Origin of the sequence: Dactylosporangium sp. CA-139114 (genome assembly GCF_050955725.1) — a bacterium.
In the GTDB taxonomy this organism is placed as follows: Bacteria; Actinomycetota; Actinomycetes; order Mycobacteriales; family Micromonosporaceae; genus Dactylosporangium.
This window is the reverse complement of record NZ_CP192080.1, coordinates 6368396-6422701: the sequence shown is the minus strand read 5'-3', so window position 1 is coordinate 6422701 and position 54306 is coordinate 6368396. Positions and strand designations below refer to the sequence as shown.

Sequence of the window (54306 nt, the reverse complement as noted above, 5' to 3'; positions counted from 1 at the left end):
CCGCCTGGCGCGCGGCCGGGCAACCGGTCGCGGCCGGGGAGGAGAAGCCCGAGCCGGGCGACGTCGTCCTCGCCGCGGGCGCGCTGCCCACGGCCGGCCCGGACGACGCGGCCCGCCTCGTCGCCGGCGGCGGGCTGCTGCTCGACGCGCGCTCCGCCGAGCGCTACCGCGGCGAGCCCAACGCCGTCGACCCGCGCCCGGGCCACATCCCCGGCGCGGTGAGCGCGCCGACGACCGCCAACCTCGACGAGCACGGGGCCTTCCGGCCCGCCGGGGAGCTCGCGGAGCGCTTCGCCGCGCTGGGCGTCACCCCCGGACGGGCCGTCGGTGTCTACTGCGGATCCGGGGTGACCGCGGCACACGAGATCGCGGCGCTGAGCCTGGCGGGGGTGCAGGACGTGGTGCTGTACCCCGGATCGTGGTCGCAGTGGGCGAAGCTGCCCGACCGCGCCGTGGTCACCGGGGCCGAGCCCCAGGGCGCGCCGCTCGTGCTGCCCGGCGAGGCCCACCGCCGGGTCGAGGGCGGCGCGGTCCTCGTCGACGTGCGCAGCGCGCCGCGGCGGGACAGCGACGGCACGATTCCCGGCGCGCGAGTCCTCGACCGCACGCGGGTCGCCGCCGAGATCGGCATCGACGGGCCGGACACGCCGATCGTCGTCATCTGCGGCTCGGTCAACGGCTCCCAGCCGGTCGCCGAGGAGCTGATCGGGCTCGGCTACACCGACGTGGTGCACGTCGAGGGCGGGTTCGCGGCCTGGGCCGAGGCCGGCCTGCCGACCGTCCCGGGGCGAAACGCCTAGGCCGCGTGCAGGCGGGCGAACGCGCTGCGGTGGAACACGAGCGGCGGGGTGTCCCGGTCGGCGTCCAGGGCGTGCACGCGCAGCAGCGCGATGTCGTGGTCGCCGGCCGGGATCTCGCGCTCGACGCTGCACTCCAGCCACGCGCAGGCGCCGTCGAGCAGGATCTCCCCGCCGCGGGTCGCCCGCCAGGTCACGCCGGCGAACCGGTCGCCGCGGCCGCTGAGCTGCCGGCCCAGGTGGGCCTGGTGGGCGGAGAGCACGCTGACCCCGAGCCGGGCCGAGCGGCGCAGCCGCGGCCACGTGCTCGAGGTGCGGCCGATGCAGACCGAGACGAGCGGCGGGTCCAGCGACACCGAGGTGAAGGAGCTGGCGGCCAGCCCCACGGGCACGCCGTCGACCAGCGCGGCCACCGCGGTCACACCGCTGGGAAAGGCGCCGAAGACGCGGCGCAGCTCGGCGGAGTCCATGCCGCAATCCTATCTCGCCGGTGTGATTTGAGATCGCGTCGATCGATCGGGAATCCCGGTCGGTGCCGAGCGCCGATTCGCATTGGACGTGGAAGATATTTCCTATCAAGCTGATAGGTATGATAGGAGATCCCGAGCACGACGCCATTCCGTCGGCCGCCGCACCGCAGGCCGAGTTCATCAGCCTGTCGCACCTGAACCCGTCGACGGAGCTGAACCCGGTGCCGGGCCGCGGTATCGACCTGCCGTTCTTCCGGCGGTACGTCCGTGCGCTCGAGGACGCCGGGTACGACTACACGCTGCTGCCCTACGGGGCGGCCAGCGCCGACTCGTTCGTCGTCGCGAGCGCCGTCGGGCAGCTCACCGAGCGGCTCCGGCCGATCGTCGCGCTGCGGCCCAACACGACCTTCCCGACCGTCGGCGCGCAGAAGCTCGCCACGCTCGACCAGCTCACCGAGGGCCGCGCGGTGGTGCACCTGATCTCCGGCGGCAGCGACGCCGAGCAGGCCCGGCAGGGCGACTACCTGCCGAAGGAGCGGCGATACGCGCGCACGTCGGAGTACATCGACATCCTGCGCCGATCGTGGACCGAGACCGCCCCGTTCAGCCATGCGGGCGAGTTCTACCGCTTCGACGGCTTCGGCCCCGGCTTCGCGCCCTTCGACGGCCCGATCCCGATCTCCATCGGCGGCCAGTCCGACGAGGCCTTCGCCGTCGGGGGCGCCCAGGCCGACATCTTCAGCTTCTGGGGCGAGCCGCTCGCCGACCTGCGCACCGAGATCGACCGCGTGCACGACATCGCGCGCGCGACCGGGCGCACCACGCTGCCGCGCATCTGGGTCACCTTCCGCCCGATCATCGACCGGACCGACGAGCTGGCCTGGCGCAAGGCGCAGCGCTACGTCACCCTGATCGCGAAGAACTTCGCCCGGTCCACCGCCGAGCCCCAGAACGTCGGCTCGCAGCGCGCCCTGGCCTTCGCCGAGCGCTCCGAACTCTACGACCGGGCCCTGTGGACCCGCACCGCGGCCGTCACCAACGCGGCCGGCGCCTCGACCGCCCTCGTCGGCTCGCCCGAGACGGTCGCGGCCGCGATCCTCGACTACATCGACCACGGCGCCTCGCTGGTGTCCATCCGCGGCTACGACACCCTCGCCGACGCGGTCGACTACGGCAAGCACGTCCTGCCGCTCGTGCGCCAGGAGCTCGCGCACCGGCGCGCGACCGGGCGGCGCGGCACCCTGCAGGCCGAGCACCCCGGCAACTACGCGCCGGAGTACGCGCGGTACGCCACGGCGGGGCAGCCATGAGCCTCGACCTCTCCGAGGAGGCGCTGGCCAAGGTCACCGCCGAGATCGCCGCCACCGCCGCGCAGTTCGACCGCACCGCCGAGCTGCCCTGGCCCGGCCTGTGGGCCGCGCACAACGCCGGCCTGCTCACGGCCTCGGTCGGGCGGCAGTTCGGCGGCCCCGGCGCCGGCCCGCGCGAGATCGCCCGCATCCTCACCGCGATCGGCGAGGGCGACGCCTCGGTCGGCCTGCTCGCCGCGAACACGCTGCTGACCCACGCCGCCCAGGCCGCCGCTCCGACCTGGCCGGCGGAGACCTATGGCGACCTGCTGCGGCGCTCGAAGGACGGCCCGGCCCTGGTCAACGCGGTCCGCGCGGAGCCCGAGCTCGGCGCGCCGGCCCGCGGCGGGCTGCCGAAGACCACCGCGACCCGCACCGGCGGCGGCTGGGTGCTCAACGGCCGCAAGGCCTACGCCACCGGCGGCGCCGGGCTGGCCTACCACGTCGTGTGGGCGGTCGCCGACGAGCCGGACGGCGATCCCGAGCGTCCGCGCGTCGGCCACGTCGTGGTCGCCGGCGACCGGCCCGGCATCACCTGGGTCGACACCTGGGACCACCTCGGCCTGCGCGCCTCCAACACGCACGACGTCGTCTACACCGACGTGCACGTGCCCGCGGACGCGTTCGTGGAGATCCCCCGCGGCCCCGACGGCGTGTACCGCGACCCGGCCGCCGCGGCCGGCCCCGGCAGCTTCGGCCACCCGGCGCTCTACATCGGCGTGGCCCGGGCGGCCCGAGCCGCGTTCGCCGCCTTCGCCCGTGAGCGGGTGCCCGCGGCCCTCGGCCGGCCGATCGCGCAGACCGAGCGCATCCAGGCCGTCGCCGGCGAGATCGACCTGCAGATCGTGACGGCCGAGACCCTGCTGCACGGCGCGCTGCTGCGCCTCGAGGCCGGCGACCGCTCGATCCTGCCCGAGCTCTCCGCGGTCAAGGTGGCCATCGCGCGTGCCGTGATCGCCGCCACCCAGACCGCCGTGGCCGCGCTGGGCAACCCCGGCCTGTCCCGGCACCACGCCCTCGAACGGCACCTGCGCGACGCGCTGTGCATCCGCGTCCACCCGCCGCAGGAGGACACCGTCCTGCTGGCGAGCGGCCGGCGAATCCTGAATCCCGAGAAGGACTGATCTCATGCGCAAGCTGACACTGCTCGCCACCACGGCCGCCGCGGCGCTGGCCCTGGCCGCGTGCGGCGGCACGTCGCCGGCCGGCGGCGGGGACGGCGGCGGCACCCCGAAGGCCGGCGGGACGCTCAAGGTGTCGTTCTGGCCCGACAACGCGACGCTGCCCTGCATCGACCCGTTCCAGGTGTACTGGATCGAATCCCGCTCCATCATCCGCAACTTCGCCGACTCGCTCACCGACCAGGACCCGAAGACCGGCGAGATCGTGCCCTGGCTCGCCACGAGCTGGCAGATCAGCCCGGACGGGCTCACCTACACCTTCAAGCTCCGCGACGGCGTCACCTTCGCCAACGGCAAGAAGCTCGACGCCCAGGCGGTCGCCGACAACGCCGCCGGCTGGATCGCCACCGTGAAGGCGACGAACGGGGCCGCGTACGGCGCCTCCTACGTCCAGGGGCTCACCGGCGCCGAGGTCGTCGACCCCGGCACCGTCGCGTTCCACCTCGCCAAGCCCAACTCGTCGTTCCTGCAGGCCACGTCGACCACCAACCTCGCCATCACCGACCCGGCCGAGTATCAGCTGACCCCGGCCGAACGCTGCACCGGCAAGGGCGTCGTCGGCTCCGGGCAGTTCGTGCTGGACCACTACACGGCCAAGATCGAGACGGTGCTCACCAGGCGCACCGGCTACGCGTGGGGCTCGGCTCTGGCCAAGAACCAGGGGGAGGCGTACCTCGACAAGGTCGTCTTCACCTACGTCGCCGAGGACAGCGTCCGCACCGGCAACCTCGTCAGCGGCGCGATCGACATCGCCTGGCCGCGCAACCCGTTCACGCCGCAGGACGAGCAGCTCATCCAGCGCTCCGGCGACAAGGTCGAGCAGCGCGCCCTGCCCGGCGTGGCCTACACCCTCTTCGCCAACACCGCCGACGGCAAGGTGCTCAGCGACCCGGCCGTGCGCAGGGCCCTCAACCAGGCCATCGACCGCAAGACCTACGCGAGCACCGTCTTCGGCGCCAACTACCCGGTGGTGCAGGGGGCGTTCGACTCCACCACGCCCTTCTTCACCGACAAGTCCGCGAAGCTCGGCTACGACCCCGACGCGGCCCAGAAGACGCTGGAGGCGGCGGGGTGGACCGCCGGCCCGGGCGGCATCCGCACCAAGAACGGCGCCCAGCTCACCATCGACTACCCGATCACCGGCGCCACCCCCGGCGCCGAGCTGCTGCAGGCCCAGCTCAAGAAGGTCGGCATCAACCTGAGCCTGCGCACCCTCACCACCGCGCAGACGACCACGTACCTGCCCAACGGCGACTACGACCTGACCGGTACCTACTTCACCCGGGCCGACCCCGGCGCGCTGCAGTTCATCCTCAACCCCGACGTCGCCAACTCCAAGGCCCTCGCCCGGCGCTCGGCCTCGCCCGACGGCATCGCGAAGATCCAGGCCCTGTTCGCCCGGGCGATCCAGAGCACCGACGCCGCCCAGACGCGGCAGGCCTACGCCGACCTGCAGGACTTCCTGCTCGACGAGGGCGTCACGTTCCCGCTGTTCGAGCGGGTGCAGAAGGCCGGCTTCAGCGGCAAGGTCCACGGCTTCGCGTTCACCTCGGAAAGCTTCCTCAAGCTCAACGACGTCTGGAAGGACTGACCCGGTGATCCGGTACGTCCTGGGGCGAATCGGCCAGGCGGTCGCGGTGCTGTGGGCCGCGTTCACGCTGACCTTCGCGATTCTGTACCTGCTGCCCAGCGACCCGATGCAGCTGCAGCTGGCCGCGGCCGGCATCCAGCAGGACAGCCTGGACCCGCAGCAGCTGGCCGCGATGCGGCACCGGTTCGGGCTGGACGAGTCGATCTGGGCGCAGTACTGGCACCACCTGGCCGGCGCCCTGCACGGCGACTTCGGCCTCTCGCTCAGCCAGGGCGTGCCGGTCACCGAGCTCATCGGCCAGCGCTTCGGCCAGACCCTGCTGCTGAGCGTGAGCGCGGCCGCGGTGTCCCTGGCGGCCGGCTCCGCGCTGGCCTACCTGGCGACGTTCGCCCGCTGGAACCCGCTGCGGATCGCCCTCACCCGGCTGCCCGCCCTCGGCGCCTCGTTCCCGCAGTTCTTCGTCGCGCTGTTCCTCATCCAGTTCTTCTCCTTCCAGCTGGGCTGGCTGCCGGCGACCGGCACCCAGGGCGCGGCGTCGCTCGTGATGCCGGTCGCCACCATCTCGGTCCTGACCTCCTCGGTGCTGGCGCAGGTCCTCATCAAGACCTTCGACGAGACCCTGCGCCAGCCCTACATCGCCACCGCCCGGGCCAAGGGCCTGTCCCGCTCGGCGGTGCACCTGCGCCACGCCTTGCGCAACGCCGCGCTCCCGGCGATGACGATCCTCGGCGTGATCGTCGGCCTCACCGTGACGAGCTCGATCGTGGTGGAGACGGTGTTCACCCGGGAGGGGCTGGGCAACCTGGCTCAGCAGGCCGTCCTCTCCCAGGACGTCCCGGTCGTCCTGGCCGTGGTCACCATCGCCGCGACCGTCTTCGTGCTCGTCAACCTCGTCGTGGACCTGATCTACCCGCTGCTGGACCCCCGCATCTCCTACACCAGGAGGGCCGCGCTGTGACCGCGCAACTGCTGCGCAAACCGCTGTTCCTGATCGCGGCCCTCTACGTGCTGTTCGTGGTCGTCTCGGCGTTCCGGCCGCGCTGGTTCACCGGCGCGGACCCCTACGACACGCACCCCGAGTCGGCGATCCTCCCCCCGAGCGGCAGCCACCTGTTCGGCACCGACAGCTACGGCCGCGACCTGTGGACCCGCATGCTCTACGGCTCGCCGCTGACCATCGAGGCCACGCTGCTCGCCCTGGGCATCGCCCTCGTCGCCGGGCTCAGCCTCGGCATCGTCGCCGGCTTCTTCGGCGGCGCCACCGACGCGCTGCTCATGCGGATCATCGACGTGCTGCTGGCCATCCCCGGCCTGCTGCTCGCCCTGTCCATCGTCACCGCCCTGGGCTACGGCACCATGCCGGTCGCGGTGGCCGTCGGCGTCGGCATCGTGCCCGGCTTCGCCCGCACCACCCGGGCCGAGGTGCTACGGGTCAAGACGCTGCCCTACGTGGAGGCGGCCCGGGCCGCGGGCGCCTCGTGGTCGCGGGTGCTGCTGCGGCACATCCTGCCCAACTCCTGGGGCCCGGTGGCGGTCCTCGCGGTCCTCGACGGCGGCGTGGCCATCATCGCGATCGCGTCGCTGAGCTTCCTCGGCTTCGGCGCGGCCCCACCGGCCGCCGAGTGGGGCACGCTCATCGCCGACGGCCGCAACTACCTCGTGACGGCGTGGTGGCTGAGCCTGCTGCCCGGCCTGTTCGTCGCGCTGCTCGTGCTCAGCCTGAACCACATCTCCAAGACCATGCAGGAGTTGACGCGGTGACCACGGACGCGCTCGTCGAGGTGCGGGGCCTCGACATCGGCTACACCCGGCACCGGCGGATCACGCCGGCGGTCAGCGGGCTCGATCTCACCGTCGGCGCCGGCGAGATCGTGGCGATCGTCGGCGAGTCCGGCTCGGGCAAGACCACGACCGCCAACGCGCTCATCGGGCTGCTGCCCGCCAACGGGCGGATCACCGGCGGTTCCGCGCTGGTCGGCGGCGTGCAGATCGCCGGGGCGCGGGAACGCACGCTGCGGCGGCTGCGCGGCTCGGTGGTCGGGCTCATCCCGCAGGACCCGATGGTCGGCCTCAACCCGACCAAGCGGATCGGCGCGCAGGTGGCCGAGGCGTGTGGGCCGCAGCAGGTGCACCACTACCTCGACAAGGCCGGCGTCCCCGACCCGCAACTGCGGGCGCGGCAGTATCCGCACGAGCTCTCCGGCGGCCTGCGCCAGCGGGTGCTCATCGCCATCGCGCTGGCCGGGCGGCCGAAACTCATCATCGCCGACGAGCCCACCAGCGCCCTGGACGTCACCGTCCAGCGCCGCATCCTCGACCATCTCGGCGGCCTGGTCCGCGAGCAGGGCATCTCGCTGCTCATCATCACCCACGACCTGGCCGTGGCCGCCGACCGGGCCGACCGGGTCGTGGTCATGCGGGACGGCCGCAAGGTCGACGAGGGCGAACCGGGCACGATCCTGACCGACCCGCGGGTGCAGTACACCCGGGAGCTCATCGCCGCCGCCCCGCGGCTGGCCCACGGGGGCCGGGTGGAAGCCCGCTTCGACGTGCGCGGCGAGCCGGCGCCCGAGCCGATCCTGACCCTCACCGGGGTGCACAAGACATTTGCCGTGGACGATCTGCGCCGCGGCCGGCGCGGCTTCAACGCGATCGAGGACGTGAACGTCACCGTGCCCCGCGGCCGGACGCACGCCCTGGTCGGGGAGTCCGGGTGCGGCAAGACCACGACCCTGCGCATCGCGCTCGGGCTCGAGGCGCCGACGAGCGGCTCCATCGTGCTCGACGGGGCCGAGATCGCCGGGCGCGGCTGGAACCAGTTGCGGCCGCTGCGGCGCAAGGCCCAGCTCGTGCACCAGGACCCGTTCGCCGCACTCGACCCCAAGTTCACCGTCCGGCAGTCGATCACCGAGCCGCTGGTCGCGTTCAAGGTCGGCGACCGGCGCGAGCGCACCGCCCGGGCCCGCGAACTGCTCGACCAGGTCGGGCTCCCGGCCGCATATCTGGACCGGCTGCCGAGCGAGCTCTCCGGCGGCCAGCGCCAGCGGGTCGCGATCGCGCGTGCTCTGGCCCTGCGCCCGGAGCTGCTCATGCTCGACGAGCCCGTCTCCGCGCTCGACGTGCTGGTGCAGGACCAGATCCTGCGGCTGCTGGTCGAGCTGCAGCAGGCGCTGGGGCTGTCGTACCTGTTCGTCTCTCACGATCTCGCCGTCGTCGCCGACATCGCGCACACGGTGTCGGTGATGCGCGGCGGGCGGGTCGTCGAGGAGGGGCCGGCCGCGGAGGTCTTCGCGCATCCGCGCAGCCCGCACACCCGCGAGCTGCTCGACGCGGTGCCCGGCCGTGCGGCGGGCGTGCGTGTCTGAGCCGTGGCGGGCGCTGGCGGCCCAGCTCGCCGGGGCCCGCGCGCATCCGGGGCCGGCCGCCGTCGCCACCGTCACCGGGCTGGTCAACGGGGCCACGATGGTCGTCGGCGCGGCGGCCGTCGGCTGGGCCACCGACCACCTCGTGGTGCCGGCGCTGTCGGGGCGTCCGGTGCCGGCGTCGGCCTGGTGGGTCAGCGCCCTGCTGATCCTGGGCATCTCCCTGGTCCGCTGGGCGACCATCTTCGTGCGCGGCGTCGCCACGGGGCGCGCCCGCGACAGCCTGGTGCACACGCTCGTCCCGCTGCACGCCAACGCCTCCCTCGGCGAGCTCGCGATCTCGACGATGACGGTGACCGTGCTGTTCGGCGGGGTCTGGTCGCGTTTGTCCCCGGGCGAGGTGGTGGCGATGGTGTTCCTCGTCGGCTTCTTCGTGCGCCCGCTGCAGTTTCTGGTGCAGAGCCTCGGCGAGGCCCAGAACGCGCTCACCGGCTGGCGACGCGCGCTGGAGCTGGCGCGCACGCCGAGCGCCGCGGTCCGCGACGGCGTCGCCCTGCCGCCGGGCGCGGTCGGTGTGTGCGTCGAGCGGGTCAGCGCCCGCTACGGCGACGGCCCGCTGGTGCTGCGCGACGTGACGGTCAGCATCGAGCCCGGCGAGCACGTGGCCGTGGTCGGGCGCACCGGCTCGGGCAAGTCGACGTTCGCGAAGCTGCTCACCCGCCGGCTGGAGCCGGCCGCGGGGACGATCCGGCTCGGCGGGGTGCCGCTGGACCGCCTCGACGACGCGTCCCTGGCCGGCCGGGTCGTCATCGTGCCGCAGGACCCGTTCCTGTTCGACGGCACCGTGGGCGAGAACATCAGGCTCGGCTGCCCGGCCGCGACCGACGCCGACGCGGTGCGTGTCCTGCACGAGCTGGGCGTCGGCGACTGGTACGCGACCCTGCCCGACGGCCTCGCCACCGCGGTCGGCCTGCGCGGCGAGCGCCTCTCGGTCGCAGAGCGGCAGCTGGTCGCGCTTGCCCGCACCGCCCTGGCCGACCCGGACCTGGTGGTGCTGGACGAGGCGACCTCCGGCCTGGACCCGGCCACGGACGCGGCGGTCCAGCGCGCCCTGGCCGTGCTGACCCGCGGCCGGACCACGGTCTCGATCGCCCACCGCGGCCTGACCACGGCGACCGCGGACCGGGTGCTCGTCTTCGACGCCGGGCGCCTGCTCTAGCCCCGCCGCGGCGCCGGGCCCGGATCCCCCGGTTCGCTCGCCGCAGGGAAGTTCGTTTTCGTGGTTCGGTCGCGGGGCATCACGCCGTGCATGGATATGCGCAGCCGGTGGCGGCCGAGTCTCATTCCGCGGGCGTACGCCGCATTCGTCGTCGGCCTGCGATGGCTCATCGTGGGCGGGTGGGCCGCGGCCGCGGTGGCGTCGGTGGTCTATCTGCCGGCCGTCGGGCAGGGCGGCAGCGACCTCGAACAGCTCGTCTCCGCCGACAACCCGGCCGTGCGCAGCGAGCTGCGCTCGTTCGACAAGTTCGGGTTCCCGCTGCTCAGCCGGGTCGCCGTGGTCCAGCGCAACCCGAACGGGCTGTCGCAGGCGACGCAGTCCGAGGCGGTGGAGCGGGCCAAGGCGGTCAGTGAGGGGACGTACGGCGACGTCGGCCCGATCCGGGCGGCCGTTCCGGTCATGAACACGCTCGGGCTGTTCCCCGGCTCGGCCGAGGACGGCACCACGATCGTCACGCTGCTGTTCACCAACCCTGACGTGAACTTCGCGGGGCAGGTCCAGGCGGCGGAGCGGTTCGTCGCGGCGCACTACAGCGCCGACGACTCGGTCGTGGGCATCACGGGATCGGTACCGGCCCGCGTCGAGCAGGCGCGCATCGTGCAGTCGTCCGTGTCGCGGCTGGAGCTGATCACGGTCGCCGCCGTCTTCCTCATCGTCGCGGTCGCGTTCCGCTCGATCGTCGCCCCGCTGGTCGCGCTCGGGGTGGCCGGCGTCGCGAGCCTGCTGACGCTGCACGTGGGCGGGGCGCTGGCGCTGCGGCTCGGCGTACCGGTGCCGCAGGAGACCCAGCCGCTGCTCGTCGCGCTGCTGCTCGGCGTGGTCACCGACTACGTGGTGTTCTACCTCTCGGCGGTCCGGCGCGGGCTGGGGGCCGGCGAGACGAGGCTGGACGCGGCCCGGGCCGCGACCGCGCGGTTCACGCCGATCATCGCGGTCGCGGGGCTGACCGCGGCGGCCGGTACCGGTGCGCTGATCGTCGCCGGCTCGCCCGCCTTCCGCGCGTTCGGGCCGGGGATGGCGCTGGCCATCCTCATCGGTGCCCTCGTGTCCGTCACGCTCGTGCCGGCCCTGCTGGCGATCCTGGGCCGCGCGGCGTTCTGGTCGCCGCTGCGGCCCCGGGCCACCCCGCCTCCGCGCCCCGTCGGCGGGCGCCGGTGGGCGCGGCTGCTGACCCGCCGCTGGTTCGCGCTGCCGTTGCTGCTGCTGTGCACCGCCGGGCTGGTCGTGGCCGCGCTGCCGCTGCAGCACATCAAGCTCGGGGTGTCGTTCGTCGAGGCGCTGCCGAAGGACCGCCCGGCCCGGGCGGCCGCGACCGCCGCCGAGACCGGGTTCGCCGACGGGATTCTCTCGCCCACGGAGGTACTGCTGGAAGGCGACGCGATCGCCGGGCGCAAGTCCGAGCTCGCCCAGCTCCAGCAGGCCCTCGCCAAGGAGCCCGGCGTCGCCGCGGTGGTCGGCCCGACCACGCCCAACCTGCCCGAGGGCTACAACGTGTTCCGCTCGGCCGACGGCACCGCGGCCCGCTACCTGCTGATCCTCGCCGACGAGCCGCTCGGGGCCAAGGCCGTGGACACCGTCGGCCGGGTCCAGCGCGACCTGCCCGGGCTGCTCGCCGCCGCCGGTCTCGACGGCGCGCGGGCGAGCCTCGGCGGTGACACCGCGGTGGCCCGGGTCATCGTCGCGCAGACCACCGACGACCTGGGCCGCATCGCGATCGCCGCGCTGCTGGCCAACCTGCTGTTCCTGATGCTCTTCCTGCGCGCGCTGGTCGCGCCGATCGGGCTGCTCGCCTGCAGCGTCCTCGCGATCGGCGCCACGCTCGGCCTGACCACGTGGCTGTTCCAGGACATCCTGCACGCGGACGGGCTCACCTTCTACGTGCCGTTCGCGGCCGCCGTGCTGCTGGTCGCGCTCGGCTCCGACTACAACATCTTCGGCATCGGCCCGGCCTGGCGCGAGGCCAGGACCAGGCCGCTGCGCGAGGCCCTCGCGCTGACCCTGCCGCACTCGGCCCGGGCCATCCGCACCGCCGCGTTCACCCTGGCGGTGAGCTTCGGGCTGCTGCTCATCGTGCCGCTGCGCCCGTTCCGGGAGCTGGCGTTCGCCCTGTCGGTCGGCGTGCTGCTCGACGCGTTCGTGGTGCGCTCGCTGCTCGCCCCGGCGCTGCTGAGCGTGCTGGGCTCCACGGTCGCCCCGGAGCCGGACCCGGAGCCGGAGGTGGTCGAGCGGGCGGACGCGCCCGTCGGCTGAGGTCCCGTCCGCACGGCCCCGGCGCCGCCGGTGCCTCAGCCGCCGGCGGCGCCGGGGGCCGTGCGGGCGGCGCGAATCCGCTCCGGCCCTGCCCGCAGCGTGGCCCAGACCACCTTGCCGTGCGCGGTGAGATGGCTGCCCCAGGCGGTGGCGGCGGCGGAGACGATCCGCAGCCCGTTGCCGCGCAGGGCCGGCATCGGCCCGGCGTGCTTCGGCCAGAGGCGCAGCTTCGGCAGCCTCGGCAGGTCGTCCTCCACGGCGATGTGCAGCAGCCCGGCGCCGCGGCGCGTCAGGGTCACGGTGAACGGGGAGCCCGCGTGCTCGACCGCGTTGGCCGCCAGCTCCGACACGATCAGCCGCGCCGGCAACAGCACCTGGGGCAGGCCCCAGGTGCGGCACGCGTCGTCGACGACGCCGCGCGCCTTGGCCGCCGCCCGCAGGCTCGGCTGCAGCAGCAGGCGGGCCTGGCCGAACGGCGAGGTGTTGTCCACGAGGTGACGCAGCGCCGCGGCCCGGTCGGCGTGGACCGGAATGCGCCGCGCCACACCGCTGTAGTGCAGCCGCAGCGCCTGCGCCTGCCGCGCGAGGACCAGCAGCGGGACCGGGGGCTCGTGCACGGCGCTCTGCTGCTCGGCCAGCAGCACCGACGCGACCAGTTCGCGCTCGGCGTCCACCAGGCCGGCCAGGTCGAGAACGATGGCGCGCGGTTGCTGGGCGAGCGACTTGCGGACGGCCGCCATGAAATCGACCCGCAACTGCCAGGTCCAACGACCTTTGGCGGCGATATCGATCACTGCCAGGTCGACATTCTCGCGCACGGTGATTGCTGTTTCCAGCATCTCGGCTTCCTGGTCGGTTGGCCGCCGGATTCCGCGGAATCCGATTGAATCGCTGCGCAGTATTCGCCGATTCGGGGAGGAGCGTCGAATAGCTGATGCAAACACGTTCCGTGGTCGATGTCAATGTTGCGGCCCGACCGTCTTTCCGGGTGGGGCTCCGGGCCCTAGGGGGCGTGCGGTCCGGTCGCTGCCTGGCGTACGATTCGGATCGTATATTCACCGGGCCAAATGTCCGTTCGTTCAATTCACGAATCGTACGTCCGAACGACGGCCGACGGGTGACGCCGATGCATCCCGTCAGTTCCAGAAGCCCTCGTGGACGGCGGTGGCGCCGGGGAGCGGGACCGGGCCGTCGACGGTGATGGGGCGGCCACCGCGGGCGAAGACCTCGCGGCAGGGCAGGTCCAGGGGCGGTACACCCTCCTCCTGCGCGACCATCGTCGCCAGCTCGGCCTCGCCGAGCGCGAACACCACCCGGCCGATGCCCGACCAGTAGATGGCGCCGGCGCACATCGCGCACGGCTCGGTGCTCGTGAACAGCGTGCTGGCGGCCAGCACGGCCCGCTCCAGCCGCCCGGCGAGCCGGACGAGGTTGGTCTCCGCGTGGCCGGTCGGGTCGGCGCCGGTGACGACGCTGTTGCGCGCCTCGAGCACCGTGCCGTCCGGCGTGACGAGCAGCGAGCCGAACGGGTGGTCGCCGCGCTCGCGGGCCTCCCACGCGAGGGCGACCGCCCGCTCGAGGTGGACCGTGTCAGCCGCCGAGATCACGCTCATGCGAACTGACGCTACCCACCCCGGCGGGCGGCCGCTGACGGCGCGCCGCAGGCTTATCCGGCGGCGACCTTCGAGACGAAGTCGGTCGTGTACGTCTTGGTCAGCTCGACGGTGTCCTTCTTGCCCTTCACGTTCGGCGAGAACTGGCTCAGCACCTCGAGCACGTTCTTGGCGCCCTCCGCCTTCATCGCGCCGTCGCCGTTGAACATGCCGATGCTGTCGGTCACCGCCTGCACGTACAGCTGCGGATTCCCGGCCGCGTACTCGGCCGGCATCTTCGCCGCGATCTCGTCCGGCTTGTGCGCCTTGATCCAGCGCAGGGTCTTCACGAACGCGTTGGCCAGTTTCTGTACCGCCTCCCGGTGCGCCTGGACCCACGCGCAGTCCATGTAGAGGGAGCTGGCCGGGTACAGGCCGCCGAGCGCCGCGCGGGTGCCCGCCTCGGTGCGCATGTCCAGCAGGATCTTGCCCTTGCCGGTGCTGGTCAGCTGGGCGGCGGTCGGGTCGGTGGTCATGCCCGCGTCGATGCCGCCGTTGTCGATGGCGGCGATGAACGTCTGCCCGGCCCCGGCCTTGACCGTCGTGTAGTCGCCGTTGCTCAGGCCGCCCTTCGTCGCGAGGTACTGCGTCAGGAAGTCGGTCGACGAGCCGGAGCTGGTGATGCCGAGCTTGCGGCCCTTGAAGTCGGCCGGGCTCTTGATCTGGTCGGCCTTGTTCGCGGCCACGATCTCGACCTCGCCGGGCACGTCGGCGAGCTGGACCACGCTGACGATGCACTTGCCCTTCGTCTGCAGGTCGATGGTGTGGTCGTAGAAGCCGACGACGCCCTGCACGTCGCCGGAGATGAGGACGTTCTCGGCGGTGGCGCCGGAGGGCTCGGTCAGCAGCTGCACGTCGAGCCCCTCGGCCTTGAAGTAGCCGAGCTGCTCGGTCAGCTTGGCCGGCAGGTAGATCACCTTGTCGATGCCGCCGACCATGATCTTCACCTGGGTCGGCGTCTCGGCCGGGCCCGTCTGGTCGGGTGCGGTGCCCCGGCAGCCGGCGAGGAGCAGGGCGGCACAGCAGACGGCCGCCGACAACTTACGCATGTGCGTCTCCTTGGGTGTGGGTTGGCGGACGCCACCGCAGCAGCCGGCGCTCGAGCAGCGTCAGCAGCCACTCGGCGAGCAGGGCGATGACGGTGATGATGATCATTCCGGCGTAGATGCCGGCCGCGTCGAACGTGCCCTGGGCGTTGGCGATGAGCAGCCCGAGGCCCTTGTCGGCCCCGGCGTACTCGCCCACGACCGCACCGATGAGCGCGAACCCGAACGCGGCGTGCAGCGAGGCGAAGATCCACGACATGGCGCTGGGCACCACGATCGAGGTGAGCAGCTGGACACGGGAGGCGCCCAGGATGCGGGCGTTGTTCACGAGGTTGCGGTCGACCTCGCGGGCGCCCTGGAAGGCGTTGAAGAAGACCGCGAAGAACACGAGCACGACGGCGGTCGCGACCTTCGAGGTCAGGCCGAGGCCGAACCAGATGACGAACAGCGAGGCGAGCACGATCCGCGGTACGGCGTTGGCGGCCTTGATGAAGGGGGCCGCGACGTCGGCGACGAACCGGGCCCGGCCGAGCAGGATGCCCAGCAGCACCCCGCCGACGGCGCCGATGACGAAGCCGAGCACCGTCTCCTCGAGCGTGATCGCGATCTGCGTCCACACCGAGCCGAACGCGGTGCCCTTGGTGAACCAGTCGCCGAGCCGCTCCCAGATGGCCGACGGTTTGGAGTAGAAGAACGGGTCGATCCAGTGGGTGGCGGCCAGCTCCCAGCTGGCCAGCCACAGGGCGACGACGGCGAGCCGGACCGCCCACATGACGAGAGTTCGGCGATTAGGCACGGCCGCTCGCCTCCGCCCGGGCCCGCTCGACCTCTTCGCGCAGGCTGTCCCAGATCTCGCGGTAGGTCTCGACGAAGGCGGGCGTCAGGCGGATCTCCTCGACGCGGCGCGGCCGGGGCAGCGGCACGTCGAAGATCCCCTTGACCGTCGCCGGGCTGGACGTCATGACGACGACCCGGTCGGCGAGCGAGATCGCCTCCTCGAGGTCGTGGGTGACGAACACGACCGCGGCGCCGGTGCCCTGCCACAGCCGCAGCAGCTCGTCCTGCATCAACGCCCGCGTCTGGACGTCGAGCGCGCTGAACGGCTCGTCCATGAGCAGGATGCGCGGCTCGTTGACGAGCGTCTGGGCCAGGGCGACCCGTTTGCGCATCCCGCCCGAGAGCTGGTGCGGGTAGTACCGCGCGAACGCGGCGAGCCCGACCCGCTCGACCCAGACGGCGGCCCGGCCTCGGGCCTCGGCCTTGCCCACGCCGCGGTATCGAGGGCCCGCGGCGACATTGTCGATGACCGAGCGCCACGGCAGCACGGCGTCGGTCTGGAACATGTAGCCGACACCGTCGGGGATGCCGCGCACGGCGGCCCCGTCGACCTCGACCTCGCCGCTGGACGGCGGCTCCAGGCCGGAGACCAGCGACAGCGTCGTGGACTTGCCGCAGCCGGTCGGGCCGACGACCGCGACGAACTCGCCGGCCTCGACGGTGAATGTGAGATCCCGGACGGCGGTGTGGGGTGTGCCATCGGCGCCCGGGAAGCGCTTGGTGGCGTGGCGCAACGCGATTACGCTCATGACGGGCACCGTAGAGATCACCGCGGCCGCCGCGAATCCTTGCGATCGTTGTGGCGGCAGGCCGCGTAAGCCGCGTATTGCGCGTTTTGCTCACGGGGCCGATCGGGCGTCTCCGGCGGTACGCTCCCGTCATGTTTCGGCTGCGTTACGCCCCGTTCGCCCGGCAGGCCCTCGCCCTGCAGGCCGGCGTGCTGGTCGTCGTGGTGGGTGTCGGCTTCGCCCTCGTCGGCTGGCTCTTCGACGGGGAGCTGACCCAGCAGTACGGCACCCGCGCGCTCGCCGTCGCCCATACCCTCGCCGCCGACCCGGCGATCGCGGCCGCGGCCGCCGCCGACGACCCCGGGGGCGTGCTGCCCGCGCGGGCGGAGGCGGCGAAGCTCGCCAGCGGCGCCCTGTTCGTGGTCATCACCAACCGGCGGGGCATCCGCCTGGCCCACCCGAACCCCGGCCGCATCCACGAGCCCGTGAGCACCGACCCGTCGGAGGTTCTGGCCGGGCACGACACCATCAACGTCGAGCAGGGCACGCTCGGGCTGTCCGCGCGCGGCAAGACGCCCCTGCGCGACGCCGCCGGGGCGATCGTCGGCGAGGTCAGCGTCGGCTTCCGCATCAAGGACGTCCGCGAGAACGTCATCCGCGAGCTGGCGTTCGCCGCGCTCTTCGCCGGTGGCGCCCTGCTGCTCGGGTTCGTCGGCTCGGTGCTGCTGTCGCGGCGGCTCAAGCGGCTCACGCTCGGCCTCGAGCCGCACGAGCTCGCCGAGCTGGTGCAGGAGCGGGAGGCGGTGCTGCACGGCATCAGCGAGGGCGTCGTGGCGGTGGACACCGACGGCCGGGTGTCGGTCTGCAACGGCGAGGCGGTACGGCTCCTCGGCGACTCGGAGGGCGGCCTGGACCTGCCGCCCGCGCTGCGGGAAGCGCTCGACCGGCGGCTTCCGGTCGACAACGTCATCACCGTCGCCAACGACCGGGTCCTCGTCGCGAACTATCGCGCGGTGCGCCGCGACGACCGCGACCTCGGCGGGGTGCTCACCCTGCGGGACCGCACCGACCTGGAGAACATCACGCGGGAGCTGGAGAGCGTGCGCACGCTGAGCACCGCGCTGCGGGCCCAGCGCCACGAGTTCGCGAACCGGCTGCACGTCCTGTCCGGACTGCTGCAGAACGGGCACAGCGGGGAGGCGCTGGAGTTCCTGCACGCCGTCTCGGACAGCGCCGCCCCCGCGTCCGGGCACACCGTCGACGACCCCTACCTGCAGGCCTTCATCGACGCCAAGAGCGCGGAGGCCGCCGAGAAGGACGTGCGGCTCGCGCTGGCCGACACGAGCTGGGTCGGCACCCGCGTCACCGCGCCGGTCGAGGTCACCACCGTGCTCGGCATCCTCGTCGACAACGCCCTCGAGGCCGCCCGGCGCGGCGCCCGCCGCCCCGCCTGGGTCGACGTGGCCCTGCTGGAGGACGGCACGACGCTGCACATCTCGGTCGTCGACTCCGGCGACGGCGTCCCGCCCGGCCTCGCCGGGCGCATCTTCGACTCCGGCGTCTCCACCAACGGCGAGGACGGCCGCGGCATCGGCCTGGCCCTCGCCCGGCAGGCGGCCCGGCGCCTCGGCGGCGACGTGCGCCTGGCCGGCGCCGTGCACGACGACCACGGCGCCGTGTTCGAGGCGCGGCTGCCCGCGGCCCTGCAGCCGGCGGGGAGGCCCGCGTGACGATCCAGGTGCTCGTGGTCGAGGACGACTTCCGCGTCGCCCGGGTGCACGTCGACTTCGCCGACCGCGTCGACGGGTTCGCGGTCACGGCGACCGCACGGACCGCGGCCGAGGCCCGGCGCGTGCTCGCCGCGAAGCCGATCGACCTCGTGCTGCTCGACGTGTACCTGCCCGACGAGTCCGGCCTCGACCTGCTCGCCGAGCTGACCGCCGACGCCATCATGCTCACCGCCGCGTCGGACGGCGACACGGTGCGGGCCGCCTACGCCCGGGGCGCGCTGAACTACCTCGTGAAGCCGTTCACCGCCGAGCAGCTGGCCGACCGGCTCACGGCGTACCGCCACTACCGCGCGCTGGTCGCCGCCGAGCGCACGCTGACCCAGGCCGAGATCGACCGCTGCTGGCGGGTGCTGCACGACGGCGACCGCCCGGCCGCGCCCAAGGGCCAGTCCGCGGTCACCGTCCGGCTGGTGAGCGAGGCCCTGCGCGGCGCGGGCCGGCCGCGCACGGCCGCCGAGGTGGCCGACGAGCTGGGCATCTCCCGCGCCACCGCCCAGCGCTACCTGGCCGCCCTGGCCCGCGACGGCATCGCCGAGGTCCAGCTCCGCTACGGCGTCACCGGCCGCCCGGAGCACCAGTACCGCTGGGCCTCGGTCACGTCGAGCAGGTGAGGGCGCCCTTGCCCGTGTAGACAGGTCGGCCCAGCCGCTTCGTAGCGGTGCCCGCGGGACGGCCGCGACCACGTACGCGCACGGCAGCCCGAGCGCGCCGGCCCGCCGCTGCGCCGCCCCGGCCGTGGTCTCGCTGGAGTCGACGCCGGCCACGCGGCGGGCGCCACCCCGGACGAGGGCGATGTCGTCGAGGCCGTGCCCGCTCTGCAGGTGGACGACGTCGGGGGAGTGCCGCAGCAGCGGCGCGAGGAGCGCGACCTCGGCCGGGAACAGCGACGAGCCGGCGCGGGCCTGCCGCAGCAGGTCGTCGTGCTCGTCGACGTTCTTGCACGCGGCCTTCTCCCAGATCGCCCGGTTGGCCCGCGTCCGCGGATCCACGTGCTGCAACGCAGTCCCTCCTCGCCCCGCGCCACGGCTCAATGCTGTGGAACAGCGATCAATCGCAGCGACCATCCGTCATCTCGCCGCCAGCCTATTTTCCGTCCGGCATGAAAGCGCCGCCACGATAGTCGCCCCTAGAACAACGTGCCCGCCCGCCGACATCCTTGCGGACGAATGCCGAGCGATTCGGCGAAGGCTCCTCTTTGGCGGTACGGAGGCAGTCGGGCGATTGAACGGGTGACCGCTCAACCGGCTCACCCGGGCGCACCTTCATCGCCGACATGCCGCCGCTGGAACAGTCCTCGCTGCACCGAAGGAAGTGCAGTGAGCCTTTCCGCGTAACGGCTGGTGTCGTTGGATGATCAGGTGGTTCGGCCGTGTTCGAGGTGGAGAAGGACGAATGCGGCTGCGACGATGTCGCCGATTCGCGGCTCTTCGAAGTTGGCGGGGGTCGAGATGTCCGCGGGCTTTGCGGGTGGTGGCGGTTCGTTTGTAGTCGCTGGTTGATGGGTTGGGGAAGCGGTGGGCTTCACGCGCGATGGTTTGATGATCCGGTTGGTGCCGTGCAACGCATCTGATGCCATGTGATGTCACTCCATGCCGACGCTCGGATTGGCCGTCTCGGCCGCGACGCCGCGACCGACCTTCTCGGCCGCGACATTCCGGTGTGTCGCCGCTGGGGTTTCGAACGAGCGCATGCCTCGGCTCAGGGTGACGATGATCGAGGCGATCACGAAGATGCCCGCGAAGGCCCCGAATGCCACGGAGCTGTCCCAGCGTGCCAGCAAGATGCCCGCGAGCAGCGGTGCGACGGGGTTCATGGCGGTGACCAGCAGCCCCAAGGTAGAAACGACGCGGCCCTGCAGGTGATCCGGCGTCACAGCGTTCTGGTGGCCGAACAGCGTGGCCGTCGTAGCAGGAGCGAGGAGCACGAGCACCGGAAGTGGAGCCACCACCCAGTACCCGGCTGGCAGCAGGACGCAGAGCGCGGCCATGAACGCACTGAGCCAGGACAGCCCCACAACGAGTCGCCGGGGGCGCAGTGCCCGCTGCATCCAAGGGGCTATCACCGCACCGGCGATGCCACCCACGGCCACGGTGGCCATGGAAACGCCGATGCCTTGCGGCGGAACGCCGGCATTGTGCAGGACCACCACGACCACGAACATGATGCCTGTGAAGGCCATGTTGAGCAGCGGTCCGACGGTCGCCAACGCGCGAAGGAACGGCTCCTTCGCCAGGAACCGAACCCCGCTGGCGAAGGCCGTGCCCCATCCTTCCTGATCGTGATGGGCCTCGGCCCGCAGTGGTTTGCGGATGGCCAGGACGGCAACGAACGACACGCCGTACGCGACTATGTTGAACACGAACGGCGCTGTCCGGGCCAGGCCATACAGTGCGCCGCCCAGGGCTGGCCCGAGCAGCTCGGCGGTGAACGTCCGGGCCTCGTTGCGCGCCGTCGCGGCGGGCACCTGCTGCAGTGGGACGATGTGCCGCAGGATCGTCCGCTCGGCCGAGACGAACAGTGCCGAGCCGCTGGCGTCGATGGCCGCCACGACGGCGATGAGACTTAACGGAGCCCGGTTGAGCGCCACCGCGACCACTGCGGTCGCCATGGCGACAACGCGCACCGCTTCCGAGGACAACATCACCGTTCGCCGGTTCGCCCTGTCCAGCAGGACACCCGCCGGTATGCGCACCACAACCCCGGCGAACGCTGCCACCGCAGCGACAACGCTGGCGGCCGATGCGGAGCCGGTAATCGTGAGCACCAACAGCGGATACACCAGGTAGCTCACCCGTGAGCCGGTCGCCGACAGCGTCTGGCTGAGCCAGAGGCGCACGAAGTCGGCGTTGCGACCGAGCCGAACAGGGTCGGCGGTCCCAGGTCGGGCGGGTGCGGTGTTCATAACATTGATTCTCGTATGACCAGTTCAACCTCATCGCCAGTTCAGCTCAACGCTGAGCTGGCGATGGCAGATCTTCGAAGTTGGTTTGCGGGGTCGAGATGCCCGCGGCTTTGCGGGTGGTGGCGGTTCGGGTTCGTAGCCGCTGGTTGACGGGGTTGCGGAAGCCGTAGGCGTCGCGGGCGATGGTCTTGATGACCCGGTTGGTGCCCTCGGACCCGGCGTTGGTGATCCCGGTGTGCAGGAACGCCAGGATTTCTGGCCACCAGGTCTCGACGGTCGTGGCCAGCCGTTGCAGCTCGGGGAGGTCGGCGTCGGCGCAGCGGCGGTAGAACCGGTACAGCAGGTCGCTGACCTGTTCGCGGCTCGGGTGGGTGCGGGCGGTGGCGAGCAGGTCGAGCAGGTCTTCCTTGGCGTTCCACGCGGCGGCGATCGGTGCACCGATCGCTGTGGGCAGGCTGGCGAGTTCGTCGAGGAGGGCGTCGACGTGTTCGCCGCGCATCCGGGCGGCGGAGCGGGTGAGCCGGTTGCGTAGTTCTCATTCGCGGTTGCCCTTGCGGCCGCGCCGGCCACGGTGGGTGATGGTGACCCGGCGGCGGACCTCGGTGAGGGTCTGGTTGGCCAACCGGACCATGTGGAAGTGGTCCACCACGAGGGTGGCCTGCGGCAGGGCGCGGCGGATGGCGGACTTGAAGATCGTGCACATGTCGATCGCGACGAACTGGACGGCGTCGCGCCAGGCCTGGCCACGGTCGTCCAGCCAGTCGACGACTGCCTGGGCGGTGCGGCCTTCGACCTGCCCGAGCAGGCCCTGCCGGCCGGACAGGTCGACGAAGCCGACGTGCCAGCGGTCCACGGCGGTCTGCCGGGCGCCGGTGGCCTCGTCGAGGACCCATCTTGGGCGGCCCCGGCGGATCTCGTCGATACCGAGCACCTGGACCGGCTCGGGCTGGGCCGCAGCACCATCTGCGCGTGGTTGGTGAACGCCGCCGCGACTACCGGCCAGGAGACCGCATGGTCGCGTGCCGCCTGGACCACGGTACGGCCCTGATCGGCCACCGCCGTCCCGGCCGCAACCCTCAACCGGCTGTTCAACCGCTTACGCGGCGGCACTGCCGGCACCGAGTCGGTGAACGAACGACGCCGGCACCCCGCCTCGTCGCAGCGCCAGCGGCGCTTGGTCCACACCAGCCGCGGCCGGCGGTCACCGACCAGCAGGTCACGAGGCCGGGTCACCCGCCTGCCCTTGGACCGTCACGCCCGGGTGCCACAGTCCGGGCAGTGTCGTGCCTGTTCATCGGCGGTGACCAGGTGCACTACCGGTCCGTCGGGGTCGCCGGCGACCCCGACCACGGCCAGACCGTCAAGACCCAGCAGCAGCGTCGTATCGTTCACCACGCCCGTATCTCTTCTGTTGTGATCATCTTGCTTCGACAACAACATGATCCACGAGAGCTGCGGGCATCTATCAGTTAGGGTCCACAGTGGAACGTCAGCCGACTTCAGACCCCATGAACTTCGAAGAGCCCGATTCGCCAGGGGCAGAGGCTGACGTTGCGGAGGGCTTTCAACGCGGTCTTGAGCAGCGCATTGCCGCGTTCGCCGTGCCGGTCCGGGTACCGCGGCGGAGGCGTTCGGCGTGCAGCAGGCCCGATACGTACAACCGTGTCAGCACACCACGAATGTCTTCGTTGACTCGCAGCGGCCCGTTGGCACCGAACCTCATGGTGGTTGACGGCCGACGTCCGGTCGACGCTGGATCGCATCGGTTCGCGCCGATATTATCGGTGGGTTACCTACCGAACGGAACGTCCATGTCCATTTGGGTCGCCCCGTGAGCGGTGCGGTGGTCGGGCAGGTCGCCGCGTGTGTGGCGGTTACCGCGATATCTGGTTGGCTGTTTCGGCTGGGTTCAGGGCTTCGGCCGGTTGCGGTTGCTGCCTGGGCGCCGCTGCTGCCGCTGCTCGCGCTTGCGCCGAGAGTGCCGTGGTTTGCAGCGGTCAGTGTGGCTGCCGGTGCCTGGCTCATTGGCCAGCTCGGGTGGTGGTCGTTCTACGTCCGCGATGTGCAAATGCCCCGTCTCCTGGTGGCGGTGCGGTTCGTCGGTGGTTGTGTGGGGGTGGCGTGCGTCGTGGCGCTGGCGAGGGCGCACCTCGTCGCCGGTCACCTGGGGTTGGCTGCGTTGGCCGTGCCCGTGGCATGGGTGGCGATGGAGTTCCTCGTGGCGCTTCGATCCCCGCATGGTGTGTCGTGGAGTGTGGCGTATTCGCAGGCGGACGTTCCGGCCGTCACGCAGGTGGCCTCGTTGACCGGCGTCTGGGGCATAGCAGCGTTGCTCGCGCTGCCCTCCAGCGTTGCCGCCGCCGTGACGGCGCCGGCGGGTACGGGCGGCGAACGGGTGGCGGTGCTCCTCGCCGCCGCGGCAATAGTTGCCGCACTCACGGGGTACGCCGTCCGGCGCGGCCGACGTGCCGCGCTCGGCGAGCAGGTGCACGTCGGCCTGGCCGTGGTTGAGCAGCCTGGTGGGCCGGTGCAGATCGACTCGCCGGAGGGCGCGGCGCTGGTGTCACGGTACGTCGAGAAGGTGCATCTGCTCGCCGGTCGTGGGGCAGGTGTCATCGTGTTGCCCGAGGTCATATTCGCCGTCGACGAAGTCCGGATGGTTGACCGGCTGCAGCCTCTGGCACGGGTGGCGGTCGACCTTGGCGTGGACGTTGTGGTCGGAGTGGCCCGCCTGAGCGAGACCGCGTCAGCGAATGTCGCGGCGGTCTTCGACGCTGGCGGAGACCCGCCAAGCGTGTACCAGAAGCATCACTTGATCCCGGGGTTGGAGGCTGCCTACCGCCCCGGTCGCGACCTGCAGTACCTGCCCGGTGACCGGCGCCTGGGTGTGCTCATCTGTAAGGATCTCGACTTTCCCTCGCTGGTTCGCGCCTACCGGGCTGGCGGGGCGCAGATGCTGCTTGCTCCGGCGTGGGACTTCGTCCGTGACGGTTGGTTGCACAGCCGTATGGCGGTAGTGCGAGGTGTGGAGTCGGGCGTCGCGGTGGCCCGGGTTGCCCGCAGTGGCCGAGCCACGGTAAGCGACGCGTTTGGCCGGATCGTCATCGACGCCGACACCACGCAGGGCGCGGCAGTCGACGCCAGGGTTCCACTCGCCGCAGCCACAACAGTCTACAGTCGACTCGGAGACTGGTTCGGTTGGTGCTGCGTGGCAATCACCGCTCTGATCGCGGTGGCGCCGATCTGACGCTTTCGCGATCCATTGTTAGGAAGTGCCAGCTGCCGCCGAGCGTCACAGCTACCCAGCGTCACGCATCATTACGCGGAATGGCTCAGTGATCTCAGCCAAGGATTGGTCGGTGCTGACGCTTCGCGAGCTGCTCGTCTTCGGGGCTGGTGGAGTCGGGCCGTGGGCCGGACTGGGGACACGGTGCTCGTGATCTCGGGCATGCTGTGGGTATGACTGAGGAACTGAGAGGTCGTTCCGTGCCGTCCGGCGACATGGTGTCCGGTTCGCCACCGTTGATCTCTGTGATGCTGATCGTCCCGGATGCCGACGCTGCGGTCGCCTGGTACAAGGCTGCGCTGGGCGCGACAGAGCTGTGGAATCTTGGTGGTGTGGCCGGCCTTGAGATCGGTGGCGCGGCCTTCTTCCTCCATGAGGTCAATCCCGAGAACCCCACAGAGACCAGTCCGCGCCAGGCGGGGGTCACAAGCACCCGCGTCGAGGTGTTCGGCGATGATCCCGACACCTTCATCGAGCGCGCCGTGGCCGCGGGTGCGGTCGCCGGAGCGGGAATCGAGGATCACCACGTGCCCTGGGGGACGCACCGTCAAGGTGGCTTCACGGACCCGTTCGGTCACAAGTGGTCCGTAGGCGACAGGTCACCTCTGCGTCCGTTCACACGCTGATCGCCCGGAAGAACGCGATCGACGGCATCAGGTGCGCGTGGCAGTGTTCGACCATGACCAGGGTCCTGCGGTTGCTCGGGTACTGGGACGGCCGGGCGGCGCCGGCCGGGCTGCCCGACGTCTGCGGCTTCGTGTCCGCCGCTGACCCCGCCACGCACCGGGCCGTCGCCGCCTATCTGCGGTCGGGCACGGTGTTCGCCGTCGCGGCCGGCCTGTCCGTGTGCCGGCTCTGCGGCGCGGCGAACGGCAGCGCCGAGCTGACCGATGGCGAGCACTTCGTGTGGCCCGAGGGACTGGCCCACTCCGTCGAGGCGCACGACGTCCGTCTGCCGGGCGAGGTCGTCGCCGTCGCCGAGCGCGGCGTGGCGTCCGGCGTCGATCCGGAACGGTTCACGCCCGCGCTCCCGGCGGTGGCGACGCTGGCCAGGCTCCGGCGACTGCTCGGCACCGCGTGGCCGTTCGCGGACCTGCACGACCTGCAGGGCAAATCTGGTCCGGCGGCTGAGCGCCGTCACCAGGTGACCGGGAACGCCGCCATCCCCGCGTTGAAGCGCTCGTTGCGCCACGCGATGTCCGTCACCGCCACCGCCGGCGCCAGCCCCGGGAAGCGGCTCAGCAGCGACCCGATCGCCACCTCGATCTCCATGCGCCCGAGCGCCCCGCCCAGGCAGAAGTGTGCGCCGTACCCCTGCGAGAGGTGCGGATTCGGCGAGCGCCCGATGTCGAACACGTCCGGCTCGGCGAACTGCCGCGGGTCGCGGTTCGCCGCTGCGGGCAGGGCCATCACGCAGTCGCCGGCGCTGATGCGCACGCCGGCCAGCGAGACGTCCTCGAGCGCCGTCTGCACCCGGAACATGTTGCTGTGCACGGAGTACCGCAGCATCTCCTCGACCGCGCCCGGCAGCCGCGACGGGTCCGCGCGCAGCAGGGCCAGCTGGTCCGGGTGCTCGAACAGGGTGCGCAGCCCGGAGGCGATCGAGTTGATCTCCCGGCCGCCGCGCAGGACCGTCGCGGCGAGGTCGGCGATCTCCGGGGCGGTGAGGTGGGTCGTGAGCCACGCCGACACGAGGTCGTCTCCGGGATCGGCGCGTCTCGCGGCCACCAGGTCCATGAAGTACCGGTCCAGGGCCGCCTGCGCGGCGCGCCCGGCGGGGGAGTCGAACGCGGTCACGGACAGGATCGCCGAGGCCCACTCGCCGAAGCGGGTCTCGTCCGCCGCGGGCACGCCGAGCAGCTCGCAGATCACGAGCACGGGCAGGGGCTTCACCAGCGCCGTCATCAGGTCGGCCGGGCGGCCCCGCGCGGCCATCGCGTCCAGGAGCCGGTCGGTCAGCGACTGGACCCGCGGCCGGTAGCCCTCCACGGTTCGCGGCGCGAAGGCGCGGGCGGCCACCCGGCGCAGCGCCGCGTGGTCGGGCCCGTCGCTGCGCAGCGTGCGGCTGCCCGACCCGTTCGGGCAGGCGGCGACGGTCCCGGAGGGCCCGTTGCCGAAGCGGGCGAACCGCGGATCGCCCAGCACCGTGCACACCTGCTCGTAGCCGAGCACCAGCCAGCACGGGCGCCCGTCGGGGAGCCGGACGCGGCTGACCGGCTCGTCCACGACCATGCGCAGCACCTCGTCGGACAGCCGGCCCTGGAACGGCTCGAACGGATAGGTTCTCATCGCGTGCGCAGCACCTTCGCGATCATCGCGGGGCTGGTCAGCGCCGTCGGGTCCAGGATCAGGTGCTGGACCGAGGTGAACACCCGCCGCACGTCCGGGTTTCGCATGGACGCGAGCTGCAGCCGCCGGGCGTAGGCGTTGAGCAGCCCGGCCCCGAGCGGCCGGGCGCCCTCGGTCTGCGGGTAGGCGAAGTCGCCGCCGGAGGCGAAGCGCCACGGCGTCGCGACGATCCGCGCCGCCTGCCGGAAGTAGTCGAGGCTCAGCGCCGCCGTCACCGCGGTGTGGCGCTGCAGCAGCTCGCCGAGCGCGACCGCTTCGACGGCCGCGCAGGTCATCCCCTGGCCGTAGATCGGGTTGAAGCTGCACACGGCGTCGCCGAGCGCGAGATAGCCGGCCGGGGCGCCGCGCAGCCGCTCGAAGTGGCGGCGCCGGCTGACCGGGAGCGTGCACACGGTGAGGTCGCTGAGGGCCTCGCCGTCGGCCACGATGCTCGCGAGGCCGGGGTGCGGCAGGGCGGCGGCGTGCGCGGCGAACGCCGCCTCGTCGCGCGGGAAGGCGTTGTGCCAGCCGCCCAGCGACACCACCCAGCGGTCGCCCTCGACGGGCAGGGCGAGCCCGGCCCGCAGCTGCGCGGGCGGGTCGGGCAGGGTGAACGCGGCCCGTGCCTCGCCGAGGTCGTCGGGCCGGCGGCGAAAGAGCCGGGTCGCGTAGCCGACGCCGATCTTCATCTCGGTGACGCGGGGCGCCGGGTGGCCCAGGTCCCGCAGCCACTGCTGGGACCGGCCGCCGCGGCCGCTGCAGTCGGCCACGAGGTCCGCGGCGAGCACCGTGTCGTCGTCGAGCCGGACGCCGGTGATCCGCTCGCCGTCGCCGACGAGGGCCGAGACGGCGGTCCCGGTGCGCAGCTCGACGCCGGCGAGCGCTTGGACCCGGCGGCGCACGCAGCGTTCGAGCAGGGGACGGCTCGCCGTCACGAGCCGCAGCTCGGTGCGCACCCGCGGCCAGATCGCGCCGAAGCGGGAGAAGGACAGGCCCAGGCCGGGATCGAACTCGGCCGCGCCGGCCGCCACGAGCTCGGCCATGAGGCCGGGGAAGAGCGCGTCCAGGGCGCGCTGCCCGGCGACCAGCAGCACGTGGCCGTGCCCGCCCTGCGGGACGCCCCGGCGGGGTTCGGTGTCGTCGGCGAGCTCGTCGCGCTCGACGACGACGACGCGCTCGAAGTGCCCGGCGAGCACGCGGGCCGCGGCCAGCCCGGCCAGGCTGCCCCCGATGACGACCGCGCTCGCGTGCCTCATGCCAGCCCCTCGGCGTGTTCGCGGAGCAGCCGGTCGCGCTGCGTGGGGTACTCGAATCCGGCCGCCGCGGCCACCTCGCCGGCGGCCCGGTCGAAGACCTCGACCGAGGCCCGGAACGCGCGCAGGGCGTCGGCGCCGTCGAACCGGCCGAACACGCCGTGCACCGCCTCCCACAGCTGCGGCGGCAGCCAGCCCGGCATGCCCCGGCCGAGCCCGTGGCCGTCGACCCGGTGCCCGCCGACCGTGATCGCGTGCCACTCGAGCAGGCGCAGCAGCCGGGTCTTCGCCCTCCAGTCGCGGGACTTGACCGCCCACAGCTCGCCGCGGGCCACGTACTTCGGCACGCGCAGCACCTCGACCCAGAAGCCGTCGGCGAGCCGCCGGAACTCGTCGTGGGTGAGCGGCCCCGGCTCGGGCATCGCCCCGCTGGGCGCGGGCAGGCCGCGGGTCAGGCCGTCGCGGTCCAGCAGCACCCGGTAGCCGCGCTCCCACACGCGGCTGAGCCGTCCGGCGGCCACCATGCCGCCGATCCGGCCGGGGTCGACGATGCTGAGGTCCACGGCGAGCCCGCCCGCGTAGACGAGGCTCCACACCGGCAGGGGGTCGAGCGAGTGCGCGGCCCACACCTCGCCGAAGTCCCGCCACCACGCCCCGGCGAGCAGCTCGGGCGTCACGTCGGCGAAGGTCAGCTCGATGTCCACGTCGGACTGTTCGTCCACGCGCGCGTCCGGCTGGGCGAGCGAGCCGAAGAGCACGACCGCGCGCACCTCCTCGCGCGCCCGGCACCAGCCGAGGATGCGCCCGATCAGCTCCTCCCGCGGGCTCACCATGTCAGCGGCAGGGCCTGGACCTGGCGCACGACCAGGCCCTCGACGAGCTTCACCTCGGACTCGGGGATCGCCATCCGGACCTGCGGCATCCAGCGCACGATCCCCGCCAGGGACTCCTGCAGCTCCATTCTTGCCAGGTGTACTCCGATGCAGTGATGAATCCCGATGCCGAACCCGAGGTGCGGGTTGCTCGCCCGGTCCACGTCCATCCGGTGCGGATCGGCGAACACCTCGGGGTCGCGGTTGGCGACCATGAAGGCGAGCAGCACCACGCCGCCGGCCGGGATCGTCACCCCGCTGAGCTCCACGTCCTGCTTGGCGACCCGCGGCAGCATCACCCCCGTGACGCCGATCTGCATGTAGCGCGAGAGCTCCTCGACCGTCTTCGGGATGTCCTGTGGGTTCGCGACGACCCGGTCCCAGAGGTCGCGGAAGTGCATGAGCGCCATGAGGAACAGGTTGATCTGGTTCGTCGTGGTCTCGTGGCCGCCGATGAGCAGGCCGATGCAGACCATGAGCATCTCGCGCTCGGTGAGGTGCCCGTGCACCTCCTGCGCGATGATCAGCTCGCTGATGAGGTCGTCGCCGGGCTTCGAGCGCCGCGAGTCGATCAGGCCGGCGAACCCGTCGACCGCGGCCTTCGTGCGGGCCGGGTCGCGGTTCCAGTCGCCGACCATGATGTCGGACCACTCCTTGCACTTGCCGCGGTCCTCCACGGCGATGCCCAGCAGCTCGCTGATCACCCAGATCGGGATCGGTGTCGAGAAGTTCGCGACCAGGTCCACCGGGCGCGGCATCGTCATCATGCGCGAGAGCAGCTCGTCGACCATCGCCCGGACCGCGGGCCGGATGCGCTCGACCCGCCGGGGCGTGAACGCGTGCGCGACGAGCCGGCGCATCCGCGTGTGCTTGGGCGGGTCCATGCCCATCAGCGACTCGGTCTCCAGGCCGCCCAGCTCCGCGACCGGCGTCCGGGAGGCCTTGTTGATCTCGCGGCTGAACCGCTGGTAGTCGGTGAGCACCGTGTGCACGTCGGCGTAGCGCGTCACGAGCCACGCGGGCGTGCCGTCGGCCATCTGCATCTCCACCACCGGCCGGTCGCGCTGCAGCTCGACGAGCTCGGGGAGCGGCTGGTAGAGCGAGGGCGGTTCGGGCAGGGGGAACGGGATCGGTTCAATCATGGGCCCTCTCCAGGTGTCGTACCGGTGCTGTGCGCGCCAGCCGCGTCAGGTGCCCTGTGACCTCGGCCGGCGCGGGACGGGCGTCGTTGCGCTGCCGCAGCCGGGTGGCCGCCGCCCGCCGGAGGGGGTCGCCGATCAGCCCGGACACCGCGTCCCTGATCGCGTCGGGCCGAGCCCGCTCGGCCGGGAGCGCTGTGCCCACGCCGGCGGCGACGACCCGCTCGGCGTTGAAGTGCTGATCGCCGACGCGCGGCAGGATGAGCTGCGGCACCCCGCACGCGACGGCGGTCATCGTGGTGCCGGCCCCGCCCTGGTGCACGACGGCCGCGCAGGTCGGCAGGAGCAGGTGGTGGGCGAGGCCCGGCGCCGCCCGCACGTTGGGCGGCAGGACCTGGCCCGGCTCCGGCTCGGCGGTCAGCACGAACTCGGCGTCCAGGTCGGCGAGCGCGGCGACGGTCGTGCGCAGGTCGAACGCGGCGAACCCGAGCCGCGGCATCAGGGTCCCCTGGGAGAGCGCGACCCGCGGCCGGTCGGCGGGCCCGCGCAGCCACCGGGGGAGCACCGCGGCGCCGTTGTGGGGCACGAACCGGACGGGCCGGTGCGGCCCGGCGAGCGGCACCTGCAGCGGCGGCGGGCACGGGTCCAGGGTGAGCGTGCCGGTGAGCGGGACCTCGGGCGGTGCGACGCCGTAGGGCTCGGCGAGCGGGCCGAGCACGGCGTCGCGGTCGATGGGCAGCGCGAAGTCCGGCCCCCACAGCACGCGCACGGACGGCACGCCCAGCGCGGCGGCGGCCACCGCGGCCCCGAGGTTGTTCTGCTCGTGCAGCACGAGGCCGGGCCGGAACCAGCGGCCGAAGGCGACGAGGTCCGGCAGCATGGTCGCGGCGTACGTATGGGCGACCCCGCCGACGGTGACCGAGCGGGGCAGCGCGTCGCCGGCCGGGACGGGGTCGTCGCGAATGGGCGCGATCTGGCCCGTGGCCACGGTCGCGAAGTCGAGCCGCGCCCCGACCGGCACCGCCGCCAGCCCGACGCCGGTGACGGCCTCGGTAAGGTCGGCCGGGCAGGCCACCCGCACGTCGTGACCCGCCGCCCGCAGCGCCCACGCGTGCGGCACGAGGTGGTTGAGGTGCGAGCGCCAGCCCCAGGTGACGACGAGGATCCTCATCCGGCCCTCGCCACGGCGAGCAGGCGTTCGTTGCCGGCCTCGTCGCCGACCGTGACCCGCACGCCGACCTGCGGGAAGGCCCGCACGAGGAGGCCGGCGTCCGCGCAGCGCCGCGCGAAGGCGTCGCTGCCGGCGCCGAGCGGCAGCCAGAGGAAGTTGGTCTGCGACGCCGCGACCGGGAGCCCGGCCGCGGCGAGCGCGGCGGCCAGCCGGTCGCGCACCCCCACGAGCCGCGCGCAGCGGCGGGCGCACTCGTCGAGCACGCCGGGCTCGAGGCAGGCGAGCGCCGCGACCTGCGCGAGCCCGCCCGGGTAGAACAGCAGGCTCGCCATCCGGGCCGGCCCGGCGATCCGGGGCGGGACCACGGCGTAGCCGACCCGCAGGGCGGCCAGGCCGTGGGCCTTGGAGAAGGTGCGCACGACGCAGACGTTGTCGTGCTCGCGGTGCAGCGCGAGGCCGTCGGCATAGTCCCCGGCGGTGACGTACTCCCGGTAGGCCTCGTCGATGATCACGACGACGTCGTGCGGGATCCGGGCCAGGAAGTCGGTGATCTCGGCGTGGCTGAGCGCGGCGCCGGTCGGGTTGTTCGGGTTGCACAGCAGCACGCACCGGGTCCGCCCGGTGACCGCGGCGGCCATCGCGTCGAGGTCGTGGGTGAGCCCCGCCAGCGGCACCGCCACGGATCGGTTGCGCAGGTTGGCGGCCATCAGCGGGTAGCCCTCGAACGACAGCGCCGGGTGGACGATCTCGTCGCGGGTGGGGTCGAGCGCCTGGATCAGCAGCTGGGTGAGCCCGGCGGAGCCGGGCCCCAGGACGAGTTCGCCGTCCGGCACGTCGAGGTGCTTCGCCAGCGCCGCGACCAGCTCGGCCGACCGGAAGTCGGGGTAGCGCTGCAGCCGGGCCGCGGCCTCCCGCACCGCGTCGAGCACGGCCGGCATCGGCGGGAACGGAGACTCGTTCATCGACAGGTCCACGGGTCGCCCCTCTCCTTGCGGCCGGGGCCGTCGGCAAGGTATTGATGGTGGTCAAAATGTTCGCCGGGCCGCCGGTCCAGTCGCCGACGGCCCCGGATGAGGACGGGACCCGCGCCATGAACATCGTCATCGAACCCGGCGCGGGCGCCCTCGGCGCCACGATCGGCGGCGCCGACCTGCAGCGGCTCACCGACGAGGAGTTCGGCGAGATCAAGCGGGCGCTGCTCGACCACCTCGTCGTCTTCATCCGCGACCAGGAGCACATCTCCCCGCAGGCGCACATCGCGTTCGGCGAGCGCCTCGGCCGCGTCGAGCCGCACTCCCACCTGCAGCGGCTCGACGGGCACCCGGAGATCGTCGTCATCGACTCCGAGCGCGGCGGCAAGGTCGACGTCTGGCACACCGACATCACCTACAACCAGCACCCGCCGCTGGCCTCCGTGCTGCGGCTCGTCCGGGTGCCGGGCCGGGGCGGCGACACCATGTGGAGCAACCAGTACCTGGCCTACGAGCGGCTGTCCGCGCCGATCCGCGACCTGCTCGACGGGCTGACCGCGATCCACAGCCAGCCCGGCAACGAGACCACCCGGCGGGCCGAGCACCCGGTCGTGCGCGTGCATCCGGAGACCGGGCGCAAGGCCTTGTACGTCAACCGCCTGTTCACCTCGCACATCCCGCAGCTGAGCCGGGGGGAGAGCGACGCGCTGCTCGAGTTCCTCTTCGCCTTCGCCGAACGCCCGGAGCTGACGTGCCGGCACCGGTGGCGGCCCGGCGACATCGCGGTCTGGGACAACCGCGTCACCCAGCACTACGCGCTCAACGACTACGACGAGCGCCGGGTCGGCCAGCGGGTCACGGTCTTCGCGGACGAGCCGAAGGGCGGCCCGGCCCGCTGGCCCGTCTACCGGCCGGCCCCCGGCCAGCGGTACTGGCCGTCGCGGGTCAACGCGCGCGAGCAGTACTGAGCTCATGCCGGACCCCATGGGCCCGCTGGGCCCCCTGGGCCCCCGGCCACCGCGGCGAGGGCCCGCAGCGCGAGACCGCGGGTGATCGCGCCGTTCGGGTAGTACATGTGGTGGCGGATGTAGGCGCAGACCCGGCTCGCGGGCCAGCCGCCGTCCGGGCGCTGGGCGTCCAGCAGCCAGTCGGTGCCTCGCCGGATCGGGTCGGAGCCGGGGTCGACACCGGCCGCGAGCAGGGCCGGCAGCGCCCACGCGGTCTCCTCCACGGTGCCCGCCGCGCCGTCGCCCGCGCCCCAGGAGCCGTCCGCGCACTGGCTGGACAGCAGCCACCCGGCGGCGGCCAGCGCCACGGGACCGTCGCCGCGCCCGGCCGCCGCGAGCGCGCCGAGCACCATCGCCGTGCCGGAGGTGTGGTCGCGGTACCACAGATTCTCGAACGTGCCGTCGGACGCCTGCCGGCTCTCCAGCCAGTCCACGGCCGCCCGCACCGCGGGGTCACCGGCCGGCCGGCCGGACTCGAGCAGCGCGACGACGCCCTGGGCGGTGATGGCCGGGCAGGGGCCGTCGTTGGCGAGCCGGGTGTCGCGCACCCAGAGGCTCCACGAGCCGCGGGTGTCCTGGCGGCCGGCCAGCCATGCCAGCCCGTCGCGCAGCACCGCGTCCTCGTCGCGGCCGGGGAGGCCGGCCAGCGCGGTCAGGATCTCGGCGGACTCCAGTGTGACCGGCCAGCCGTGCGCGTCGGAGAAGCTCCACCCGCCGGCCGGGCAGTCCAGCACGGTGAAGGCGTCGCGCTGCCGGGTGCGGTGGAAGAGCTCGCGGGTGCGGGCCAGCCGCGGGTCGGCGCCGTAGCCCGCGGCGATCAGCCCGGTCGACGCGAACGCCGAGCGGGTCAGGTCCAGGTTGGCCACGGCGTCCCAGGAGCCGTCGGCCCGCACCGACCGGCGCAGGAACCCGGCGATCGCGGCGACGATGTCCGGGGCCAGCCCGGCGTGCGCGAGGCCGAGGCACACCAGCGCGGCCGGCCACGGGTCGGCGCTGAACGCGCCGCTGCGGTGCTCGTGGTCGTGCACCGCGGCGAGCAGGCGCAGCGCGGCGGGCACGGCCGCCCGGTTGGTCAGGCGGCGCACCGGACCGGGCGGGTCGACGGCGGCCTGCATCAGGGCCAGCCCGACGAACGGCGCGGTCCGGAACGAGATGCGTCGCCGGCGCACCGGGTCGGCCAGCACCAACTCCAGCGGGAGGCGGCGCAGGCTCCCCGCCGGGGCGAACCCGGCGAGCACCTGGAACTGCCCGCAGAGGTGCGCGACCGCCGGGTCGGTCACCGCCCCGACCCCGCCGAGCGCGGCCAGCGCGGCCTGCCCGGCCTCGACCGCGGCGGCGCTGGTGTCCGGCGCGACGATGTGCAGGGCGGCCGCCGCGACGCAGGTCGCGACCGCCTCGCTGCCGGCGCCGACGACGCCGCCCCAGCCGCCGTCGTCGTGCTGCACGCCGCGCAGCCAGGCCGCACCGGCCGCGACCAGCTCGGCCGAGCCGGACGGGTCCGCGGCCCGCAGGGCGGTGATCGCGCCCGCGGTGCCCAGGATCGAGGCGGGCGGGTCGTCGCCGAACGCCCCGTCGTCGCGCTGCCGGCGGAACAGGTCCTCGGCGCCGGCGGCGATGGCCCGGCGGACGCGTCGCAGACGCGGGTCAGACATCGGCCGTCCTTTCCGCGGGCCGGTCGGCCGGGCCCAGCTCGTACCAGGTCCGCATGCGCCGCTGCGTCCACCACGTCAGCGCGGCCATCGGCACGAGCAGCGCCACGGCCGTCGTCGCGCCGAGCCCGAGCGCGACGACGGTGGCGGCCAGTCCCAGCCGCTCCAGCACCAGCACCTCGTGGGCGCGCAGGGCGACCCGCACCGGCAGTGCCCGGCGCCGGGGGACCAGCGGGGCCAGCGCGACCGCGCCGACGGCCGCGACGGCGGCCAGCGGCACCAGGTGCCCCGGCCCCGCGCCGGCGGCGGCCGCGACCATGGCCGCGGTGTAGCAGGCGACCGCGGTCCACACCGCGGCCGGGGTCCCGCGCCGCACGGGGAGGGTCCGGTATCCGCCGGCCGCGTCCCCGGCCACGTCGCGCAGGGTGCCGACCAGGTTCGACGCGCAGTCGTGCAGCCAGAACGCGACCGCGAACACGAGCACCCGCCGGTCGAACATCGGCACGACGGCGGCGCCGAAGAGCAGGGTGAGCGCCCCGAGCAGGCCGCGGACGAGGTTGCCGCCCAGCCCGGACGCCTTGAGGTGCAGGCCGTAGGCGACGACGGCGGCGACCGCGCACGCGGCCACGACCGCGGTCGGCCAGCCGCCGACGACGGCCAGCACCGCGACGGCGAGCATCGCCGTGCTGCCCCACACGAGCGCCGTCCGCGCGGCGAGGCGGCCGGACGGGATCGGCCGGTGCGGCTTGCTGACGGCGTCGAGGTCGCGGTCGAACCAGTCGCTGAGGTAGTGCCCGCCGAGCCAGCCCAGCGTGGGGATGGCCCACGCGACGACCAGCCACAGCGCCCGGCGCTCCCCGGCCAGCCCGGCGCCCGCCAGCCCGAGCAGGCCGACGTACCACACGGTGTACGGCCGCCAGGTCTGCACGTGCGCGAGCACCGCGGTGCGCAGGCGCCTCATCGCCCGGCTCCCGCCGCCCAGGCGGCCGCCGACGCCAGCAGGTCGCGGCTCGGCGACGGCTCGAGCGTGTCCAGCCGGGCGAGCGCCCGCTCCCCGTAGCCGGCGGCCCGCGCCCGGGCCCGATCCACCCCGCCGGTGGCGACGAGCATGGCGCGGAACTCGTCGAGCTCGCCCGGGCCGGCCGAGCGGCGGGCCAGGGCGGCCGCGAGCCGCCGGCGGGTGGCCGGGTCGGCGGCCTCGTAGGCGAGCAGCACCGGCAGGGTCGGCCGGCCGTTGGCCAGGTCGCTGGTCGAGGGCTTGCCCGTGGCCTCGGGCCCGAGCGTGCACGCGAGCACGTCGTCGCGGATCTGGAAGGCGATGCCGAGCAGTTCGCCGTATTCCCCGAGCCGGTCGGCCCGCTCGGCGTCCGCGCCGCCGAGCAGCGCCCCGATCCGGCACGCGGCCCGCAACAGCGCGCCGGTCTTCAGCGCGGCCACGGTCAGGTATGCCTCGACGCCGGCCGCGGGGTTCCCGGCCAGCCGGGCCTCGAGCACCTGGCCGCGGCACAGGCTCGACCCGGCGGCGGCGAGTGCCGTGGCGGCGGCCGTCGCGGCACTCGCCGGGCGGCATTCGCCGATGGCCGAGAACGCGGCGAAGATCAGGTGGTCGCCCGCGACGATGGCGTCGGGCATCCCGTGCGCCGCGTGCACCGCCGGGCGTGACCGCCGCACGTCGTCGGCGTCGATGATGTCGTCGTGCACCAGCGTCGCGACGTGCAGGTACTCCAGGGCGAGCGCCGCCGGCACCACGTCGTCGGGGACACCGCCCACCGCCTCGGCGCAGGCCAGGGCCAGCAGCGGGCGCAGCAGCTTGCCCGGCGGCAGCAGCGCGTAGCGCGCCAGCGCGTCCAGCTCGTCGGCGCCGGCGGGCCAGCGCCGGTGCAGCTCGTCGCGGAGCCGCCGCTCGAACGCGGGCTGTTCCGGACGGCCGGAGTTCGCGTGAGCGAGCATCGTCATGCAGCGCACCTCCGCCTCATCGGACGCACTCGAGCAGCACCAGCCCGCCGTCGCCGTGCAGCGTCCGGGCGAGCGTGAGACCGGCGCCGCGGGCGAGCCGGTCGAAGTCGGCGACGCTGCGGGCCCGGCCGCCGACGGTGACGAGCATGTTCAGGTCGTAGTGCGGACCGGCGCGCAGGACTTCCACGACGAGCACCCGGCCGGCGGCCGCGGCGCAGTGGCCGAGGATGGCGCGAGCGGGCTCGTCGGGCCAGTCGGACAGCACCCGGGAGACCACCGCGACGTCCGCGGCGCACGGCAGGGGCTCGAAGAAGCTCGCGGCCGTGAACCTCGCCCGGTCGCCGACGCCCAGCTCGGCGAAGGTCGCCGCGGCCGCCGGCGCGGAGACGGGGCGATCCAGCAGTACACCCTGCAGATGCCCGTGCTTCGCCAGCACCTCGGCGAGCAGCCCGCCGTTGCCCCCGCCGACGTCCATGACCTCGCCGACCCCGGACCAGTCGTAGAGGCGGGCGACCTCGGGCGCGGTGCGCCGCTGCTCGGCCCGCATCAGCTCGTCGAAGACGCGGCGGTGGGCCGGGTTCGCGTCGGTGTCCTCCCACAGCGTGCGCCCGTGCACGGCGGCGTACCCGGGTTCGCCGGTGCGCACCGCGTGCAGCAGCCCGGCGTAGGCCAGGTCCATGCGGAAGCCGAGCCCGTCGAGGTCCAGCCACTCCCGCCGGCCGCTGCCGCACAGCAGCCGCCCCAGCTCGGTGAGCTCGAAGCGCTCCGGCTCCGGCTGGGCAAGGACGCCACGGCCGGTGAGGTAGCGCAGCAGCTGCCCGAGCGCATCGGCGTCGGTGTCCGTGGCCGCCGCGAGCTCGGCGGGCGAGCGCAGGCCGGTCGCGATCAGGTCCGGCAGCCGCAGGGTGGCCGCGACGCGGACGGCGTACGGGCCGCCCAGGTCCGCCAGGTCCCGCAGCCGCTCGGCCGGGCCGTCGGCGCTCACCATGCGATCGGGAACGCGGACAGCCCGCAGTTGATCCGCTCGTGCCGCCACGGCAGCTCGTCGATCGGCACCCCCGGCCGCAGCTTCGGGAAGCGCCGCAGCAGCGAGCCGATCGCCGTCTCGATCTCGACCCGCCCCAGCGCGGCGCCCAGGCAGAAGTGCGGGCCCACCCCGAACGTGATGTGCGGATTGGGGGACCGGTCGATGTCCAGCTCGCCCGGGCGCGGGAACTTCCCGGGGTCGCGGTTCGCCGCCCACGGCAACGGCATCACCACGTCACCCGGGCGCAGCGCGATGCCGCCGAGCTCGACGGGCGCCATGACCGTCTGTTCGAGGAACGTCGGACTGAGGGAGGTGTACCGCAGCAGCTCGTCGACGGCCGCCGGCAGCCGGGCGGGCTCGTCGCGCAGCCGCTGCAACACCTGCGGATGCTGGAACAGCGCCCGCAGGCCCGCGCTGATCGAGCCGATCTCCCGGCCGCCGACGAGCACCGTGACGGCCAGCCCGATGATCTCCTCGTCGGTCAGTGAGGGGTCCTCGGCCTGCGCCTCGGCCCACGCCGAGAGCAGGTCCGGCCCGGGCGCCGCCCGCTTCTCGGCGAGCCGCTGCCGCAGGTAGGCGCGCATCGCGATGGTGGGGTCGGCGGTCTCGGTCGCGGCGTGCGTGTTCACGGCCATGAGCGCCCGGTCCCACTCGGCGAACCGCTCGCGGTCGGCGGCCGGCACCCCGAGCAGCTCGCAGATGACGATCGCGGGCAGCGGTACCACGAGATCGGCCACGAGGTCGCCGGGGCTGCCCCGCCGCTCCATCGCGTCCAGCAGCTCGTCGGTGATCGCCTGGATGCGCGGACGGTACGCGTCGATCCGCCGCGCGGTGAAGGCGCGCCCGGCCAGGCGCCGCAGCTCGGTGTGGGCCGGGCCGTCCATGCTCAGATCGCGCACCGGGCAACCGGCCTCGGCCGCGGAGCCGGTGTCGTAGGCCCCGCCGCGGCGGCGGAACCGGATGTCGGTCATCACGGTGCTCACCTCGTCGTAGCCGAGCACCAGCCAGACCAGCCGGCCGTCGGGGAGCCGGACCCGGCTCACCTTTTCGTGCTCGACCATGCGCAGCAGCTCGCCGGGCAGATCGCCGCGAAAGACCTCGAAGGGATACTCCCGCACCCCGGGGTGCGCTGTCGCACTGTCGCTCATGGCGTCCTCGCACAGGCCTATTCGAGATGGCCGCCGTCAACGCATCGACTGACGTCAACGCAAAATGCGTCTTCGGCGCCGCCTGAGATGCACCAGAGCGTAGATGGAGAGATCGAGGTTCGTAAAGATCTCACAGCGCTATCGGGTATTCGGCAGGGAATGTCCAGAGCGGCGAATGGCGATGATTCACGGTTTTCCGGCGCCGGGTGCGGGCGATGCCTGCGCGCCGGCGTCGTGGTAGAACACGCCCGACTGGGGATGCTGTGAGATCCGCGCGAGCGCCTCGTTGACCTCGAAGGCGTACCACTCCGTGTATCCGCACGCGGTGCAGATCCACACCTCGAAGCGCCCGGCCTCGAGCCGCCGGCGCAGCTCCGCCCCGGCCGCCGCTCCGGAGTGCAGCCGGGAGATGCCCGGCAGCGGCAGGACGACGTTGCTGCTGTCGTTGTCGGGCAGCATGAAGTGGTTGACCTGCCACAGGCGCGGGCACTGGCACTTCACGCAATGACGGCTCGTACGCATGGCGTCAGGGTAGATGCCGCCTCCCGGCGCCAACGGGGCGAACGTCGACAGCCTGACCATCGGCTGAGCGGCGCCGGCGACGCGCTCAGCGCCGGACCGGGACCTCCAGCCCGGCGGCGCCGAGCACGTCGTCGGCCTCCACCTCGGCCACGGTGAGCGGGACCGGCCGGGCCCGCGGCAGGCCCCAGCCGACCACGACGGCGGCGATCGCGGCCAGGACCGCGCCGATCACGAAGACGGTCACGAACTGGGCCTCGCGGGGCAGCGGCACCGGGCCCGGGATCGGGTTGCGGGTCATCATGGTGACCACGAACGCGGTGCCCAGAGACATGCCGACCGAGCGGGCGATCGAGTTCACGCTGTTGGCGATCCCGGTCTCGGCCGGCTCGACGTGGGCGATGAGGAGCGCGGGCAGGGCCGCGTAGCCGAACGTGACCGCCGTGTTGACCACCAGGGCCCCGACGATGACCTCCCAGGTCGCCGAGTGCAGCACCGCGAGCATCGCGAAGCCGGCGCCGGCCAGGACCGCCGCGATCAGCAGCGTCGGCTTCGCGCCGAACCGGGCGACCAGCCGGCCGCCGAGCGGCGCGGTGATCACGCCGCCGGCCGTGCCCGGCAGCAGGTAGACCAGGCTGGCGGCGAGCACCGAGGCGCCGAAGCCGTAGCCGGCGACCGCGTGCGGCGTCTGCACCAGCGCGGAGACGGCCAGGAAGACGGCGAACATCGCGAAGCCGAGGAACAGGCCGGCCGCGTTGGCCACCACGATCGGGCGGTGGCTGAGCATCCGCGGGCTGACCAACGGGTGCCTGACCCGCCGCTCGAACAGCACGAAGACGGCCAGCACGACGACCGCGGCGGCCAGCGAGCCGAGCACCCGGGCCGATCCCCAGCCCCAGCCGTTGCCCTCCTCCAGCGGCAGGAGCAGCAGCACCAGGCCGAGGCCGAGCAGGACGGCGCCGGCCCAGTCGAGGCGGCCGGCCGCCGCGCCCGGACGGCGGGGCAGCCGCCAGACGCCGGCCAGGCCGAGCGCAGTCAGCGCCGTGGAGAGCCAGAACAGCTCGTGGTAGTTGCCGCCGTGGCGCATCAGCAGCCCGGTGACCACGAGGCCGAACCCGGCGCCGATCGAGAGCATGCCGCTGACCAGGGCCATCGCGCCGGTCAGCCGCTGTGGTGGCAGCTCCTCGCGGAGCACGCCGATGGCCAGGGGGAAGAGCCCGAAGGTGGCCGCCTGGGCGACCCGGCCGACGAGCAGCAGCGCAAGGCTGGAGGTGGTGGCGGCGAGCACCGAGCCGAGCAGCACCACGCTCAGCACGCCGAGCATCACCGGGCGGCGGCCGTGCAGGTCGCCGAGCCGGCCGAGCATCGGGGTGAACACCGCGGCGGCGAGCAGGTTGGCGGTCACCACCCAGCTGGCCGCGCTGGTCGAGACGCCGAGGTCGGCGCGGATGTCGGCGACGACCGGGACGACCAGGGTCTGCAGCGCCGAGACGAGCAGCACCACGTAGCAGGCGACGGGCAGTGCGAGGCGCGTTCTGAAGGTCACTGCCTGAACGTAGACGCGTCGCCCAGGATTTTCAACACGGTGTCGAAAATAAAAGCTGCGGTGTCGATTACACTCGTCGGACGGTACAGTCGACGCCGTGCCAGCCATCAAGAGCCGCCGCGCTCCCACCAAGGGCGACCAGCGGGAGCAGGCCCTGGTCGACGCCGCCCGGGACGTGTTCCGGGAGAAGTCGATCAGTCAGGTCACGATCGACGACCTGGCGGGGGCGGCCGGCATCGCGCGGTCCGGCTTCTACTTCTACTTCGAGTCCAAGCAGGCGCTGCTCGCCGCGCTCGTCGACCAGCGGCTCGCCGAGGCCGACCTGGAGATGGCCGAGTGGCTCGCCTCCGACGGGCTCGACCGGGGCGCGCTGCGCCGGGGTCTCGCCGCGGGGCTGGCCCGCTGGAAGGTCGACGGGCGCTGGCTGCGCGAGGCCTTCGTCACGCCCGACCCCGGCCCCGAGGTGCGGCACGTCCGCGACCGGCTGCTGGACGAGGGCTGCACGCAGTTCAGCAAGCGCATCGAGCGCGACGCGCGAGCGGGCCGGACGGTCGTCGGCCCGCCCGACCTGCTCGCCAAGATGGTCATGCGTCTGCGCTGCATGACGTTCGCCGACGCCTACGCCGACCCGGGCGCCTACGACGAGGACGAACTGCTCGACACGCTCACCGACGCGATCCTGCGCCTCGTCTACGGCGCAACCCCCGGCAGCGCCAAGGGCTGAGCCGGAGCCGATCGTCAGTCGTGCCGGCGGTGGGCGCTGGCGGTCCGGTGGGCCAGCCAGCCCGACATCGCGCGGACGCCGTGGGCGATGGCGCGCTCGTCCGGGTCGAACGCCCCGAAGTGCGGGTACGCCGTCTCGATCGGCGCGCCCGGGCGGTGCACGCCGAGGAACGAGTACGTGCCCGGAATCCGCCGCAGGAACAGGCCGAAGTCCTCGCCGTTGAACGGGACCGCGGCGTGCATGACCTCGACGTGGCCGTCGCCCACGCTGCGGCGCAGGTACCGCTCCACCGCCCGGGCGTCGGCCTCGGGCACGATCATCGCCGGGAACGGGTCGACCGGGTAGCTGACCGCCGCCGGGCCGGCCGCGGCGGCCAGGCGGTCGATGTCCTGGCGGATCGCCGTCCAGCGCGCCTCGGGCCAGCAGCGGTACGACACCCGAACCTGTGCCCCGTTCGCCGACGCGTTCATGAACACGAACTCGGCCAGCGGCCCGTCCGGCGTCAGCAGCTCGGCGATGAGCCGCTGCAGCTCGGCCGGGTTCGCCGGCGGGCGCACGGTGCCGAGCGCGTTGATCGCCGCGGCCAGCGAGGCCGCGCGCTCGGCGGCGCCGGCCCCCTCGACGGTCACGGTCGCGTGGTCCTGGCCCGGCATGCCGGTGCCGGGCATGACCACGAAGTCGCCGAGCGGGAACGGGCCGCAGTGCAGGGCGTGGATCTCCTGCGGGCGGGTGTGCTCGAGGACGTGGTCGGCGAGCATCGCGGCCGCGCCCGTGAGCGCCTCCTCGCCGGGCTGGAACACGAAGACGACGGTGCCCGCGAGCCGTCGGCGCCCGCGCGCCAGGGCCTCCGCGACGCCCACGCCGATCGTGGTGTGGATGTCGTGCCCGCACAGGTGCGCGGGGTCGGGTCCGCCGGCGATCTGGTCCTGGGGCGGTACCGCATCCATGTCCGCGCGATAGGCGACGGTCCGGCCCCGTCCGGCCCCGCGCAGCACGCCGACGACGCCGTGGCCGCCGACGCCGGTGGTGACGGCGAGGCCCGCCTTGCGCAGGCGGCGCGCGACCACGGCCGCGGTGTAGCGCTCCTCCCCGGCGGTCTCGGGGTGGCGGTGCAGATCGCGGCGCAGCTCGATGAGGTCGTCCGGCTCGTCCACGACGCCGAGCATAGGGACGAACGCCGATGCGGTGGTGGCCCGCAGGAGGGTGCGACGGCTGATTGGCATGCGTTCAGCCTGTCGAGTTTCGCGGCGCCGCACAGTACCGGTGGCCCCCGTCCATCGAGGAGGGTCAGCCCCACCCCTACAGTCCCGCGGCGGGCAGGCCCTCCAGCGTGAAGCGCTCCTGGAGCCAGGGCAGCAGGTACTGGTACGCCGTGATCGTGTTCGGCTGCCCGTTGTCGTGCGACAGCACGATCGAGCCCGGCCGCGTGTGTCGCTGCACCTCGTTCACCACGCGCGAGATGTGCGCCGAGGCGTTGCTGTCGTGCGTGTGCTCCCAGTCGCGCGGGTCCACGTCCCAGTAGATCGAGTCCATGCCGAGCGAGCGCGCCTTGGCCACGAGCGCGGGCGTGAAGTTGCCGCCGGGCGCGCGGAAGTACCGGATCGGCGCGTCGGCACCGACCGCCGCGTGGATCATGTCGTTGGTGTGCTTGAGGTCCCAGTCGATGTACGCGTCGTCGCGCTGGGCGAGGTTGAGCAGGTGCTGCCACGAGTGGTTGCACAGCGTGTGCCCGTCGGCGTAGATGGCCCGGACGAGGTCGGGCCGGTCGCGGACCCGGAAGCCGACCATGCAGAACGTGGCGTGGATGTGCCGCTCCCGCAGCAGAGCCAGCAGCTTCGGGGTGTTGATCGGGTCCGGCCCGTCGTCGAAGGTCAGCGCGACGGACTGGCTGCGGGTGGTGAGGAACGAGCCGACCGGCCCGTCGCCGTCGTGGAAGACCGGCGGGGCCGACGGGCTCGCCGAGGGCGTGGGGGACGGGGGCGCGGCGGCCACCGGGCTCGCGGCAGCGGCGGGGGCCGAGGGACTCGCGGCCGGGTTCACGCGGTTGCTGTCGCGGGCGGTGGTGCCCAGCAGGAGCAGTACCGCGGCGATCAGCAGGCCGGAAGTCGCAAGGCGCACACCTACCAGACGGCCGAGGGCCGCGACTGGGTTGCAGCGCGTCCGGCTGGTTGACTGACGTCGATCAAGCGATCGTCTATCGTGGACTTCGGCCAGGTTCGGGGGTTGCGTGGCGCGGCCCGAGAGATATCCTTCCGACCGGACGGTACGCTGTGTCGGCAGGAAGAGGGGAGGCCGCAGATGGCCCGTACGACGTCTCCGCGGCCGGAGTCCACCCGTCGCCGGCAGCGCTGGCCGGGCGGCTACGACCCGGAGAACACGCGCCGGTCGCTCATCGACAGCGCGCTGCAGCTCTTCGAGCGCCAGGGCTTCGACCGCACCTCGGTGCAGGAGATCGCCGACCGGGCGCAGCTGACGAAGGGTGCGTTCTACCACCACTTCGAGAGCAAGGACGACCTGCTGCGCACGATCCAGGAGGAATACCTGGAGGCGCAGCTGACCGCGATCAAGAAGATCGAGTCCGGCGGCGACGACCCGAAGACCCGCGTGTCCGAGCTGATCCGCTTCAGCCTGACCAGCGTGGCCGAATACCGCGGCCACGTCACGATTTTCTACCAGGAGCGGCGGTACCTCACCGGCGAGCTCTTCGCCGAGGTGACCCGCAAGCGTGATCTGGTCGAGGCCGCGTTCGCCGGGATGGTGGCCGACGGCGTGCAGCGGGGCGCGTTCCGGGCGGATGTCGACCCGAAGATCGCGACGTTCGGGCTCGTGGGCATGTGCGCGTGGGCGTACCAATGGCTGAACGTCAGCGGCCCGCTCAGCGTGGACGAGGTCGCCCGGCAGTTCGCCGCGATGGTGCTGCAGGGCCTGGAGGCCCCCGCCGCCTGACGCGCAGCGGTGGGCCCCGGCGCACATGATCGAGGAGACCGCGCGCCACGCCGGTCAGGCCGACGCGACGGGTCTACGGGCCGCTGACGCCGCCGGAGGCGGCCGCGACCCCCGCCGTGCTCACGCGCCGGGCGGTGGCCACGAGGCTCGCGATCGCCGGCGGCTGCGTCATCGTCCTCGCGGCCGCCGCGTCCCGGGCCGGCGACGCGGCGATCGGCGTCGCCCGGCGCAGGTGGACGATGATCGCGGGCGCCTCGCTGCGGACGGTGCTGCCCGCGGCCGCGGCCGTCGCCATCGCGTGACCCGGGCGGCCGATAAGGTTGGCCGATGACGTCGGGCAAAGCGTTCCAGGTGACCTTCGACTGTGCGGATCCCGAGCGCGTGGGCCGGTTCTGGTGTGCGGTGCTGGGCTATGAGGCACCGCCGCCGAGAGGGTTCGCTTCCTGGGACGAGTTCAACCGCTCGCGGCCGGCGGAGCGTCAGGGCGCGGGGTTCGCCTGCGTCGACCCCGCCGGTGTGGGGCCGCGGCTGTACTTCCAGCGCGTCCCCGAGGGCAAGGTCGTCAAGAACCGGGTGCACCTGGACGTGCGGGCCGGCACCGGACTCGTGGGCGCCGAGCGGCTCGCCACCCTCGAGGCCGAGTGCGCGCGGCTGGTCGCGCTCGGGGCGGTACACCAGGAAACCCTGTATGCCGACGACGACAACGAGTCGTGCATCGTGATGCGGGACGTCGAGGGCAACGAGTTCTGCCTCGACTGAGCGCCCGCACCCGTCGGCGGTCGCCTCGTCAACGTCCGGCTGCCGCGCCGGGCCAGGTCGACCTGGCCGGGCGTCGTCCAGCGCGCCGTCTCCAACACGTCGTTGCTGCCCCGCGACGCGTAGGCGTGACCTGCGGCGGCCCCGGCGAGCCCGTGCTCAGGCCAGGCCGTCCAGCGACATGATGTTGCAGACGATCACTGGTTCCGGGCGCGGTCGTAGAGCAGGCACAGCGCGCCGCTCTCGGTCGCGGTGCTGTCCGCGAGCCGCCAGGAGCCCGCCGGTGCGTCGTCGAACAGGCGGGCACCGCCGCCGACCAGCTCCGGGCAGAGCGTCACGCTGAGCCGGTCGACCTCGTCGGCGTCGAGCAGCCGCCGGATGACGCTGCTGCTGGCGAGCACGATGATGTCGCCGCCGGGCTGGTCGCGCAGCTGCCGCACGGCGGTGACCGGGTCGGTGCCGGCGAGGCGGGCGTTGTCCCACTCGACCTCGGTCAGCGTCGTGGAGAAGACGACCTTCTCGACCTCGTTGAGCCAGCGGGAGAACGTGCGGTCGTCGGCGTGCGCGTGCTCGTCGTCGGCGACGGCGGGCCAGAAGCCGGCGAAGCCCTGGTAGTTCTTGCGGCCGAGCAGCGCGGTGGTGGCCGCGCCGGTCACGCGGACCATGTGGCCGCGGGCGCCCGGGCTCACCGCGTGCGGGACGATCCAGGCCATGTCGAAGTCCCCGCCGCGGCCGGTCACGCGACCGTCGAGGGAGAGGGAGATGTTGGCGACGACGCGCCGGTGCTGTGTCATGTTCGATAGGTTCTCCCGCGAGGCGGCATCGGGTCGTCGCCAGACCTGATGACATCGGACCCGGATTTCCCGGGACGGTGGGGAGGCGGGGCATGGCGGTCGTCAGTCCGGTGCTGGTCGGGCGCGCGGCCGAGACCGCCGTGCTGCGTTCGGCGTACGAGCGGGCGCCGGCCACCGTGCTCGTCACCGGCGAGGCCGGCATCGGCAAGTCCCGCCTGGTCGGCGACGCGGTGCGGGACCTGCCCGGCGACCCGCTGGTGCTCGCCGGGGCCTGCCTGGAGCTCGGCGCCGAGGGCGCACCCTACGTGCCGTTCGTCGCCGTCGTCCGTGACCTCGTGCGCCATCTCGGCCTCGACGCCGTCCGGGCGCTGCTGCCCGCCGACGGGTCCGCCCTCGGCGACTGGCTGCCCGGCCTCGGCCCGGCGCCGGCCGGCTACGCCCGGACCCGGCTGCTGGAGGAGGTTCTCGCGCTCGCCGGTCGCGTAGCCGAGGCGCGGCCGCTCGTGCTCGTGGTCGAGGACCTGCACTGGGCCGACGCGTCCACGCGGGAGCTGTTCGCGTACCTCGCCCGCAACGCCGCCGGCTCCGTCCTGCTGGTCGGCACGTCGCGCGCCGGTGGCACCCCGGACCGGCGCCTGCTCGCCGAGCTCGGGCGCCGGCCCGACGTCGTGCGGATGCCGCTCGAGCCGCTCGCCGCGCCGCAGGTCGCCGAGCTGCTCGCGGCCATCGACGGCCGCCCGCCCGAGCCCGAGCGCGTCCGGCGCATCCACGGGCGCAGCGGCGGCAACCCGCTGTTCGTGGAGGCGCTCAGCGAGGCGGGCGAGGCCCCGGCCTCCCTGCGCGAACTGCTGCTCGCCCGCGTCGCGGACCTGCCGGAGCCCCTCGGCGAGGTGCTGTCCGCGTTGGCCGTTTCCGGCGGCGGTACCGTCGAATCGGTGCTCGAATCCGTCACCGCCCTCCCGCCCGTCCAGCTCGGCCGCGCCCTGCACGATCTCGCCGAGCGGCGCCTGGTTTCGGCGCGCGACGAGCGGTACGAAATCCGGCACGACGTTCTTCGCGAGGTGGTCCACGACGCGCTCCTGCCGGGGGAGCGGCGGCGGTTGCATCGCCGGTTCGCGGTCGCGCTGGCGGATCACGAGCCCGACGGGGCCGCGCTCGCCGAGCACTGGACCGCCGCCGGGGAGCCCGGCGCCGCCCTGCCGGCCGCGTGGCGCGCCGCCGCCCGGGCCGAGCGCCAGCATGCCCACGACGAACGGCTGCACCTGCTCGGCCTGATGCTGCGGCAGTGGGACCCCGCCGGCCCGGCCGCCACCGAGATCGGCCTCGAGCGCGGCGACGTCCTCGAGCAGGCCGCGCGGGCGGCGTTCGCGGCGGGCCGCTCCGCCCGCGGCATCGCCCTGGCCACGGACGCCCTCGACGAGCTCGACCGGGCCGCCGAGCCGGAGCGCTCGGCGCGGCTGCTCGGGCTGCGCGGGCGGCTGCGGCAGCGCGTCGACGGCACCGGCGCCGACGACCTCGCGGCCGCGGTGGCGCTCCTGCCGCCGGGCGCCTCGCCGGGCCTGCGCGCGGAGCTGCTGTCGGCCCTCGCGTTCGTGGGCATCGGCGGCAACCGGTCGGGCGAGAGCCGGGCGGCGGCCACCGAGGCCCTGCGCATCGCCGACGAGCTCGACGAGGACGCGTTGCGGGCCCCGGCCCTGCTCGTGCTGGCCACGCTGCGCGGCGACCGAGCCGACTTCGCCGCCGCCCGCCGCCTCGCCCGGCAGGCCGGCGACGAGCACACCTACCTCACGACGTTCCAGTGGGAGGCGCTCAGGCTCGGCGCCGACGGCCGGTACGCCGACGCGGCCGACCTGGCGCAGGAGGGCCGGGCGGCGGCCGAACGCCTCGGCCACGCCCGCTCCCGCGGCACCATGCTCGCCATGGCGCAGGCGGAGAACCTGGAGGCGCTGGGCCGCTGGGACGAGGCCGGGGCGATCGTCGAGGACGCGCTCGCGGAGGGGCCGCCGCCGCTGTACGCCTCGGCACTGCGCCTGGTCGCCGCCCGCATCGCCGCCGCCCGCGGCCGGACCGATCGCCTCGAGGTGCTGCTGCGCCAGCTCGTCGAGTTCGCCACGCACGCGGCCGGGGCCGAGGAGCTGAAGGCCGGCATCGCCGTCCAGCGCCTCGAGTGGGCGGCGGGCCGGGGCGAGTACGAGGCGGCCGACGATATCCTGGCCGAGCACCTCCCGGCGGCCCGGGAGTCGTGGATGCCGCCCCAGGCCGTGCGCCTCGCCGTGGCCGGCGCGCGGCTGCAGCGGGCCCGGCGCGCCGCGGCCCCGCGCAACCGCCGGGTCGCCGACGCGGTCGCGGCCCGCCTCGCCGAGCTCACCGCGCTGTCCGCGCGCGGGCTGGACGCCCATCGCCTCACCGTCGCGGCGATGACGGCCGACGAGCTGCCGGCCTGGGACCGGGCGGCCGCGGCGTGGCGGGGGCTGGGCCAGCGCTACGAGACCGCGCTGGTGCTGACCGACGCCACCGCCCGCGCGCTGGCGTCGAACAACCGGCCCGGGGCCCGTTCCCGGCTGGCCGAGGCGCGCGCGATCGCCGCCGACCTCGGCGCCGCGCCGCTGCTGGCCCGCATCGACGACCTGGCGCACTGCGGCCGGCTCGACGGCGCCGCGGCCGAGCCGGCGCCGGGCGGCTTCGGCCTGACCGGCCGCGAGCTGGACGTGCTGCGCGTGCTGGCCCGCGGCCGCTCCAACGCCGAGATCGCCGCGGAGCTGTTCGTGAGCGTGCACACGGTGAACACGCATGTCGCGCGGATCCTGGCGAAGCTCGGCGTCGCGACCCGTACCGAGGCCGCCGCCCGGGCCCTCGAACACGGGCTTCGGTGACGCTCTGCGGTGACGGTCTCAGCCGCGGCTCACGGCCGCGGGGGCTGACCGCCGGCGTCGCCGGGCGGGTCGGGCAGCAGCGGCCCGAGCGGCCCGAGATCGATGTTGAGGTCCGCGGCGGAGAGCCCGAAGTGCTCGCGCAGCTCGGTCATGCGCTCCTCGAGGGCCATGAGCGTGGCCCCGATCTCCTCGACCTGGTCATCGGTGAGGTCCCCGACGTCGATGCGGCGCAGCGCCTGGCGCTCCATCAGCTGCCGCAGCAGCTCCACGACGGTGAGCACCAGGCTCGCGAAGCCGCGCTCGACGCCTTCGCGGTCGATCTCGATCCGCTGCCGAGGGGCCGGGGCTGGGGTGCCTTCGCCTGCGCCTTCGTGTTCACCGAAGGCGGTCATGGCTGTCGTGGCGCGACGGCGTCGAGCGCGGCTTCGCTCTGCCGCGGCGTGACGGTGTCGCTCTGTCGCGGCGCGACGGTGGCGGCCGATGCGACGAGGGCGCGCAGCGAGACGTAGACCAGATCGACGCCGGCGATCGACAGGGTCACCTCGCCGGTGATGACGACGCCGGCGCCGAGGACCCGGTCGAGCAGGTCGACGAGCGACACCGGCTGGGAGCGCATGACGGAGTCCGAGGTCATGGCGGTGCCGGTTCCGTGCCGGTGAACGAGTACGGCGGCCAGGGCCCGGTGAGTTCCAAGGACAGCTCGGCGTGGCGGGCGGCCTGGGCGGCGACGAGGTCGGCGAACGGGCCGGCGCGGCCCCGGTCGACCAGGTAGGCGCCGTTGAGCACCATCGTCTCGGCGCGGCCGGTCAGCCGGTGGTCCTGGGGCGGGTGCCGCCGCGCCGCCGCGGCGTCGGCGGCGAGGGCCAGGTGCGTCGCCTCGGCCCCCTCGGCGGCGCGCTGCCGCCACACGTCGTCGGCGGCCAGCCGGGCCCGGCGGCGCTCCAGGTAGGCGGTGCCCGGGCGGCCGGCGGACGGTCCGGTGGGTTCGCCGGCCTGCGATGTGGGTGGTTCGGCGTACATCTTCACGCCCCACTCGGCCCGGCCGCCGACCCGGTCCAGGACGGCCTCGAGCTCGTCGTGGCGCTGCCGGAGCATCTCCAGGACGCCGGCGTCGTCGTGGTACACGGTGGCGAGGCGGGCCGGAACGACGGCGTGCTCGCGCGCGAGCGCGGCCACCACGGCGTGGTGGGCCCGGGCCGCCCGGTCCAGCCAGGCGAGGTCCTCGAGGTTGCGGCGCAGCGCCTCCTCGCCGAACTCGGCGAGGTCGACGGGGCAGACCGCGGCGGTGAGGGCCCCGGCCCCGACCGTGCGCACGGCGCCGCCGGCGACCCCGACGAGGCCGTCGACGGCGCCGGGCTCGAGGTCACGCGCCACGGCGTGCAGCCAGACTCCGTCACGCATCCTCGGCCTCCCTGCCGCCCTCCTCGAGCTCTGCGGTCGCGGCGCCGGGCGCGAGCGGTTTGCGGGACTGCGAGCTGAGCCACGGGTCGTGCTCCCACCAGTCGATGCCCATCTGCCGGGCCGTGTCGACCGATGCGACCACCAGCCGCAGCTTGATCGTCAGCAACTCGATGTCGAGCAGGCTGACCCGGATGTCGCCGACGATGACGATGCCGCGGTCGAGGACGCGCTCCAGGATGTCCCCGAGGTTCGCCGGCTGAGGCCCGGCGGCGGCCGGCGGGCGGGAGGCGCCGGAGGCGAGCACGGACTCCGAGCGCGGATTCTGGCGCATCTCAGCCCTCCTCCGAGTCGCCCTTGCCGCGCGAGAACCGCCGGATGCGCCGCAGCCCGGTCAGCTCACCGTCCGCGGTGACCTGGGCCCGGTAGGTCGCCAGCATGTCGCTGGACGACGGGATGCGGCGGTCCTCGATGACCTCGATCTCGACCAGCCAGCCGCCGTCGTCGGGCTCCAGGGCGGTGACGCCCGAGGGCGCCTTGCCGGTCAGCTCGGCGACGTCGCGCATGGCGGTCGCGGCGATCGTGCCCGGCGCCAGCGCCTCGCCTTCGTCGTCGTAGGTGTACCGGTCGTCGTCCTTGTCGGCCTTGTCGTCACGGGAACCACGCACGGCTCAGCCCTCCTCCTCGGGGTTGCCGACCGGCCCCAGCAGGCGGCTGATCAGCTCCTGCTGGCGCCGGTCGGCCTCCGCGGGGTCGATCCGCCCGGCGGCGCGGGCCTCGTCGATCTGCTGGATCTGGCGCCGGATCACCCCCGGGTCGAACAACTCGTGGTTGACCTGATCACGGATCAGTTCGGCGGCCCAGACCGCCACCCGCACCGGCGCGAGCGGGGCGGTCAGGATCGCGGTGATGAGGCCCATGGTCGATCTCCGCCAATCTCCGTCACTCTCCCGGGCGCAGGTCCGCGACGAAGTCGTACGGCGCGATCGGACCCAGCAGCCGGATGGTGATCTTCCCTTCCCGGTCCGCGGCCAGCTTCTCGACCGTCCGGACCAGGTCGCGTTCCCGGTCCACGCCGGTGAGCACGGCCACCGTGGCGGCCTCGTACTCACCGGTCGCCTCGCGGGTGACGACGCCGGCGGCCAGCGGCGCGACGGCCTCGACCAGCGCCCGGCCGTCCGTCTGCCGGCGCGCCTCGATGGCCTCGTTGACGGCCTGGCCGAGGGCGATCCGCTCGCCGTGGACCGCCTCGTCCGGCCGGCCGCGGACCGCCGCCTGCAACTGCTGGATCCGCGGGTTCTCCGCGAGCACGTCCTGCAGCACCGTGTCCTGCACGTACTGGGCGGAGACCACGTACTGCGCCTTGCCGTCCAGCTGCCGCAGCGCCGAGTCGAACTCGTCGTGGTGGGCCGCGAGCAGCTCGTCGACGACCGCCTCCCGGTCCGTCACCACTGCGCCGAAGCGCACCGGCAGCACCGGCACGACGGCGGCGGTCGCGTCCAGCAGCGCCTCGTGACCGAGCAGGTCGTCGGGCGTGCCGAGCGCGCGGTCGAGGTTCAGCTCGCTCACCAGGGCCCCGATCCGGCCGTGGCGCACCACCGTGACGGGGGTCGAGCTCCCGCCGACGCCGCGGGCCGCGGGGTCCGCTTCGACGTCGGCCGGGACGATGCCGTAGACGTAGACGCCGGTGACGGCCGCCATGTCAGTCTCCCTCCCGTCGCCGCCGGCGGGGCGCCCGCTCGGGCTCCTCGTCGGGTTCGAGGATGTCGCGCACCTTCTCGCCGGCCGCCTCGAGCACGCCCTGCGAGGCACCCTTCACCTTGTGCTTGGCGCCGCCCTGGGCCATGTCGCCCACGAGCTCCGGCAGCCCGGCCTTGTCCTGCGAGATGTCCAGCCGGTTGACCGCCTCGGCGAAGCGCAGATAGGTGTCGACGCTGGCCACCACGATGCGGGCGTCGATGGTCAGCAGCTCGATGCCGACGAGCGAGACCCGCACGTACGCGTCGATGACGAGCCCCTTGTCGAGGATCGTGTCGATCACCTCGGCCAGCGACGTCGAGGTCGGCCGTTCGATGCCGCCGCCACCACGTGGCTGCAAGGACGTGCTCATCGTCAACTCCTCCGATCGCCGTTGCCCGGCTCCCGCCGGGCCCGCGCGGGCCGCTCCGCCCGCCTCGCCCGCTCAGCCCGCTCGGGGCGCTCGGGGCGCTGGGGGCGCTGGGGGCGTTCCGTCCGTCGCGGCGGCCGTACGGGCGGCTTCTCCTGCTCTTCTTCGTCCCGCTCTGCTCCGGGCTCCTCTCCCTCTTCGCCCTCTTCTGCTTCCTCGGCCTCTTCGCCTTCCTCGCCTTCCTCGCCTTCCTCGGCCTCTTCGCCTTCCTCGCCCTCTTCGGCCTCTTCGCCCTCTTCGCCTTCCTCGGCCTCTTCGCCCTCTTCGCCTTCCTCGGCCTCCTCGGGCTTCTGCTCCTTGGCCTTCTCGGCTTCCTCCTCTTCGCGCAGGGCGGTCTCGTGGTCCTTCACGACCTGGCCGTCGCGGATCTCGCCGCGCCAGCCCTCGACGTCCTCCTGGTTCATGATCGTCTGCGTCATGACGTGCCGCCGGTAGTGCTTGAACTCCAACCGCGCCCGGCGGCCCTGGGCTCGCCACAGGTTCCCGGTGTGCTCGAACAGACCCTGCGGGTGGTACTCCATCGCCAGCATGATCCGCGTCAGGTTCGGCGCAAGCTCGTGGAAGGTGACCGAGCCGTCGACGTGGCCCTTGGCCCCCTTCGAACGCCAGAGGATGTTGTAGTCCGGGATCTGCTGGATGATCGTGGCCTCCCAGGTGCGGTGCGACAAGAAGATCTGGGCCTTCCAGCTGTTCTTCTCGTCCGACTGCTGTTCGACGCTCTCGACCTTCTTCATGAAGCTCGGGAACTGGGAGAACTGCGTCCACTGGTTGTAGGCGACCCGCACCGGCACGCCGACGTCCTGTGTCTCCTCGATGTTGGTGAGCTTCAGCTTCTTGGGCTTGTTGCCCCGGCCGAACAGTCCCTTGATCTTCTCCTTGATGCCGGCGAACCCGCCGGATGCCGCCGCCCGGGCCGGTGACTTGCCCTCGGCGAGCTTCTGGGCGCCGGCCGCGGCGGCCTTGATCTTGGGATCGCCCGATTGGTCGGCGAACTCGGTCAGGCGCTCCGTCACCGAGCCGACCCGCTTGCCGACCGCATCGATCGCGCGGCGCCCGGCGGCCGCCGCCAGTCGTTGCAGTTGCTCCGCCAGCAGTTGGCCGAGCTTCTCGCCGAAGCCGCTCGTGGCTCGCCCACTCGCTTGTCCAGCCATGGTCCGTTAACCCTCTCCGCGTCGGCGCACCGGCGGACGGCGACCCTGTCGCCGGCTGGCCGTCACCAGTTCCTCGTCCTCGTCCTCTTCTTCGTCCTCGTCCCCGTTCTCGTCCTCGTCGGCGTAGTCCTCCTCATCCGGCTCCTGGGCCTTCGGCCGCGGGCGGCGGGCGCCCCCGGCGGCGCGGGGCCGGCGGGCCGGGGCCTCCTCGGGCTCCTCCTCTTCCTCCTCCTCGGGCTCCGGCTCCTCGGCAACCTTGCCGGCTCGTTCGCGCAGCCGGTCGCTGAGCGAACCGATCCGGCCGGTGACCGCGGTTCTCGCGGCGTCCTTCGCGGCCGAGACCAGCGGTGCGCCCATCTCGCCGAGCTTGCCGACCTCCGGCGTCGCCTTC

Annotated in this window: 53 protein-coding genes and 3 pseudogenes (2 of these 56 only partly in view); 19 read left to right on the top strand and 37 right to left on the bottom strand. The window is 73.5% G+C overall.

Annotated features, from left to right (window positions below; genetic code table 11):
• Together ACQP2P_RS28445 and ACQP2P_RS28440 are read left to right on the top strand one after the other, a co-directional pair.
• A pseudogene (locus ACQP2P_RS28445) lies at nucleotides 1–485 on the top strand (sulfurtransferase) (its annotated part extends 373 nt beyond the left edge of the window); the annotation flags it as partial.
• A gap of 3 nt (nucleotides 486–488) precedes the next feature.
• Nucleotides 489–800, top strand: a complete 312-nt coding sequence (locus ACQP2P_RS28440; protein WP_433619304.1) for a rhodanese-like domain-containing protein — start codon at nucleotides 489–491, stop codon at nucleotides 798–800.
• Here ACQP2P_RS28440 and ACQP2P_RS28435 read toward each other — a convergent pair.
• On the bottom strand, nucleotides 797–1267 hold the full coding sequence (locus ACQP2P_RS28435) for a flavin reductase family protein (protein ID WP_433605838.1): 471 nt from the start codon (nucleotides 1265–1267) through the stop codon (nucleotides 797–799). The two genes, ACQP2P_RS28440 and ACQP2P_RS28435, sit on opposite strands and share 4 nt — an antisense overlap.
• A gap of 119 nt (nucleotides 1268–1386) precedes the next feature.
• Between ACQP2P_RS28435 and ACQP2P_RS28430 the strand changes: the two genes are divergently transcribed.
• From ACQP2P_RS28430 to ACQP2P_RS28395, 8 genes are all read left to right on the top strand, one after another.
• A complete protein-coding gene (locus tag ACQP2P_RS28430; protein ID WP_433605836.1) occupies nucleotides 1387–2577 on the top strand; it encodes an LLM class flavin-dependent oxidoreductase in 1191 nt (396 codons plus the stop codon).
• A complete protein-coding gene (locus tag ACQP2P_RS28425) occupies nucleotides 2574–3740 on the top strand; it encodes an acyl-CoA dehydrogenase family protein (RefSeq protein WP_433605834.1) in 1167 nt (388 codons plus the stop codon). Before ACQP2P_RS28430 ends, ACQP2P_RS28425 begins: the two co-directional genes overlap by 4 nt.
• Before the next feature lie 4 nt (nucleotides 3741–3744).
• A complete protein-coding gene (locus ACQP2P_RS28420) occupies nucleotides 3745–5388 on the top strand; it encodes an ABC transporter substrate-binding protein (protein ID WP_433605832.1) in 1644 nt (547 codons plus the stop codon).
• A gap of 4 nt (nucleotides 5389–5392) precedes the next feature.
• Nucleotides 5393–6346: an ABC transporter permease gene (locus ACQP2P_RS28415; protein ID WP_433605830.1), complete on the top strand. Its 954-nt coding sequence runs from the start codon at nucleotides 5393–5395 to the stop codon at nucleotides 6344–6346.
• Complete coding sequence (locus tag ACQP2P_RS28410; protein WP_433605828.1) at nucleotides 6343–7149, top strand: ABC transporter permease; 807 nt, start codon at nucleotides 6343–6345, stop codon at nucleotides 7147–7149. The genes ACQP2P_RS28415 and ACQP2P_RS28410 overlap by 4 nt, the downstream gene beginning before the upstream one ends.
• A complete protein-coding gene (locus ACQP2P_RS28405) occupies nucleotides 7146–8753 on the top strand; it encodes a dipeptide ABC transporter ATP-binding protein (protein WP_433605826.1) in 1608 nt (535 codons plus the stop codon). The genes ACQP2P_RS28410 and ACQP2P_RS28405 overlap by 4 nt, the downstream gene beginning before the upstream one ends.
• Complete coding sequence (locus ACQP2P_RS28400) at nucleotides 8746–9969, top strand: ABC transporter ATP-binding protein (protein ID WP_433605824.1); 1224 nt, start codon at nucleotides 8746–8748, stop codon at nucleotides 9967–9969. The genes ACQP2P_RS28405 and ACQP2P_RS28400 overlap by 8 nt, the downstream gene beginning before the upstream one ends.
• Before the next feature lie 90 nt (nucleotides 9970–10059).
• On the top strand, nucleotides 10060–12279 hold the full coding sequence (locus tag ACQP2P_RS28395; protein ID WP_433605822.1) for an MMPL family transporter: 2220 nt from the start codon (nucleotides 10060–10062) through the stop codon (nucleotides 12277–12279).
• A 35-nt stretch (nucleotides 12280–12314) separates the two neighbouring features.
• Here ACQP2P_RS28395 and ACQP2P_RS28390 read toward each other — a convergent pair whose 3' ends face one another.
• The 5 genes from ACQP2P_RS28390 to ACQP2P_RS28370 form a co-directional block, all read right to left on the bottom strand.
• Nucleotides 12315–13118: an ATP-binding protein gene (locus ACQP2P_RS28390; protein ID WP_433605820.1), complete on the bottom strand. Its 804-nt coding sequence runs from the start codon at nucleotides 13116–13118 to the stop codon at nucleotides 12315–12317.
• A 297-nt stretch (nucleotides 13119–13415) separates the two neighbouring features.
• Nucleotides 13416–13892 carry a nucleoside deaminase gene (locus ACQP2P_RS28385; protein ID WP_433605818.1) on the bottom strand — a complete coding sequence of 159 codons (477 nt, stop codon included), beginning with the start codon at nucleotides 13890–13892 and terminating at the stop codon, nucleotides 13416–13418.
• Between the two features lie 53 nt (nucleotides 13893–13945).
• The gene (locus ACQP2P_RS28380; RefSeq protein WP_433605816.1) at nucleotides 13946–14980 is read right to left on the bottom strand and encodes an ABC transporter substrate-binding protein; all 1035 of its coding nucleotides are present in this window, start codon (nucleotides 14978–14980) and stop codon (nucleotides 13946–13948) included.
• On the bottom strand, nucleotides 14973–15749 hold the full coding sequence (locus ACQP2P_RS28375; protein WP_433605814.1) for an ABC transporter permease: 777 nt from the start codon (nucleotides 15747–15749) through the stop codon (nucleotides 14973–14975). Before ACQP2P_RS28375 ends, ACQP2P_RS28380 begins: the two co-directional genes overlap by 8 nt.
• 16 nt (nucleotides 15750–15765) lie before the next feature.
• A complete protein-coding gene (locus tag ACQP2P_RS28370; protein ID WP_433605812.1) occupies nucleotides 15766–16563 on the bottom strand; it encodes an ABC transporter ATP-binding protein in 798 nt (265 codons plus the stop codon).
• A gap of 131 nt (nucleotides 16564–16694) precedes the next feature.
• On the opposite strand from ACQP2P_RS28370, the gene ACQP2P_RS28365 reads away from it, so the two are divergent.
• Together ACQP2P_RS28365 and ACQP2P_RS28360 are read left to right on the top strand one after the other, a co-directional pair.
• Nucleotides 16695–18272: an ATP-binding protein gene (locus tag ACQP2P_RS28365; RefSeq protein ID WP_433605810.1), complete on the top strand. Its 1578-nt coding sequence runs from the start codon at nucleotides 16695–16697 to the stop codon at nucleotides 18270–18272.
• Nucleotides 18269–18943, top strand: a complete 675-nt coding sequence (locus ACQP2P_RS28360) for a response regulator (RefSeq protein WP_433605808.1) — start codon at nucleotides 18269–18271, stop codon at nucleotides 18941–18943. Before ACQP2P_RS28365 ends, ACQP2P_RS28360 begins: the two co-directional genes overlap by 4 nt.
• A gap of 971 nt (nucleotides 18944–19914) precedes the next feature.
• Here ACQP2P_RS28360 and ACQP2P_RS28355 read toward each other — a convergent pair.
• The 3 genes and pseudogenes from ACQP2P_RS28355 to ACQP2P_RS28345 form a co-directional block, all read right to left on the bottom strand.
• A complete protein-coding gene (locus ACQP2P_RS28355; protein ID WP_433605806.1) occupies nucleotides 19915–21234 on the bottom strand; it encodes an MFS transporter in 1320 nt (439 codons plus the stop codon).
• A 41-nt stretch (nucleotides 21235–21275) separates the two neighbouring features.
• Nucleotides 21276–22629: pseudogene (locus ACQP2P_RS28350) on the bottom strand (ISL3 family transposase).
• 104 nt (nucleotides 22630–22733) lie between these two features.
• Nucleotides 22734–22916: pseudogene (locus ACQP2P_RS28345) on the bottom strand (hypothetical protein); the annotation flags it as partial.
• Nucleotides 22917–23065: 149 nt separating this feature from the next.
• Here ACQP2P_RS28345 and ACQP2P_RS28340 point away from each other — a divergent pair.
• Both ACQP2P_RS28340 and ACQP2P_RS28335 read left to right on the top strand, forming a co-directional pair.
• Nucleotides 23066–24481, top strand: a complete 1416-nt coding sequence (locus tag ACQP2P_RS28340) for a nitrilase-related carbon-nitrogen hydrolase (protein WP_433605804.1) — start codon at nucleotides 23066–23068, stop codon at nucleotides 24479–24481.
• Nucleotides 24482–24693: 212 nt separating this feature from the next.
• Nucleotides 24694–25146, top strand: a complete 453-nt coding sequence (locus tag ACQP2P_RS28335; protein ID WP_433605802.1) for a VOC family protein — start codon at nucleotides 24694–24696, stop codon at nucleotides 25144–25146.
• On the opposite strand, the gene ACQP2P_RS28330 is transcribed toward ACQP2P_RS28335, so the two are convergent.
• From ACQP2P_RS28330 to ACQP2P_RS28300, 7 genes are all read right to left on the bottom strand, one after another.
• Nucleotides 25136–25300 (bottom strand): hypothetical protein, encoded by a 165-nt coding sequence (locus ACQP2P_RS28330; protein ID WP_433605801.1) that lies wholly within the window; start codon nucleotides 25298–25300, stop codon nucleotides 25136–25138. The genes ACQP2P_RS28335 and ACQP2P_RS28330 overlap by 11 nt on opposite strands.
• Before the next feature lie 357 nt (nucleotides 25301–25657).
• On the bottom strand, nucleotides 25658–26809 hold the full coding sequence (locus ACQP2P_RS28325; RefSeq protein ID WP_433605799.1) for a cytochrome P450: 1152 nt from the start codon (nucleotides 26807–26809) through the stop codon (nucleotides 25658–25660).
• Nucleotides 26806–28104: an FAD-dependent oxidoreductase gene (locus tag ACQP2P_RS28320; protein ID WP_433605797.1), complete on the bottom strand. Its 1299-nt coding sequence runs from the start codon at nucleotides 28102–28104 to the stop codon at nucleotides 26806–26808. Before ACQP2P_RS28320 ends, ACQP2P_RS28325 begins: the two co-directional genes overlap by 4 nt.
• Nucleotides 28101–28934 (bottom strand): aminoglycoside 6-adenylyltransferase, encoded by an 834-nt coding sequence (locus ACQP2P_RS28315; protein ID WP_433605795.1) that lies wholly within the window; start codon nucleotides 28932–28934, stop codon nucleotides 28101–28103. Before ACQP2P_RS28315 ends, ACQP2P_RS28320 begins: the two co-directional genes overlap by 4 nt.
• Nucleotides 28928–30115, bottom strand: coding sequence for a cytochrome P450 (locus ACQP2P_RS28310; protein ID WP_433605793.1), 1188 nt, complete (start codon nucleotides 30113–30115; stop codon nucleotides 28928–28930). The genes ACQP2P_RS28315 and ACQP2P_RS28310 overlap by 7 nt, the downstream gene beginning before the upstream one ends.
• On the bottom strand, nucleotides 30108–31283 hold the full coding sequence (locus tag ACQP2P_RS28305) for a nucleotide disphospho-sugar-binding domain-containing protein (RefSeq protein ID WP_433605791.1): 1176 nt from the start codon (nucleotides 31281–31283) through the stop codon (nucleotides 30108–30110). The genes ACQP2P_RS28310 and ACQP2P_RS28305 overlap by 8 nt, the downstream gene beginning before the upstream one ends.
• Nucleotides 31280–32245 (bottom strand): aminotransferase class I/II-fold pyridoxal phosphate-dependent enzyme, encoded by a 966-nt coding sequence (locus ACQP2P_RS28300; RefSeq protein ID WP_433605789.1) that lies wholly within the window; start codon nucleotides 32243–32245, stop codon nucleotides 31280–31282. Before ACQP2P_RS28300 ends, ACQP2P_RS28305 begins: the two co-directional genes overlap by 4 nt.
• Nucleotides 32246–32313: 68 nt before the next feature.
• Here ACQP2P_RS28300 and ACQP2P_RS28295 point away from each other — a divergent pair, with 68 nt between their 5' ends.
• Complete coding sequence (locus tag ACQP2P_RS28295) at nucleotides 32314–33222, top strand: TauD/TfdA dioxygenase family protein (protein ID WP_433605787.1); 909 nt, start codon at nucleotides 32314–32316, stop codon at nucleotides 33220–33222.
• Between the two features lie 2 nt (nucleotides 33223–33224).
• Here ACQP2P_RS28295 and ACQP2P_RS28290 read toward each other — a convergent pair whose 3' ends face one another.
• From ACQP2P_RS28290 to ACQP2P_RS28260, 7 genes are all read right to left on the bottom strand, one after another.
• Nucleotides 33225–34913: a prenyltransferase gene (locus ACQP2P_RS28290; protein ID WP_433605785.1), complete on the bottom strand. Its 1689-nt coding sequence runs from the start codon at nucleotides 34911–34913 to the stop codon at nucleotides 33225–33227.
• Nucleotides 34906–35871 carry a UbiA family prenyltransferase gene (locus ACQP2P_RS28285; protein WP_433605783.1) on the bottom strand — a complete coding sequence of 322 codons (966 nt, stop codon included), beginning with the start codon at nucleotides 35869–35871 and terminating at the stop codon, nucleotides 34906–34908. The genes ACQP2P_RS28290 and ACQP2P_RS28285 overlap by 8 nt, the downstream gene beginning before the upstream one ends.
• Complete coding sequence (locus tag ACQP2P_RS28280; RefSeq protein ID WP_433605781.1) at nucleotides 35868–36866, bottom strand: polyprenyl synthetase family protein; 999 nt, start codon at nucleotides 36864–36866, stop codon at nucleotides 35868–35870. Before ACQP2P_RS28280 ends, ACQP2P_RS28285 begins: the two co-directional genes overlap by 4 nt.
• Nucleotides 36867–36882: 16 nt before the next feature.
• The gene (locus ACQP2P_RS28275; protein ID WP_433605779.1) at nucleotides 36883–37854 is read right to left on the bottom strand and encodes a methyltransferase; all 972 of its coding nucleotides are present in this window, start codon (nucleotides 37852–37854) and stop codon (nucleotides 36883–36885) included.
• Nucleotides 37848–39041 (bottom strand): cytochrome P450, encoded by a 1194-nt coding sequence (locus ACQP2P_RS28270; RefSeq protein WP_433605777.1) that lies wholly within the window; start codon nucleotides 39039–39041, stop codon nucleotides 37848–37850. Before ACQP2P_RS28270 ends, ACQP2P_RS28275 begins: the two co-directional genes overlap by 7 nt.
• 186 nt (nucleotides 39042–39227) lie before the next feature.
• Nucleotides 39228–39563, bottom strand: a complete 336-nt coding sequence (locus ACQP2P_RS28265; RefSeq protein WP_433605775.1) for a hypothetical protein — start codon at nucleotides 39561–39563, stop codon at nucleotides 39228–39230.
• An 85-nt stretch (nucleotides 39564–39648) separates the two neighbouring features.
• Nucleotides 39649–41106: an MFS transporter gene (locus ACQP2P_RS28260; protein WP_433605773.1), complete on the bottom strand. Its 1458-nt coding sequence runs from the start codon at nucleotides 41104–41106 to the stop codon at nucleotides 39649–39651.
• A gap of 97 nt (nucleotides 41107–41203) precedes the next feature.
• On the opposite strand from ACQP2P_RS28260, the gene ACQP2P_RS28255 reads away from it, so the two are divergent.
• Nucleotides 41204–41830 (top strand): TetR/AcrR family transcriptional regulator, encoded by a 627-nt coding sequence (locus ACQP2P_RS28255; protein ID WP_433605771.1) that lies wholly within the window; start codon nucleotides 41204–41206, stop codon nucleotides 41828–41830.
• A 14-nt stretch (nucleotides 41831–41844) separates the two neighbouring features.
• Here ACQP2P_RS28255 and ACQP2P_RS28250 read toward each other — a convergent pair whose 3' ends face one another.
• Nucleotides 41845–43053, bottom strand: coding sequence for a M20 metallopeptidase family protein (locus ACQP2P_RS28250; protein ID WP_433605769.1), 1209 nt, complete (start codon nucleotides 43051–43053; stop codon nucleotides 41845–41847).
• A gap of 76 nt (nucleotides 43054–43129) precedes the next feature.
• The gene (locus ACQP2P_RS28245) at nucleotides 43130–43948 is read right to left on the bottom strand and encodes a polysaccharide deacetylase family protein (protein ID WP_433605767.1); all 819 of its coding nucleotides are present in this window, start codon (nucleotides 43946–43948) and stop codon (nucleotides 43130–43132) included.
• Nucleotides 43949–44128: 180 nt separating this feature from the next.
• Here ACQP2P_RS28245 and ACQP2P_RS28240 point away from each other — a divergent pair, with 180 nt between their 5' ends.
• Nucleotides 44129–44776 (top strand): TetR family transcriptional regulator, encoded by a 648-nt coding sequence (locus ACQP2P_RS28240; protein WP_433605765.1) that lies wholly within the window; start codon nucleotides 44129–44131, stop codon nucleotides 44774–44776.
• Between the two features lie 73 nt (nucleotides 44777–44849).
• Here the strand turns inward: ACQP2P_RS28240 and ACQP2P_RS28235 are convergent, their stop codons facing one another.
• A complete protein-coding gene (locus tag ACQP2P_RS28235) occupies nucleotides 44850–45071 on the bottom strand; it encodes a hypothetical protein (RefSeq protein ID WP_433605763.1) in 222 nt (73 codons plus the stop codon).
• Between the two features lie 32 nt (nucleotides 45072–45103).
• Here ACQP2P_RS28235 and ACQP2P_RS28230 point away from each other — a divergent pair, with 32 nt between their 5' ends.
• A complete protein-coding gene (locus ACQP2P_RS28230) occupies nucleotides 45104–45535 on the top strand; it encodes a VOC family protein (RefSeq protein WP_433605761.1) in 432 nt (143 codons plus the stop codon).
• Between the two features lie 194 nt (nucleotides 45536–45729).
• On the opposite strand, the gene ACQP2P_RS28225 is transcribed toward ACQP2P_RS28230, so the two are convergent.
• Nucleotides 45730–46326, bottom strand: a complete 597-nt coding sequence (locus ACQP2P_RS28225; protein WP_433605759.1) for a dihydrofolate reductase family protein — start codon at nucleotides 46324–46326, stop codon at nucleotides 45730–45732.
• 92 nt (nucleotides 46327–46418) lie between these two features.
• Between ACQP2P_RS28225 and ACQP2P_RS28220 the strand changes: the two genes are divergently transcribed.
• Nucleotides 46419–49199: a helix-turn-helix transcriptional regulator gene (locus ACQP2P_RS28220; RefSeq protein ID WP_433605757.1), complete on the top strand. Its 2781-nt coding sequence runs from the start codon at nucleotides 46419–46421 to the stop codon at nucleotides 49197–49199.
• Nucleotides 49200–49228: 29 nt separating this feature from the next.
• Here ACQP2P_RS28220 and ACQP2P_RS28215 read toward each other — a convergent pair whose 3' ends face one another.
• The 10 genes in view from ACQP2P_RS28215 to ACQP2P_RS28170 are tightly spaced (at most 29 nt apart) and all read right to left on the bottom strand, a layout consistent with a single transcriptional unit that may run on beyond the window.
• The gene (locus tag ACQP2P_RS28215; RefSeq protein WP_433605755.1) at nucleotides 49229–49591 is read right to left on the bottom strand and encodes a gas vesicle protein K; all 363 of its coding nucleotides are present in this window, start codon (nucleotides 49589–49591) and stop codon (nucleotides 49229–49231) included.
• Nucleotides 49588–49800 (bottom strand): gas vesicle protein, encoded by a 213-nt coding sequence (locus ACQP2P_RS28210; RefSeq protein WP_433605753.1) that lies wholly within the window; start codon nucleotides 49798–49800, stop codon nucleotides 49588–49590. Before ACQP2P_RS28210 ends, ACQP2P_RS28215 begins: the two co-directional genes overlap by 4 nt.
• A gap of 29 nt (nucleotides 49801–49829) precedes the next feature.
• Nucleotides 49830–50600 carry a GvpL/GvpF family gas vesicle protein gene (locus tag ACQP2P_RS28205; protein ID WP_433605751.1) on the bottom strand — a complete coding sequence of 257 codons (771 nt, stop codon included), beginning with the start codon at nucleotides 50598–50600 and terminating at the stop codon, nucleotides 49830–49832.
• A complete protein-coding gene (gene gvpJ, locus ACQP2P_RS28200) occupies nucleotides 50593–50931 on the bottom strand; it encodes a gas vesicle protein GvpJ (protein ID WP_433605749.1) in 339 nt (112 codons plus the stop codon). Before gvpJ (ACQP2P_RS28200) ends, ACQP2P_RS28205 begins: the two co-directional genes overlap by 8 nt.
• A gap of 1 nt (nucleotide 50932) precedes the next feature.
• Nucleotides 50933–51265 carry a gas vesicle protein GvpO gene (gvpO, locus tag ACQP2P_RS28195; RefSeq protein ID WP_433605747.1) on the bottom strand — a complete coding sequence of 111 codons (333 nt, stop codon included), beginning with the start codon at nucleotides 51263–51265 and terminating at the stop codon, nucleotides 50933–50935.
• Between the two features lie 3 nt (nucleotides 51266–51268).
• The gene (locus tag ACQP2P_RS28190) at nucleotides 51269–51517 is read right to left on the bottom strand and encodes a gas vesicle protein GvpG (RefSeq protein WP_433605745.1); all 249 of its coding nucleotides are present in this window, start codon (nucleotides 51515–51517) and stop codon (nucleotides 51269–51271) included.
• A 22-nt stretch (nucleotides 51518–51539) separates the two neighbouring features.
• Nucleotides 51540–52298 carry a GvpL/GvpF family gas vesicle protein gene (locus ACQP2P_RS28185; protein WP_433605743.1) on the bottom strand — a complete coding sequence of 253 codons (759 nt, stop codon included), beginning with the start codon at nucleotides 52296–52298 and terminating at the stop codon, nucleotides 51540–51542.
• Between the two features lies 1 nt (nucleotide 52299).
• Nucleotides 52300–52707, bottom strand: a complete 408-nt coding sequence (gene gvpJ, locus ACQP2P_RS28180; protein ID WP_433605741.1) for a gas vesicle protein GvpJ — start codon at nucleotides 52705–52707, stop codon at nucleotides 52300–52302.
• A gap of 2 nt (nucleotides 52708–52709) precedes the next feature.
• A complete protein-coding gene (locus tag ACQP2P_RS28175; protein WP_433605739.1) occupies nucleotides 52710–53915 on the bottom strand; it encodes an SRPBCC family protein in 1206 nt (401 codons plus the stop codon).
• A gap of 6 nt (nucleotides 53916–53921) precedes the next feature.
• On the bottom strand, nucleotides 53922–54306 hold the 3' portion of the coding sequence (locus ACQP2P_RS28170) for a hypothetical protein (protein WP_433605737.1). The gene runs 155 nt beyond the window's last position; 385 of the gene's 540 nt are visible here — the last part of the coding sequence; its start codon lies off the right edge, out of view; its stop codon occupies nucleotides 53922–53924.

What these genes read in the sequence shown, in the direction of transcription:
- ACQP2P_RS28275 (WP_433605779.1), bottom strand. Translation starts at nt 37,854, where the DNA reads ATGGTGAGCGCCGACGGCCCGGCCGAGCGGCTGCGGGACCTGGCGGAC.
- ACQP2P_RS28375 (WP_433605814.1), bottom strand. Translation starts at nt 15,749, where the DNA reads ATGTGGGCGGTCCGGCTCGCCGTCGTCGCCCTGTGGCTGGCCAGCTGG.
- ACQP2P_RS28425 (WP_433605834.1), top strand. Translation starts at nt 2,574, where the DNA reads ATGAGCCTCGACCTCTCCGAGGAGGCGCTGGCCAAGGTCACCGCCGAG.
- ACQP2P_RS28240 (WP_433605765.1), top strand. Translation starts at nt 44,129, where the DNA reads ATGGCCCGTACGACGTCTCCGCGGCCGGAGTCCACCCGTCGCCGGCAG.
- ACQP2P_RS28380 (WP_433605816.1), bottom strand. Translation starts at nt 14,980, where the DNA reads ATGCGTAAGTTGTCGGCGGCCGTCTGCTGTGCCGCCCTGCTCCTCGCC.
- ACQP2P_RS28310 (WP_433605793.1), bottom strand. Translation starts at nt 30,115, where the DNA reads ATGATTGAACCGATCCCGTTCCCCCTGCCCGAACCGCCCTCGCTCTAC.
- ACQP2P_RS28320 (WP_433605797.1), bottom strand. Translation starts at nt 28,104, where the DNA reads ATGAGGCACGCGAGCGCGGTCGTCATCGGGGGCAGCCTGGCCGGGCTG.
- ACQP2P_RS28390 (WP_433605820.1), bottom strand. Translation starts at nt 13,118, where the DNA reads ATGCTGGAAACAGCAATCACCGTGCGCGAGAATGTCGACCTGGCAGTG.
- ACQP2P_RS28385 (WP_433605818.1), bottom strand. Translation starts at nt 13,892, where the DNA reads ATGAGCGTGATCTCGGCGGCTGACACGGTCCACCTCGAGCGGGCGGTC.
- ACQP2P_RS28205 (WP_433605751.1), bottom strand. Translation starts at nt 50,600, where the DNA reads ATGCGTGACGGAGTCTGGCTGCACGCCGTGGCGCGTGACCTCGAGCCC.
- gvpJ (WP_433605741.1), bottom strand. Translation starts at nt 52,707, where the DNA reads ATGAGCACGTCCTTGCAGCCACGTGGTGGCGGCGGCATCGAACGGCCG.
- ACQP2P_RS28325 (WP_433605799.1), bottom strand. Translation starts at nt 26,809, where the DNA reads ATGAGAACCTATCCGTTCGAGCCGTTCCAGGGCCGGCTGTCCGACGAG.
- gvpJ (WP_433605749.1), bottom strand. Translation starts at nt 50,931, where the DNA reads ATGCGCCAGAATCCGCGCTCGGAGTCCGTGCTCGCCTCCGGCGCCTCC.
- ACQP2P_RS28300 (WP_433605789.1), bottom strand. Translation starts at nt 32,245, where the DNA reads ATGAACGAGTCTCCGTTCCCGCCGATGCCGGCCGTGCTCGACGCGGTG.
- ACQP2P_RS28185 (WP_433605743.1), bottom strand. Translation starts at nt 52,298, where the DNA reads ATGGCGGCCGTCACCGGCGTCTACGTCTACGGCATCGTCCCGGCCGAC.
- ACQP2P_RS28220 (WP_433605757.1), top strand. Translation starts at nt 46,419, where the DNA reads ATGGCGGTCGTCAGTCCGGTGCTGGTCGGGCGCGCGGCCGAGACCGCC.
- ACQP2P_RS28355 (WP_433605806.1), bottom strand. Translation starts at nt 21,234, where the DNA reads ATGAACACCGCACCCGCCCGACCTGGGACCGCCGACCCTGTTCGGCTC.
- ACQP2P_RS28370 (WP_433605812.1), bottom strand. Translation starts at nt 16,563, where the DNA reads ATGAGCGTAATCGCGTTGCGCCACGCCACCAAGCGCTTCCCGGGCGCC.
- ACQP2P_RS28335 (WP_433605802.1), top strand. Translation starts at nt 24,694, where the DNA reads ATGACTGAGGAACTGAGAGGTCGTTCCGTGCCGTCCGGCGACATGGTG.
- ACQP2P_RS28430 (WP_433605836.1), top strand. Translation starts at nt 1,387, where the DNA reads ATGATAGGAGATCCCGAGCACGACGCCATTCCGTCGGCCGCCGCACCG.
- ACQP2P_RS28230 (WP_433605761.1), top strand. Translation starts at nt 45,104, where the DNA reads ATGACGTCGGGCAAAGCGTTCCAGGTGACCTTCGACTGTGCGGATCCC.
- ACQP2P_RS28420 (WP_433605832.1), top strand. Translation starts at nt 3,745, where the DNA reads ATGCGCAAGCTGACACTGCTCGCCACCACGGCCGCCGCGGCGCTGGCC.
- ACQP2P_RS28235 (WP_433605763.1), bottom strand. Translation starts at nt 45,071, where the DNA reads ATGGCGACGGCCGCGGCCGCGGGCAGCACCGTCCGCAGCGAGGCGCCC.
- ACQP2P_RS28290 (WP_433605785.1), bottom strand. Translation starts at nt 34,913, where the DNA reads ATGTCTGACCCGCGTCTGCGACGCGTCCGCCGGGCCATCGCCGCCGGC.
- ACQP2P_RS28435 (WP_433605838.1), bottom strand. Translation starts at nt 1,267, where the DNA reads ATGGACTCCGCCGAGCTGCGCCGCGTCTTCGGCGCCTTTCCCAGCGGT.
- ACQP2P_RS28395 (WP_433605822.1), top strand. Translation starts at nt 10,060, where the DNA reads ATGGATATGCGCAGCCGGTGGCGGCCGAGTCTCATTCCGCGGGCGTAC.
- ACQP2P_RS28250 (WP_433605769.1), bottom strand. Translation starts at nt 43,053, where the DNA reads ATGCCAATCAGCCGTCGCACCCTCCTGCGGGCCACCACCGCATCGGCG.
- ACQP2P_RS28365 (WP_433605810.1), top strand. Translation starts at nt 16,695, where the DNA reads ATGTTTCGGCTGCGTTACGCCCCGTTCGCCCGGCAGGCCCTCGCCCTG.
- ACQP2P_RS28305 (WP_433605791.1), bottom strand. Translation starts at nt 31,283, where the DNA reads ATGAGGATCCTCGTCGTCACCTGGGGCTGGCGCTCGCACCTCAACCAC.
- ACQP2P_RS28190 (WP_433605745.1), bottom strand. Translation starts at nt 51,517, where the DNA reads ATGGGCCTCATCACCGCGATCCTGACCGCCCCGCTCGCGCCGGTGCGG.
- ACQP2P_RS28225 (WP_433605759.1), bottom strand. Translation starts at nt 46,326, where the DNA reads ATGACACAGCACCGGCGCGTCGTCGCCAACATCTCCCTCTCCCTCGAC.
- ACQP2P_RS28280 (WP_433605781.1), bottom strand. Translation starts at nt 36,866, where the DNA reads ATGACGATGCTCGCTCACGCGAACTCCGGCCGTCCGGAACAGCCCGCG.
- ACQP2P_RS28315 (WP_433605795.1), bottom strand. Translation starts at nt 28,934, where the DNA reads ATGGTGAGCCCGCGGGAGGAGCTGATCGGGCGCATCCTCGGCTGGTGC.
- ACQP2P_RS28270 (WP_433605777.1), bottom strand. Translation starts at nt 39,041, where the DNA reads ATGAGCGACAGTGCGACAGCGCACCCCGGGGTGCGGGAGTATCCCTTC.
- ACQP2P_RS28175 (WP_433605739.1), bottom strand. Translation starts at nt 53,915, where the DNA reads ATGGCTGGACAAGCGAGTGGGCGAGCCACGAGCGGCTTCGGCGAGAAG.
- ACQP2P_RS28295 (WP_433605787.1), top strand. Translation starts at nt 32,314, where the DNA reads ATGTTCGCCGGGCCGCCGGTCCAGTCGCCGACGGCCCCGGATGAGGAC.
- ACQP2P_RS28285 (WP_433605783.1), bottom strand. Translation starts at nt 35,871, where the DNA reads ATGAGGCGCCTGCGCACCGCGGTGCTCGCGCACGTGCAGACCTGGCGG.
- ACQP2P_RS28215 (WP_433605755.1), bottom strand. Translation starts at nt 49,591, where the DNA reads ATGACCGCCTTCGGTGAACACGAAGGCGCAGGCGAAGGCACCCCAGCC.
- ACQP2P_RS28265 (WP_433605775.1), bottom strand. Translation starts at nt 39,563, where the DNA reads ATGCGTACGAGCCGTCATTGCGTGAAGTGCCAGTGCCCGCGCCTGTGG.